Raw genomic sequence first — 55,954 nt, 5'->3', positions numbered from 1 at the left:
TCTGCACTGCCGCAGAGGTAAGAATTTGTGCCGCCTGTCGCACCTCGTCAGCGGCAGGCGCAAAAGCGCGCAATATGGGACGGATCTGGTCCGGGTGGATGCTCCACATGCGCGTGTATCCCAGTTCGCGCGCGGCTTTCTGCGCACAGGCCTCCAGGGCCTGGGGATTCCTGAATTCGGTGACCACGCAATGCGAAGGCACCTTGCCGTGGGCATGGCAGGCCGCGGCGATCTCCAGCTTGGCGCGCACCACCAGCGGGTGCTCGAACTGGCCCTGGGCCGTCATGGCCGACGCGGGAATCGCGCCGCCGTGGGCCGAGACGAAGTCCATCAGCCCGAACGAGATGCTCTGCACCAGCGGATGCGCGGCAATGTCGAAGGCACGGTGCACGGCCGCCGGCGATTCAATCAGAACATGGAGCGGTATGCGCTTTCCGGATGCGCGCTGCAGGGCTTTTTCGGCAGCCAGCACATCGTCCACGCTTTCCACCTTGGGGACCATGATGTGGCACAGGCTCTCACCGGCCTCGCCGGCGATGATGTCCATGTCCTGCTGGAAGGCCGCATGGTCGGCCGCATGCACGCGGGCTGCCACGCGCACGCCGGGTGTGGCGGCCACGGCGCCATTGGCCAGCGAGGCCACCAGGCGGGCATGTGCCAGTTCCTGTCCCACGGGAGCGCCGTCCTCGCAGTCCAGCGTGACGTCGAACACGCAGGCGCCGAACTCCTGCAGCATCTCGGCCTGCAGCTGCAGGCTTTTGCGCATGCGCGCTTCCACGCCGCTGTAGTGGTCGCAGACGGGCAGGCGCCGGGCGCCGCCCTGCGCATCGAGCAGGACCTGGGCGGGATGTACGAGTTGGGCAGTCATGGCTTGCGCTGCGCCACCAGAAAGAGACGGGGAAATGCCAGCAGGCGCTTGCCGTCCGCACGCGCGGGATAGGCGGCGTCCACGCGGCGCTCGTATTCGGCCAGGAACTCGGCCTGCAGCCCGGCGGGCAGGCCTTCCACAAAAGGCTTGAGTCCGGTACCGCGCAGCCATTGCACGATGGCGGCGGCCGAGTCCATGGGGTGCTGGTAGACGGTGTGCCACACATCCACGCTCTGCACCCCGCGCCCGGGAGCGGCCAGCAGATCGTAATAAGCCCGTATGGGCAGGATCTCGGTACGCACCTTGTCCGCTTCGCCGATATGGGGCGCGAACTGCGGCAGGCTGGCGACCTCGCGCATCAGCCGGTGCGTCGGTTCCTCGCGGTTGTCGGGCATCTGCACGGCCAGCACGCCGCCAGGGGCCAGCGTCGACAGCAGACGGGGAATCAGCTGCTCATGCCCGCCCACCCACTGCAGGGAAGCGTTGGCATAGATCAGGTCGGGGGCGGGCTGGCCTGCTTCAGGCGCCCAGGTGGCGATATCGCCGTAGGCGAAGCGGGCCTGGGGCAGCAGCTGGCGCGCCGCCTCCAGCATGGCTTCGGAATTGTCGATGCCCAGGACCTGGGCACCGGCGAAACGTTCGACCAGCAACTCGGTGGAGTTGCCGGGCCCGCAGCCCAGGTCCACGACGTGGAGGCTGCGGTCCGGTTGCGCGACCAGAGGCACCCGCGCCAGCAGCTCCGCGGCCGGGCGCGTACGCTCATTGGCAAAGCGCAGATACAGCGCGGGGTTCCAGTCTTGCATGATGCTTGCTTACAGCAGGTGCTTGACGCCGTCCTGCTCGCCTTGCAGCTCGGCCAGGGTCTTGTCGATGCATTCCTGCGAGAAGGCATCGATTTCCAGGCCCTCGACGATCTTGTATTCGCCGTTTTCGGTGGTCACGGGGAAGCCGAACACGATGCCGGCGGGAATGCCGTATTCACCGTTGGAAGGCACGCCCATGGTGACCCACTCGCCGTTGGAGCCCAGGGCCCAGTCACGCATGTGGTCGATGGCGGCGTTGGCAGCCGAGGCAGCCGACGACAGGCCGCGGGCCGCGATGATGGCGGCGCCGCGCTTGCCCACGGTGGGCAGGAACACGTCCTTGTTCCACTCCTGGTCGTTGATCATGTCCTTGACCGACTTGCCGTCCACGGTGGCGAAGCGGTAGTCGGCGTACATCGTGGGCGAGTGGTTGCCCCAGACGGTCAGCTTCTTGATGTCGCCGACCTTGAAGCCGCCCTTGGCTGCCAGTTGCGAGGCAGCGCGGTTGTGGTCCAGGCGCAGCATGGCGGTGAAGTTCTTGGCCGGCAGGTCGGGAGCCGACTTCATGGCGATGTAGGCGTTGGTGTTGGCGGGGTTGCCCACGACCAGCACCTTCACGTTGCGCGAAGCCACGGCGTTCAGGGCCTTGCCCTGGGCGGTGAAGATCTGGGCGTTGGCGGCCAGCAGGTCGGCGCGCTCCATGCCGGGGCCACGGGGGCGGGCACCGACCAGCAGGGCGTAGTCGGTATCCTTGAAGGCCTGCAGGGGGTCGCTGTGGGCTTCGATGCCGGCCAGCAGAGGGAAGGCGCAGTCTTCCAGTTCCATGATCACGCCCTTCAGGGCGTTCTGTGCCTTCTCGTCGGGAATCTCGAGCAGTTGCAGAATGACGGGTTGATCCTTACCCAGCATTTCGCCGGAGGCGATGCGAAACAGCAGGGCGTAACCGATTTGGCCAGCGGCGCCGGTGACGGCGACACGAACGGGCTTCTTGCTCATGGTGAAACTCCAGTTTTGGAAAAAATTGAGATGTTACCGGCGCCAGGTTGCACCAGCGTCCATCACCAGCAGCCCGTGCTCCGCAAACATGGCGAAAGTGTACTGCCGATTTGAAAGCTCGGTCAATTTGTCTTATGTCTTATATAAGATATGATCGGCAAAGAGCTACACTAGCAAAAACACGACAGACTTTACGCGTCGCACCGCGGAGGCACCCCTTCACCACCCCTATGCCGACCCTTCACAGCACAGCCCCAGAATCCCCTGCCACCACGACTGGCGGTACTGGCGTCTCCACTCCGGCATTCAGCCCCCTGTACCAGCAGATCAAGGGGCTCATCCTGCAAAGCCTGGAAGCCGGCGAATGGCGCCCTGGAGAGCTGATCCCCAGTGAAATGGAGCTGGCTGCCCGCTTCAAGGTCAGCCAGGGCACGGTGCGCAAGGCCATCGACGAGCTCGCTTCCGAAAACCTCGTCATGCGCCGCCAGGGCAAGGGCACCTTCGTGGCCACCCATGCGGCCCAGCAGGTCCAGTACCGCTTCCTGAAACTGCACCCCGATGCCGGCGACCTGCAGGGCGAGGGCCGTGCCGAGCGCCACATCCTCGACTGCCGCCGCCTGCGCGCCCCCGCCGAAGTGGCCCGCGCCCTGGCGCTGCGCACGGGCGATGCGGTCATGCATGTGCGCCGCATCCTGTCCTTTGCCGGCGTGCCCACGATTCTCGAGGACATCTGGCTGCCCGGCCACGCCTTCAAGGGGCTCACGGTCGAGCAGATGTCCAGCTACCAGGGGCCGACCTACGCCATGTTCGAACTCGACTACGGGGTTCGCATGGTTCGTGCCGACGAAAAAATACGCGCCGTCCTGCCCGACGCCGAACAGGCCCAGCTGCTCAATGTCCCCTGCAGCACCCCCCTGCTCAGCGTGGAGCGCACGGCTTTCACCTACAACGATGTTCCCATGGAGTTACGCCGCGGCCTCTACCGCACCGATACCCATCATTACCGCAATGCATTGAGCTGAATCTCCTGGGAAAATAACCCATTGCACCGAAACCTACGTGCCCGGTACGCATTTCCCGGTAAACCACTTGTGCTGCATTGCAATAGAATTTTGTATCGCTTCGCACTAGCGATTACAACGCAGTTACATCCACGAAAGTACCCTGCCATGACAGAGCAACAAGCCAAACAGCGGCCCGAGTTCCGCAACATCCATCTCTTCAAGGACTTGACGACCTACCGCCTGCCGCCCGCAGGCATCGTGTCCATCCTGCACCGCGTCAGCGGACTGCTGATGTTCCTGCTGCTGCCGTTCATCATCTGGATGTTCGACAGGTCGGTGTCCTCGGAGATTTCGTATGACGGATTCACCGCCGTGTTCGGCGGCAGCTTTGGCTGGTTCGCCAAGCTGGTGTGCCTGGCGCTGATCTGGGCCTACCTGCACCACTTCTGCGCCGGCATCCGCCACCTGGTCATGGATGTGAACCATCACGCCGTCAACAAGCAGACCGGCAAGAGCACGGCGCTGACCGTGCTGGCGATCAGCCTGGTCCTGACCGTGGTGCTGGGCGCCAAGCTGTTTGGCCTGTACTGAGATACAGCCGCCAGTCGATAACACCTCACGATAAGGAAAAACCATGTCCGTGAACTACGGCTCCAAGCGCATCGTCGTCGGCGCGCACTACGGCACCCGCGACTTCCTCGCCCAGCGCGCCACCGCCCTGCTGATCGCCATCTACACCGTGGTCCTGCTGGTGCGCTTTCTCACCACCAGCGGCCCCATCGGCTACGAGCAATGGGCCGGCATCTTCGCGCCCCAGTGGATGAAATTCCTGACCCTGACCGTCTTCGTGGCGCTGGGCTGGCACGCCTGGATCGGCGTGCGCGACATCTGGATGGACTACGTCAAGCCCGCAGGCCTGCGCTTCCTGCTCCAGGTCTTCACCATTGTCTGGCTGGTCGGCTGCGTCGGCTGGGGCGTTCAGGTTCTGTGGCGTCTCTGATCGAGACACAGTCTCCACGATTGAAGGTTAAGAATGAGCTATACCAAAGCAAACATCACCAAGCGCAAGTTTGACGTCGTCATCGTCGGTGCCGGCGGCTCCGGCCTGCGCGCCGCGCTGGAACTGTCGCGCGCCGGCCTGTCGGTCGCCTCGCTGTCCAAGGTCTTCCCCACCCGCTCGCACACCGTGGCTGCGCAGGGCGGCGTGTCCGCCTCGCTGGGCAACATGAGCGAGGACAACTGGCACTACCACTTCTACGACACCATCAAGGGCTCCGACTGGCTGGGCGACCAGGACGCCATCGAATTCATGTGCCGCGAAGCGCCGAACGTCGTGATCGAGCTCGAGCACTTCGGCATGCCCTTCGACCGCAATCCCGACGGCACGATTTACCAGCGTCCCTTCGGCGGCCACACGGCCAACTACGGCGAAAAGCCCGTGCAGCGCGCCTGCGCCGCGGCCGACCGTACCGGCCACGCCATGCTGCACACGCTGTACCAGCAGAACGTCAAGTCCAAGACCAACTTCTTCGTGGAATGGATGGCCCTGGACCTGATCCGCAACACCCAGGGCGACGTGGTCGGCGTGACCGCCATCGAACTGGAGACCGGCGACCTGTACGAGCTGCACGCCAAGGCCGTGCTGCTGGCCACGGGCGGCGCCGGCCGCATCTTCCAGGCATCGACCAATGCCTTCATCAACACCGGCGACGGCCTGGGCATGGCAGCCCGTGCTGGCATCCCGCTGCAGGACATGGAGTTCTGGCAGTTCCACCCCACCGGCGTGGCCGGCGCGGGCGTGCTGCTGACCGAAGGCTGCCGTGGCGAAGGCGCCATCCTGCTCAACAGCGAAGGCGAACGCTTCATGGAGCGCTACGCGCCCACGCTGAAGGACCTGGCACCGCGCGACTTCGTGTCCCGCTCCATGGACCAGGAAATCAAGGAAGGTCGCGGCTGCGGTCCCAACAAGGACTACATCCTGATGAAGCTGGACCACCTGGGCGCCGACACCATCCGCAAGCGCCTGCCCTCCGTGGAAGAAATCGGCCACAACTTCGCCAACGTGGACATCACCAAGGAGCCGATCCCCGTGGTGCCCACCATCCACTACCAGATGGGCGGCATCCCCACCAACATCAACGGCCAGGTCGTGACCTGGGACGGCCAGCAGAACCGCGTGGTCAACGGCCTCTACGCCGTGGGCGAATGCTCCTGCGTGTCGGTGCACGGCGCCAACCGCCTGGGCACCAACTCGCTGCTGGACCTGCTGGTGTTCGGCAAGTCCGCCGGCAAGCACATCGTGCAGTTCGTCAGGGACTTCGGCGACCACCATGCCGTGCCGGCCGACGGCGCCGACCGCACCCTGGCACGCCTGAACCAGCTGCAGGAATCCAAGGACGGCATCTATGCCCAGGACATCGCCAACGACATCCGCTCCTCGATGCAGCAGCACGCCGGCGTGTTCCGCACGCAAAAGGGCATGGACGAGGGCGTGGAGAAGATCAACGCCATCCGCGAACGCGTGGGCTCCGTGACCCTGAAGGACAAGTCCATGGTCTGGAACACCGCGCGCATGGAAGCGCTGGAAGTGGACAACCTGATCGAAGTCGCCCAGGCCACCATGACCTCGGCGGCCGCCCGCCACGAGTGCCGCGGCGCACACACCGTGTACGACTACGAGCACCCTGCCGACCACCCCGATTTCCCGCTGGGCCGCAACGACAAGGAATGGCTCAAGCACACCCTGTGGGACAGCGCCACCAACAGCCTGTCCTACAAGCCTGTGAACTTGAAGCCCCTGACCGTTGACAGCGTGCCGCCTAAGGTCCGCACGTTCTAATCCAGCAGCCCACGAGAGAAGATCAAAATGAAGCGTACTTTCAAAATCTACCGCTACGATCCGGACAAGGATGCCAAGCCCTACATGCAGACCGTGGAAGTCGAGCTGGACGGCCATGAGCGCATGCTGCTGGATGCGCTGGTCAAGCTCAAGAAGATGGACCCGTCCATCGCCTTCCGCCGCTCCTGCCGCGAGGGCGTGTGCGGCTCCGACGCCATGAACATCAATGGCAAGAACGGCCTGGCGTGCCTGACGAACATGAACACCCTCAAGGGTGAGATCGTTCTCAAGCCCCTGCCCGGCCTGCCGGTGATCCGCGACCTGATCGTGGACATGACGCAGTTCTTCAAGCAGTACCACTCGATCAAGCCCTACCTGCAAAGCGATCTGTATGCATCGCCGAGCAAGGAGCGCCTGCAGTCGCCCGAAGAGCGCGAAGAGCTCAACGGCCTGTACGAGTGCATTCTGTGCGCCAGCTGCTCCACCAGCTGCCCCAGCTTCTGGTGGAATCCCGACAAGTTCGTGGGCCCGGCCGGCCTGCTGCAGGCCTACCGCTTCATCGCGGACAGCCGCGACACGGCCACCGGCGAGCGCCTTGACAACCTGGAAGATCCGTACCGCCTCTTCCGCTGCCACACCATCATGAACTGCGTGGACGTGTGCCCCAAGCACCTGAACCCCACCGCAGCCATCGGCAAGATCAAGGAGCTGATGGTTCGTCGAACCATCTGATGCGTATGACGAATGCCCTGCTCGAAGAGCGTGAGCGCGACCTGCTGCGGTGGCGCTGCCGCCGCGGCCTGGTCGAGAACGATCTGTTCATCGAGCAGTTCTTCGCCACCTACGGAAACCGGCTCACGCAGCAGCATGCAGCCGGCCTGTCTGCCTTGATGGATCTGGCAGACAACGACCTGATGGATCTTTTCCTGCGCCGCAAGGAACCTGAAGGCCAACTCGATACCCAAGAAGTCAGGGAAGTGCTGGAGATGGTGCGCAAGCGCCAGCCCGGCGCCCAATCCCGGTAGGTTAGGCAAACTAGAGAAGGAAGTTTGGAAATGAAACTCGCTGACAACAAAGCAACGCTGTCTTTCAGCAACGGTGCTCCCAGTGTCGAGATGCCCGTTTACCAGGGCAGCATCGGCCCGGATGTGATCGACATCCGCAAGCTCTATGCCCAGACGGGCATGTTCACCTATGACCCGGGCTTCCTCTCTACCGCTGCCTGCCAATCGGCCATCACCTACATCGATGGCGACAAGGGCGAGCTGCTGTACCGCGGCTACCCCATCGAGCAGCTGGCCAAGAACTGCAACTTCCTGGAAACCTGTTACCTGCTGCTGTACGGCGAGCTGCCCAACGAGAAGCAGAAGGCCGAATTCGAAGACACCGTGACCAAGCACACGATGGTCAACGAGCAGATGCAGTTCTTCCTGCGCGGCTTCCGCCGCGACGCTCACCCCATGGCCGTGCTGACCGGCCTGGTGGGCGGCATGTCGGCCTTCTACCACGACAGCACCGACATCAACAATCCCGAGCACCGCAACATCGCCGCGATCCGCCTGATCGCCAAGATGCCCACGCTGGTCGCCATGGCCTACAAGTACGGCATGGGCCAGCCCTACATGTATCCCAAGAACGACCTGTCGTACGCCGGCAACTTCATGCGCATGATGTTCGGCAACCCCTGCGAGGAATACAAGGTCAACCCCGTGGTCGAGCGCGCGCTGGACCGCATCTTCATCCTGCACGCCGACCACGAGCAGAACGCCTCCACTTCCACCGTGCGCCTGTGCGGCTCGTCGGGCACCAACCCGTTTGCCGCCATCTCCGCCGGCGTGGCCTGCCTGTGGGGCCCTGCCCACGGCGGCGCCAACGAAGCCTGCCTGAACATGCTGGAAAGCATCCAGGCCAACGGCGGCATCGAGAAGGTCGGCGAGTTCATGGAACAGGTCAAGGACAAGACCAGCGGCGTCAAGCTGATGGGCTTTGGCCACCGCGTCTACAAGAACTACGACCCCCGCGCCAAGCTCATGCAGGAAACCTGCAACGAGATCCTGGCCGAGCTGGGCCTGGAAAACGACCCCCTGTTCGCCCTGGCCAAGAAGCTGGAAAAGATCGCCCTGGAAGACGACTACTTCGTTCAGCGCAAGCTCTACCCGAACGTGGACTTCTACTCGGGCATCGTGCAGCGCGCCATCGGCATCCCCGTGAACCTGTTCACCGGCATCTTCGCGCTGGCCCGCACCGTGGGCTGGATCGCCCAGCTCAACGAGCAGATGGCCGACCCCGAGTACAAGATCGGCCGTCCTCGCCAGCTGTTTACCGGCTCCGTGTCGCGCGACGTCAAGCCCATCGCCCAGCGTTGATCGCCCGGCCGGGTCCGGCTCGCCGGACCTGAATGAAAAAGCCCGCAGGACGCCAATCCTGCGGGCTTTTTTTACGGGCCGTAGCCGCATGCCTGCGGCCATGCAAGCCATGGCGCTTGCAAAAAAAGGAGCATTTCACGCGTGTCTTGCCATGATTTCAAGCTGATTTCGCGTCCAAATCTTTGGCCGGCAGGCGCCAGCAGCCCCTGTTTTCATAGCATCTCAAGGCACCAGCACAATGGGTACCACGGCGCCATGGGCCTCGAGCTCGCGGTGCGCGGCCGCCGCATCGGCCAGCGCAAAGGCCCTGGGCTCGGCCATGCGGAAATGCTTTTTGCGCAGCGCCTCGAACACGCGCGCGGCCATGGCCTCGCGTTCTGCGGGGCTCCGCACGAAATGGAACACCATGGGCCGGCACACGCCGGCCGAGCGGGCCGCCAGGCGCGCGATCTCCAGCGGCGGCACCGGCCCCGAGGACTGGCCGTACATCACCAGCTGGCCGCCGAAGGCCAGGCTGGCCAGCGAACCGTCGAAGCTGTCGCGGCCCACGCCGTCGTAGGCCACGTCCACGCCATGGCCCCGGGTGAGCGCCATCACGCGCGCGGCCACGTCCTGCGCACCCTCGCCGCGGTAGCGGATCACCTCCACGCAGCCGGCCTGATCGGCCTTCCTGGCCGTGGCATCGCTGCCCGCCGTACCGATGACCATGGCGCCCAGCTGCGTGGCCCACTGGCTCAGGATCTGGCCCATGCCGCCGCCCGCGGCCTGCACCAGAATGCGCGACCCCTCGGCCACCTGCGCCACGCGGTGCAGCAGCACATCGGCCGTGAGGCCGCGCAGCAGGCTGGACGCCACGAGATCGTCGCCGAGGTCGTCGGGCACCGCGATCAGTTCCTCGGCGTCGATCACACGCTCGGTGGCATAGATGGCGTAGGCCGACGACACATAGGCCACGCGGTCGCCCGCCTTCCAGCGGGCCACGCCCTCGCCCACCTCGGCCACCACGCCCACGGCCTCGATGCCGGGCGTGCCCGGCAGCGCCAGCGTCTTGTACAGGCCCGAACGCACATAGATGTCGTGGAAATTCACCCCGATGCGCGTGTGCCGCACGCGCACCTGGCCGCGCGCGACAGGCCGGGGCTCCACCGTGGCAATCTGCAGCACTTCGGGGCCGCCGTATTCCGTGATCACAATGGCCTGTGCCATGAACGTCTCCTTGCTGTGCATCGGGCACATGCCCGCCTGCTGCGAATGTAGCGTCCACGGCTTTTCCCTTGTGCGGCACTGCGATGCCGCAATTCACGCACAATGCGCCACCTGCCCTGCCGCCGCATTCCTTGCGCGCGCCGGCGTGCCCCCTCTTCTTCTTTTTCTCTTGTCCACCATGTCCTTTGCCACCCTCGGCCTGCGCTCCGAACTTGTGAATGCGGCCCAAGACCTGGGGCTGGCCGAGCCCACGCCCATCCAGCAGCAGGCCGTGCCGGCCGTTCTGGCCGGGCGCGACCTCCGGGCCTGCGCGCCCACGGGCTCGGGCAAGACAGCGGCCTATCTGCTGCCGCTGTTGCAGCAATGGCAGGCATCAGGCGCCGCCCGGGCCCGCACCGGCTTTGTGCGCACGCTGGGCACGCTGATCCTGGTGCCCACGCGCGAGCTGGCCCTGCAGGTGCACGAGACACTGAGCGATCTGGTGCGCCACCTGCCGCACAGCCCGCGCTGCCGCGTCGTCTACGGCGGCGTGTCCATCAATCCGCAGATGATGCAGCTGCGCGGCAGTGCCGATTTCCTCGTGGCCACGCCCGGCCGCCTGCTGGATCTGGCGGCGCATAACGCCATACGCCTCAGCGCCGTACAGCACCTGGTGCTGGACGAGGCCGACCGCCTGCTGGACCTGGGCTTTGCCGAGGAGCTGAACCGCGTGCTGGCCCTGCTGCCGCGCCAGCGCCAGACCCTGCTGTTCTCCGCCACCTATCCCCAGCACGTGGAGGCCCTGGCCGACGGGCTGCTGCACGAGCCCGTGCGAGTCCAGGTGGATTCGGATGCCGGCGCAGAGCACGCCAGCAGCCCCGAGAACATCGTCCAGCGCGCGATCGCCGTCGACGGCAGCCGCCGCACGCAACTGCTGCGCCAGCTGCTGCAGGACGGCAAGGACAGCCCGGACTGGGAGCGCGCGCTGGTCTTTGTCGCCAAGCGCCACACGGCCGAGATGCTGGCCAACAAGCTGTACCGCGCCGGCATCTATGCCACCACCTTCCACGGCGACATGAGCCAGGGCGCGCGCAAGGAGGTGCTGGAGCAGTTCAAGGCCAAGCGCTGGCAGCTGCTCATCACCACCGACCTGGCCGCGCGCGGCATCGACATTGCGCAGCTGCCCGCTGTCGTCAACTACGACCTGCCCCGCTCGCCGACCGACTATATCCACCGGATCGGCCGCACGGGCCGCGCCGGCCATGCGGGGACAGCCATCACCTTCGTCACGCCGGCCGACACCGCGCACTGGAAGCTGATCTGCAAGCGCAACCAGCTCGATATCGCGCTGGAGCAGCTTCCCGGTTTCGAGCCCACCGAAGAAGCTCCGCCGCCACCTGTTGCGCAGGACGGCAACGGCGGCATCAAGGGCCGCCGCCCCAGCAAAAAGGACAAGCTGCGGGCCGCGGGGCTTTTGCCCTCCGCCAAGCCTGACCAGAGCTGAGGGCGGGCCGGATTTCCCAGTACAGTCAGTGCCAACTGATTGACCCGGAAAATCCATGTCCGCCCATGTGAATCTGAATCACGGCGCCGACGACAGCTCCGCGCCAGCGCTTTCAGGCGCGGAGCCTGCCGGCGCCGCTGCGCCCGCTTGCCCCGTCGCCCGCCAGCTCGAAAAAAGCCGCCAGACTCTGCTGGACCTGTCCACCCGCAACCGGCTGCTGAGCCTGCCCCAGTCCGGCAGCGCCAGGCTGCTGCATTTCGCCGACGAGCTCACGCCCGAAATCTATCGGCTGATGGTCGAAGAAAACAGGGCCATGCGCTTTGTGCCCGCCAAGGCGGACGAGCCGGCCCAGGCCCCCGATGCCGATGCCGATGCGGCAGGCCTGGCGTCGCCTGCCCTGCCCCAGCCTGAAGACGGTGCCGACGGCGCGGGCGACATGCCCGACGAGCGCGGCATAGCCCTGCGCCACCGCGACCTGGGGCTGCAGACACGGCTGACCACGGACAAGCTGCAGCGCCGCCTGCTGGACATGTACTACAACGCCCGCACCTTCATCGAGGAGCAAGGCGTCAACATCCTGTTCCTGGCCCTGGGCCAGCTGCAGTGGTTCGACCGCAACGCGCCCGACAAGCCGCGCCTTGCTCCGTTGATCCTGCTGCCCGTGGCCCTGGAGCGCCAAAGCGCGGCCCAGCGCTTCACCCTTTCCTGGCTGCAGGAGGACGCGGCCGAGAACCTGTCGCTGGCCGCCAAGCTCAAGGCCGACTTCGGCCTGGAACTGCCCGAATTCAAGGCAGGCGAAGACTTCGATCCGGCCGGGTACCTGGAACAGGTCGCCGCCGTGGCCGCCTCCCAGCCCGGCTGGCAGGTACTGCCCCATGCCATGACGCTGGGCTTTTTCAGCTTTGCCAAGTTCCTCATGTACCGCGACCTGGACGCGGGCACCTGGCCTGACGGCAAGCGCCTCGACCGGCACTCGCTGATTGCCGCGGCCTTGCATGACGGCTTCGAGGCCCGCGAACGCATCTTTCCCGAGGATGCCGACGTGGACCGCCTGGTTCCCGTGGACAGCCAGCGCCATGTGGTCGATGCGGACAGCTCGCAGTCCCTGGCCATCGAAGCCGTGCGCCGCGGCGAGAACCTGGTGATCCAGGGTCCGCCGGGCACCGGCAAGTCCCAGACCATCACGAATGTGATCGCCGCCGCGATTGCCGACGGCAAGAAGGTGCTGTTCATCTCCGAAAAGATGGCGGCGCTGGAAGTGGTCAATCGCCGCCTCGGGTCCGTGGGCCTGGGCCCGGCCTGCCTGGAGCTGCACAGCCACCATGCCAACAAGCGCAAGGTGCTCGAGGAGCTCAAGGCCACGCGCGACCTGGGCCGCCCCCGCGTGGAGCATCGCGACCAGATCATCGGCGAGCTCACCAGCGTGCAGCAGCAGCTCAATGCGCACAGCGAGACCATGCATGCTCCGCTGGCGCCCTGCGCACTCACGCCCTACCAGATCCTCGGCCAGCTGGCCCGGCTGGACGCGGTGCAGATCGCCCATCTGCCCGACCTGCTGCAAGGCGCCGCCAGCTGGACGCCCCAGCAATTCCAGGACCGCCGCCAGACCGTGCAGGCCCTGCACCAGGCCGCCGCCAAGGTGGCGCCCGTTGCCCGCCACCCCTGGCGCGGCGTGGCCCACCCGGCCCTGCTCAAGCTCGATGCAGAGCGCTTCCAGCAGCAGCTGCCGGCGCTGCGGCAGGCGTTGCAGCAGCTGCTGCAAGACAGCAGGCAGCTGGCGCAATCGCTGCAGGCGCCACCGCCCGAAGACATGCAGGCGATCCACGAGCAGATCGCCCTGGCGCGGCAACTGGCTTCGGCCCCGGCGCTGGACCGGCAGGCCGTCGCCCATGGGATCTGGAGCCACGGCCTGGGCCAGCTGCAAAAGCTGCTGGAATCCGGCACGCAGCTGGGCAGCCTGGCCGCCGAGCTTGACAGCCGCTTTGCGGCATCGGCCTGGCAGCAAGACTGGAATGGCGCCCGCCAGAGCATTGCCGCCCATGGCGATTCGCTGTTTCGCATCTTCAACGGCAGCTACCGCCAGGCGGTCGCCAGCGTCAAGGCCCACCTCAAGGCGGCGCTGCCTGCCGCAAGAACCGAGCGCCTGCAGCTGCTGGACAGCCTGATGCAGGCCCAGGCCCTGCGCCAGGCTCTGGCCCGGCAGGACGCGGATGGCGCCACCGCCTTCGGCCAGCTCTGGCACGGCGAGCAAAGCGACTGGGAGCAGCTGCGCACCGTGCTGCGCTGGATGGAGGGGACCGACGGCCAGGGCCGCAGCGAGGCCTTCCGCCAGCTCTATGCCCGATTGCCGTCACCCGCGCATTGCGCCGAGCTGGCCGCGACGGCCGCCACATCGCTACAGAAACTAGAGCTTATTGCGCAGACCATACTTGCAAATTACCAGTTGGACATTGAGGAATCCTTTGGAGCACCAGCGCTGAGCGCTATTCCTTTGCAAGCACTGGAGGAGCGCCTGGAACAATGGCTGGCCCGGCCGGCAGCGCTGCTGGACTGGACCTCATACCATGCCATCCGCCTCCAGGCGCGCCATGCCGGTCTGGCGCCCCTGGTAGAGCAGATGGAGCAGCAGGCCCTGGCGCCGGATGCGCTCGCCCCAGCGTTCGAGCGCGCCTACTACGAGGCCCTGCTGCGCCAGGCCACGCAGAGCGCGCCGCAGCTCGTAGGTTTCAACGGCGATCAGCACAGCCAGAAGGTGCGCCGCTTCCGCGCCCTGGACATCGAACGCATAGAGCTGGCGCGCGCCCAGTCCGCCCTCGCCCATTACGAGCAGGTGCCGCGCGGGGCCTGCGGCATGGGCCCCATGGGCGTGCTCAACGGAGAGATAGCGCGCAAGCGCGGCCACATGCCGCTGCGCAAGCTGTTCAAGCATGCAGGCGAGGCCGTGCAGGCCATCAAGCCCGTGTTCATGATGAGCCCGTTGTCCGTGGCCCAGTTCCTGGAGCCCGGCGCCGTGGAGTTCGACCTGCTGGTGATCGACGAAGCCAGCCAGATCGAGCCCGTGGATGCGCTGGGTGCGATGGCCCGCTGCAGGCAGCTCGTGGTGGTGGGCGACGACCGCCAGCTGCCGCCCACGCGCTTTTTCTCGCGCATGACCAGCGAGCAGGACGAATTCGACGACGAGGAAGGCGATTCGCCGGTCGCCGGCGCCGCCGATGTCGAGAGCATTCTGAGCCTGTGCCTGGCCAAGGGCATGCCCCAGCTCATGCTGCGCTGGCACTACCGCAGCCGCCACCAGTCGCTGATCGCCGTGTCCAACCAGCAGTTCTACAACAGCGCGCTGTTCATCGTGCCCAGCCCCTACACGGCCCGCGCCGGCATGGGGCTGCGCTTCAACCATCTGCCCGAAGGGCGATTCGACAGCGGCGGCACGCGCGTCAACCGCGTCGAGGCCCGGACCATTGCCCGCGCCATCATGCAGCATGCGCTGCTCACGCCGCAGCTGAGCCTGGGCGTGGCCGCATTCTCGCTGCAGCAGAAAATCGCCATCCAGGACGAGCTGGAGCTGCTGCGCCGCCAGCAGCCCGAGGCCGAGCCTTTCTTCGTGGCTCATCCCAATGAGCCCTTCTTCATCAAGAACCTCGAGAACGTGCAGGGCGACGAGCGCGATGTGATCTTCATCTCGGTCGCCTATGCGCGCAACGCCCAGGGCTATCTGCCCATGCGCTTCGGCCCGGTGAGCGCCGATGGCGGCGAGCGCCGCCTGAACGTGCTGATCTCGCGCGCCAAGCAGCGCTGCGAGGTGTTTTCGTCCATCACGGCCGACGATATCGACCTGGAGCGCGGCAAGGGCAAGGGCGTGGCGGCGCTCAAGGTCTTTCTGCAATACGCGGCCACCGGCCAGCTGGCGCTGGCGGGCCGCAGCGGGCGCGCGCCGGAGTCGCCGCTCGAGGAAGACGTGCTCCAGGCCTTGACTGCGCACGGACTCCAGGTCGAGCCCCAGATCGGCATTGCCGGCTTCTTCATCGACCTGGCCGTGGTCGATCCGCAGCGGCCGGGCCGCTATCTGCTGGGCATCGAGTGCGACGGCGCCAGCTACCACAGCAGCCGCTCGGCCCGTGACCGCGACCGCCTGCGCCAGGCCGTGCTCGAAGGCCATGGCTGGAAGCTGCACCGCATCTGGAGCTGCGACTGGTTCCGCCAGCCGCAAGCCGAGACCGAGAAAGTGCTGGCCGCGGTACAGGCTGCGAGGCTGGAATTTGAACAGGATCCGCCGTCAGCCCCCATTGCACCGGCGCCAGCCGCTATCGAAACAATAGAGCGCACGCCTCTGGCCGAGGCCGCGTCCCCTGCCCCCGCCGGCATGCCGTACACGGAGGCCTATTTCGAGGCCCCCGATCAGGAGCTGCACAGCGTGCCGACCTCGCGCCTGGCCCAGCTGGCACTGCAGGTGGTGGAGCAGGAAGGGCCGGTGCACTTCGACGAGCTGGTCACCCGCATGCGCACGCTCTGGGGCCTGCAACGCGCGGGCAGCCGCATCCGCGAGGCGCTGGAGCAGGCCCGCGATGCCCTGCTGGCCGACCGGGCCATCACCGCCGAGAACGGGTTCCTGGACCTGCCCGGCCGCACGGTGCGGGTGCGCAACCGGGCCGCAGCGACCTCGGCCCATCTGCGCCGCCCCGACTGCCTGCCGCCATCCGAAATCCGCCAGGCCATTGTGCAGGCGCTCAAGGCCAGCCTGGGCGGCCAGCGCGACGAGCTGCCCGCCGCCGTGGCCCGGCTGCTGGGCCTGAACGCCGTGACGGCCCCGGTGCGCGAGCTGGTGCTGGCCCAGCTCGATGCCCTGCATGCCAGCGCCGCCGTGGACTTCAACGGCACGCTGTACCGGCTGCCGGGCTGATTGGGCAGACGGCGCCGATCCGGCCGGCAACCGGCGGAAAACCTCGGAAATTGCGGCAATGCGCGGGCTGCCGCATTGCCGCGCCACTACCATTGGCGCCATGCCCCGTCAGAACACCAGTCCCGCAGAGTTTCCGCCCGCCATTCTTGCGCAGATCGAGCAACTGGCACAGCGCATCGTCCAGCAACGCAAGAGCCGGGGCGAGACCCAGGCGCAGTGGGCCGCCAGGCTGGGCATTTCCCAGCCCACCATGGCGCGCATAGAGCGCGGCGATCCGGCCGTGGCCATGGCCACCTATGTGTCCTGCCTGTGGCAGCTCAATCCCGCGCTGGATCTGACCCGGCTGCTCGCAGCTGCGCCGCCTCCCCAGCAGGCGGCGGGCAGCGATGCGGTGGCCGCCCGCGCGACGGGCGAATCAAAGAGTTCGAAGGCCCCGCTGGATCTCGGCATCAAGATGGCCGCCACCCCGGAACAGCAGGCACAGATCGAGCGCAATTTCGCCAGCGCCAAGGCCGCGCTGGATTTTTTCAAAAGTCCGCTGCTCTGAGCCGGCCTTTCGCTGCGGCTCTTCGCGGCCCGGGGTCCGATGCGCCCCATGATCCTGCCACCCGGCCGTCAGCCCTTGTCCCGGGGCTTGAAGAGATGGATGGTTTCGCCGCGCGCGAGCATCTGCACCAGCTGGGCGATACGCCTGGCACGCGTCTCGGCTTTCACGGCCGTCTGGATGCGCCACAGCACCGCATAGCGATTGGACGCATTGAGCGCTGCAAAAAAGGCCTTGGCCCGGGGCTCGGCCTCCAGCGCCGCCGTCAGGTCCCCGGGCACCGTGGAGGTGCGCGCGCCGTCGTAGGCCCGGGCCCAGCGCCCGTCGGCCTTGGCGGCGTCGACCTGCGCGAGCCCCGGCGCCTGCATGCGGCCTGCCGCAATGAGCGCCTCGGCCTTGTCGACATTGATCTTCGACCAGATGCTGCGCGCACGCCGCGGCGTGAAGCGCTGCAGAAAGTGCTGCTCGTCCAGGCCTTTCTTCTGGCCGTCGATCCAACCCCAGCAGAGCGCGATCTCCACCGCCTCGGGATAGGTGACGCTGGGCTCAGCGGCGCCCCGCTTGGCGATCTTGAGCCACAGGCCGCCGGACGTGGCGTGATGCTTCTTCAGCCAGGCCTCGAAAGCCTTGGCGCTCCTGAACAACATCGGGGCGGTGTCGGGTACGGTGGCGGATTTGGCGGCAGTCATCGCCCCAGTGTGCCGCAAGAGCGGCTGCATGCGATCCACGCACCATGGGCGGCCAGGGCGCCTGGCAGGCCGTTGTGCCCTGGATCTGCCTGGCTTTCAGCATCCCGAAATCCGTTGCGGCCATTCGGGCTTTGGCGAGGAATGCCTGCAACGCATGGAGCAGCAGCCTGCTCCGATGGCGGCGCCAGCGCACTGCACCGTATATCCCATGACGATGCCTCTGCACAAGAGAGGCGCCGGAAAGCCGGCGCCCCCGCAACAGGCGAGGCGGGCCACCAGGCTGCCCGCGCTCGCCGTACTGGCGCCGGTGTCAGAACGTATGGCGCAAGCCCACTCCAAAGCCTGTCTGGTTGACACCGGGCATCGGAGTCCCTCCTGCCTGGGCGCTGCTGGCGCCGAAAGCCGCGTTGCCGCTGTTCTTCATGTAACCCAGCGAGGCGTATGCCGCTGTGCGCTTGGACAGGTTGTAGGTCCCGCGCAGAACCACCATCTGCCCCTTGTCCGCGTTGTCCTTGTACTTGAGCTGGTTGTACTGGGCATCCAGCGTCCACGGGCCCATCGGGTAGGTGACTCCCAAAAACCACAGGTCGTTGCGTGGCGAGGCGGCGTAGCCATCATTCTTGCGGCGCATGTAGCCACCGCCGATCTTTGCGCCGCCGAGCCTGACGTAGCCGTTGAGCATGGTACGTTTGTCAACCTTGTCGCTGCTGGTCAGACCGGCGAATGCACCCGGGCCGCCACGCAGTTCGTCATGCGCCAGCGCCGCGCCCCAGGAGGCCGCATCGTACTTGAGCATGGCCGACCACTCGCGACAGGTCTTGGCATCCGTGCTGCTTTCGCCCGCGCAGTTGGTGCCGGCCGGGCTGGGTCCGGCATTGACGGCATCGCGGCCGAAGCTGTACGTTGCGCCCACCGTCAGGCCCGAGAACGTCCCCTTGTAGGAGATGGCATTGTCGGCACGTGCATTGGGGAAGTAGTTGTCCAGGCTGGCCATGCTGTGCAGGCTGGGGCCGATCACATCGGCATCGAGCACGGACCAGAACAGCATGGTGTATTGGCGGCCCAGGCCCAGCGAGCCCCAGGGGCCGTTGAGGCTGATGAAAGACTGCCGGCCAAAGCCGCGGCCGCCCTGGTTGAACGCGCCGGTATCGGGGCCGATCCCCATTTCCAGCGTGAAGGCGGCGCTCAATCCGCCGCCCAGATCCTCGCGTCCGCGAAAACCCAGGCGCGAAGGAACGCTGCCCGACAGATTGGGCATGCGCGTGAGGCTGGACTTGCTCGCGCCCACGTTGTTCATGGTTTCGACAGCCGTATCCATGATCCCGTAGATCTGGACAGATGACTGAGCCTGTGCGAGCCCTCCCAGGCCCATCAATGCAATGGTGCTTGCTATTTTTTTAAACAACTTTGTCTCCGTTATGAATTTTTTGGATTTCAGGAAGTCTTCATGCAGTGGTATTCGTGGTGACGCACTCCTCTCTTGCGGCTTCATTGGGTAGAGACATGCGGCAGTGCGCAAAACAGCCGCCAGCGGCGAATGCTGCAATCGCCGGCCCCGGAATGTCGGCCGACCGCCGATTGCCGTTCCTGCCCTACCGAAATACCTGCAGGTGGCGGTTCAGGACTCGGCCGTGAAACCGATTTGCCTGACCAGAGGCCCCCAGCGCTCGTATTCGGCCTTCTGATCGGCCGCCATCTCCTGAGGCGTGCTGCCATGGGCCACAAGGCCGGTGACGGCCAGGGAGTCGATGACCGACTTGTCCTTCAGCGCTGCGGTAATCGCGGCGTTGGCGCTGGCGACCGTGGCCGCCGTGGCCTTGGCGGGGGCGTAGAACCCAAACCATTCTTCCGCCGTGACATCGGGATAGCCCAGTTCCGTGAACGTTGGGACATCGGGCAGGAACGGAGAGCGCCGTTTCCCTGATGTGGCCAATACGCGAAGGCGGCCGTTTTTCACGTATTGCAGATAGTCCCCGCTCGGGTTCACGGTGGCAGCGACCTGCCCACCTACCAGGTCGGTGATGCTGGGAACCACGCCGCGATAGGGCACGTGCTTGAGTTCCACATTGGCCCGCAAGCCCAGCAGCGCGCCGAGCAGGTGCGGCAGCGACCCCGAACCGGGGGAGCCATAGCTGGCCTTGCCGGGATTGGCTTTGGCCCATGCCAGGAAATCCTTCAGGGTCCTGACTTCCGGCGGCACCATGGGTCCCACTGCCAAGCCGTGGATCATGATGGCGCCGATAGACACCGGGACCGCGTCCTCGGGCTTGTAGGTGAGCTTGGGATAGATGTGCGGGTAGACCGAGAACGCCGAGACGGGGGCGAGCGCCAGCACGGAGCCGTCGGGGGCAGAGTTTTTCAGCGTCTCCACCGCAATGCGCCCGCCTGCGCCGGGCTTGTTTTCGACGTAGCCAGGATTCTTGGTATAGGACGTGCCTCCCAGCTTTTCCGCGACCCGGCGCGCAACGCTATCTCCGGCGCTGCCGGCCGGAAAACCATAGAGGACTTTGACTTGCTCCAGCGTCTGACCCAGGACCATTGAAGGGGCTAGCCATCCAGCAACGGCAGCGCAGCCTGATGCGTGAATGAAATTGCGGCGATGCATGTACACGATGTCTCCTTTTGTTGTGCTTGAAACCTGTGGGCGGACCGTAAGTGGGAGGCTGCCGCGCCGCAGTGCGCGAAGAGGCAGCTCCCGTCTCATGTCGTGGAGTGATGGATGTTCTTTTTTCAGGCGCAGCACCTCCCTGCCGTGCCATCGGGCACAGTTAAAGCGTGTGTCGGAAAACCTATGGAGAAGATCTCTGCCGGAAGCTATCGCGGCATTCGACCTGACGCGCCCTGGTTCGGCCCGGGCGAAATCTTCTGCCGGTCGGGATGTGGCCGGAACCCGATGTCTGTACTTGTCATGAGCTGCTTTCTTCTGGCACGTTTTTCGTTATTTCTCATAATCAACCTAGCAGTGGATTTTGGTTATTTTTCATAACCAACTCAAGAAAGAAAGCCGTACTTTTTCTTGGTGCTTTCCCTTGAGGTGAAACGCTAGCTCGTGAGCGGGAAACCCGCCTGTTGCTCAGCATGCTCATGCCCGGCAGCTTCCGGATCGGGCAGCAAAGAACGCAGCCCAGGGGAGGCGGGCAGACCATTGCCGCCAGAGAGAGCAGCCATGGGCGGGCGCCCCAGCCGGGGCGGTACGCACACTTGCCTGCCCGTGCCGGGACTCATCAATGACGAGATGGAGGGCTGCGTGGCGGAGGAAAAGATTCTGGCTATGCGGTCAGCGCCCCGACAGACCCGGCGCAGGCCGCCCACGGCATCCAGAGCGGCGCACCGCAAGGCAGGAATGACGGGCTGCAGCAGGCCGTCGATCCCGACCGGCTGCTGCCGGTCCAGGAACATCATCCCCCAGGCCGGGCCGAGGTTCCGCTGGCGTTCGCCCGGACAGCGCCGAACGTGGCGCGATAGTCCCGAGGGGACAAGCCCAGTTTGGCGCGAAAGTGATGTCTCAGGACCTGGACACTGCCGAATCCCGCACGCGCCGCGATGTCCTCGACCGGCATTGCACTGCTCTCGAGCAGGCGCCGGGCCTCCGCCACGCGCTCGGCGATCAGCCATTGCCCCGGCGGAACGCCTGTCGCCGCGATGAAACGGCGCAGAAAGGTTCTGGGGCTCATCAGCACGCTCTGCGCCATGCGATCGACCGTCCAGTCGCCTTGAAGATCCGCCCGCATCTGCTCCAGCACGTCCGATAGCCGGTTGAGTCGATCCGGCTGCACGGGGCGCTCGATGAACTGGGCCTGGCCGCCGCTGCGATGGGGTGGCATCACCAGACGCCGGGCAACGCTGTTGGCGGCTTCCACGCCGAAATCGCTGCGTACGAGATGCAGCATCAGGTCTATGCCGGCGGCACTTCCCGCCGAAGTCAGGAGACGGTCCTCCTCGACATAGAGCACGCTGGCATCGACCTCGATCGCGGGGTGCCGCTGGCTCAGCGTCTCGGCGTAGCGCCAGTGCGTGGCAGCCCGCCGTCCGTCCAGCAAACCCGTGGCAGCCAGCACGAAGGCCCCGGAGCAGATCGACGCCAGGCGGGCGCCGCGCTCCCACGCCAGACGCAGGCGTAGCGCCAGCTCCCCGGGCACGGGTACATGCGCGCCTTTCCACCCGGCCACCACAATCAGGTCGGCCCGCTCCAGCAAATCGGCCTGGCCGTCGGCAATGACCCGCAGGCCTCCATGGGCGCGCAGCAGGCCGGGCTCGACCGCGGCGCTGGCGAAGCGGTACCAGCCCGGCCCCATCTCCGGCCGGGCCAATCCGAAGATTTCGGCCACGATGGAGAACTCGAAAGTGCACAGACCGTCGTAGACGGGGGCCACAACCAGCGGGCCGCAGGTGGCTTCGGCGATTGGCGCAATCTTGTCGATAGATGTCATATGCGCCAATTGTGACCTGGCCGCTCCCCCGGCAAGATCAGCTTCGTTGCCACAAACACACTCTTTTTGCCATGCATTCCTCCCGCACCCACGTGACCGCAATTCCCGCCGCCCGGCCTTCCGTCGCCGAATCTCATTTCGCGGCCGGCTTCAGTTTCGAGACCGATTGCTGGGATGTGCATGACGGACTCCGCAAGGGCCCGGATTTCGTGCTCATCGACGTACGCTCCCCGCAGCTGTTCGCCCAGGGCCATGTGCCCGGAGCCATCAATCTGCCTCACGGCAAGATTGTGGAAAGCAAGCTGGCGGCCTGGCCGAAGGAGACGCTTTTCGTCACCTACTGCGCCGGCCCTCACTGCAACGGTGCGGCACGCGGGGCGTTGCGCCTGGCGAGATTGGGCCGGCCCGTGAAGATCATGGCCGGCGGTGTCACCGGCTGGCTGGATGAAGGTTTCGAACTGAACAGCACAACGTCCGCTGGGCCTTGCGCCTGACGCTATGGCACTCCTTGTCGACGCTGGAATGCCGGCGTCCCGGCAAGGGTGCGAACCGACCGCCCATGGCCGTGGTGTGGCGGAAGGATACGCAGGCAACGGGCTCGCTGTTCCAGACGCCTCGGCCCGTTGGGCGCGCGCCCCAGAACTGGCCTGGACCCGAGAGGCTATCGGCGGCAGGCTCCGAACATCGGCAGCCTTTCACGACAGGTTCGGCTTCGCCCCCGCAGACAGCGGCCCTTCGCCATCGTTCGCGGGCAGGCGAGCACCTGGGTCTCGCCTAGGTAGGCAAACAAACGTCAGGAAGCAAACTCCGAACCGTGTTCCAGATCGCCTGACTGCGGGCAGCAAGCAGGCCCTTCATCTGCTGCCCTGGCTGGTAGGGAGTTCCATCAAGACGTGCAACCACGCCTCCCGCTTCGCTGATGAACAACGCACCGGGCGCATGGTCCCACGGCAGTGCCCGCCAGTAAAGCGCAAACTCATGGTCTTCGAGCACCATGCCGGGATAGTCGTCCCCTGCACAGTTGCTACCAGGCTGCAGCACAAAATTCCCCGCTGCGCTTTCGAGCGCTGCTTTGACGGCTTCGGGCAAAAAGCGCTTTCGGACAATGCCCTGCCCTTTCGGTATGGCATGGGTGTCGATGGCAACGCGCCGGGAATCGACCCAGGCGCCTGCCCCCTTGACCGCGCGGCACATCACATCCGTCAAAGGATTGAGCATCCAGCTCGCCAGCGTTTCGCCCTCCTTGAGCAGTGCCACCATGACAGAGACAGGTCCCGTGCCGTCGACCAGATTCCGCGTTCCATCCACCGGATCAAGCAGCCACACAATGCCCTCACCGAGGCCGTCCAACAGTTGTGGCTTGGTTGCGCACTGCTCTTCGCCTATCACCGTCGCTCCGGGAATCAGCCGGCACAGCCCGAAAGTAAGTTCCTCCTCGACCTCTCGATCGACCGCAGTCACCCATTCGCCTGGCGCCTTCAGTTGAATGTCTTCATCCCTCAATTGCTGCCATCTTGGCACGATCAGCTCTTTTGCCTTTTGGCGTAGCAGACAGCCGACTTCTTCCAGCGGAAAGTGGGTCATATCGGAATGGGGACAGAGGTGAATATTCATTGGGGAGGCCAGCCGAAGGCGCAGGCGTTGGGGCGCGCCGTTCAGGCTTTTTCCGACCGCACTTCGCAGCGTACAACGCCCTAGGCGCCGCGGCGGACCGCTGGCCGCCGCAGGGCGATGCGGGAGGCATTGTCCCGGAGATGCAGATGAACGGCGCAGCTCAATCCCCGAAGCGCTCGCGGTAGGCCACGGGCGTGATGCCCAGCTTTTTCACGAACAGATGGCGCAGCGCCTGCTCCGAGCCCAGGCCCACGTGCGCGGCCACGGTCTTGAGCGGCCACTGGCCGCGGTTTTCCAATAGCTGCTTGGCGGCTTCGAGCCGCGCGTGCTCCACGAAGGCCGAGGGGCTCTGCCCCGTCTCCTGCTGGAAGACGCGGCGAAAGTGCCGCTCGCTCATGGCCGCCTGCTCGGCCATCCGGGCCAGCGTCACCGGCTCGGCCAGGTGCGCCAGCACCCACTGCTGCACGGCCTGCACGCCGCTGTGCCGCGTGGACTGGGCCGCCAGCGGCACGCTGAACTGGGACTGGCCGCCGGGCCGCTTGAGGTACATGACCAGGTCGCGCGCCACCTCCAGCGCCAGCGCGTGGCCGAAGTCCTGCTCCACCACGGCCAGCGCCAGGTCGATGCCGGCCGTCACGCCGGCCGAGGTCCACAGCTGCCGTGTGCCAGCATCGTCCACGACTTCGTCACGCACATAGATGGCGTCGGCATCCACCTGCACGCGCAGGTAGCGCTGGGCCAGCGCACCGGCCACGCTCCAGTGCGTGGCGGCGCGGCGGCCGTCGAGCAGGCCGGCCTCGGCCAGGAAGAAGCTGCCCGAGCACAGCGCGATCAGCCGCGCCACCGAGGGCGCCACGGCCTGCAGCCACTGCACCAGCTCCTGCGAGGCGCCCAGCACCTGCTCGATATGGCGCGAGCCGACCACGATCACCGTGCAGCCCGTGCCCTGTTCGCGCAGCCCGGCCAGCGACTGCGTGGCCTCCAATGCCATCAGCGTGTCCGATTTCACCAGCCCCTTGCGCGCGGCCGTGATGCGCACCTCGTAGCCGTCGCTCTGCCCGCGGGCGCGCAGGTGCACGTTGGCGTAGTCGAATACCGACATGGGCCCTATGGCCTCCAGCGACTTGAAGCCGGGGTAGACGACCAGATCGATGCGGTGGGGGTGGGCGTGGCGGTGTTCCATCAGGCAGGCAGGCGGGAAAGACAGGCGATTGCGCCGACTATACGTGCCGGCACGGCATGCAGCGCTCACAATAAGCCTCCATGCACATCCATGCCCGCGGCCTGCTTTATTTCGACGCCATCCGCCGCAGCGGCTCGATACGCGGCGCGGCGCGCCAGCTGTTCATCGATGCCTCGGCCGTCAACCGCCAGCTGATACAGCTGGAGCAGGAGCTGGGCTTTGCCCTGTTCGAGCGCCTGAGCAGCGGCCTGCAGCTCACGCCGGCCGGCGAGCTGTTCGCCCGCCACGCCACCCATGTGCTGCAGGATGCCGAATGGCTGGAGAACGAGCTGGACATGCTGCGCGGCCTGCAGCGCGGCAAGGTGCATGTGGTGGGCGTGGAGAGCCTGCACTGCGCGCTGCTGCCCGAGGTGATCGGCACCATGCTGGAGCGCCACCCGGGCATCTCGCTGCAGGTCAGCTCGGCCAGCTCGGGCCACATCGCCGACTACGTGGCCAGCGGCCGTGCGGACGTGGGCCTGGCCTTCGACATGCCGCAGCACGAAGACGTGGTGCATGCGGCCAGCGGCCAGTTCCGCCTGGGCGCGCTGGTCGCCGACGGGCATCCGCTGGCCCGCAGGCGCAGCGTGACGCTGGCGCAATGCACGCCCTGGCCCTTCATCCTCGGCACCGAGGACCTGGCCTCGTATGCCCTCATCCAGGGCGAGCTGCAAAACCTGCCCGAGCCGCCCCGCGCCGTGGTGCGCGCCACCTCGGTCGAACTGATGAAGCGCCTCGCCGCTGCGGGCCACGGCATCGCCTTCCAGACCCGGCTGGGGCTGGAAGCCACGGCATCGGCCGCCACACCTGCCGCTAGGTTCGTGCCGCTGGAATCCGCGCAGGGCACGCCCATCCTGGGCCCGCTGGGCATCCACGTGCGCAGCGGGCGCAGCCTGCCGCCGGCCACGGCGGCCTTTGTCGAATGCGCAAGCCAGGTTATCCAGCGCCTGGCCGCGCAGGAAACGCGGCCGAAGCGGCGGTAGTTCCGTCGCGCCTGGCCGCTGCATTTTCGGCCACGGGGCTGTGCAAATTCAGCCATTTCCAACAACGGCACCGGGTCCTAGCATGGGCCCATGCCATCCTCTAAATCCCCCATCCCCACGACCGGCACCCTGGTGCTGGAGCTGGCCTCGGCCGAAGCGCTGACGCCTGAAGTGCGCCGCCTGCGCCTGCGCAGCCCGGACGGCCGGCAACTTCCCGCTTTTTCTGCCGGCGCCCATATCCGCGTGCACACGCCGGGCGCCGGCGGCGAGCCCACGCGCTGCTATTCGCTGGTCAACAGCGATAGCGACGGCCGGACCTACGAGATTGCCGTCAAGCTGGAAGCCACCGGCCGCGGCGGCTCGCGCTTCATGCACCAGCTGGCGGCGGGCGACCGCCTTGCGGCCGATCCGCCGAAGAACGACTTCGCGCTGCACGCCGAGCCGCACGAGGCCTTGCTGATCGCCGGCGGCATAGGCATCACGCCCATTCTGTCCATGGCCCGGCAGTTGCAGGCGGCGGGCAGGCCCTATGCCCTGCACTACGGCGCCCGCAGCGAAGAGCTCATGCCCTATCGCACCGAGATCGAAGCCGTGGCCGGAGCCCAGGCCCATCTGTATTTCGACGGCGGCGATCCCTCGCGCGGCATGCAGCTGGCCAGCATGCTCGGCGCACCGCAGGCCTCGCGCCATGTCTATGTCTGCGGCCCGCGCGCCCTGATCGACGCCACGCTGGCCGAGGCCCGGCGGCTGGGCTGGCCGCGCAGCCACGTCCACTTCGAGCTTTTCGCGGCGCCCGCCGCCACCGCGGCGGACCGCGGCGTCACCGTCCACCTGGCGCGCAGCGGCCGCCAGCTCGATGTGCCTGCCGGCACCTCCATCCTCGACGCCCTGGTCGCCGCCGGCTGCGATCCCCTGTTCGACTGCCGGCGCGGCGAATGCGGCATGTGCGCGGTACGCATGCTGGACGGCGAGGCCGAGCACCGCGACTACGCGCTGTCTGACGAGGAGCATGCCGAAGGCATGGTCTGCCTCTGCGTTTCGCGCGCCCGCAGCCCCCGTATCACGCTCGACCTGTGAGCCATCCATCCAGAACCAGAAAGGAGAACCCCATGAGCAGCTTTGTCAGGAACGCGTGGTACGTGGCCGCGTGGAGCCGCGAGATCGGCCGCCAGCTGACCACCCGCACCATCCTCGGAGAGAACCTCGTGTTCTGGCGCCGCGAGGACGGCACGCCCGCCGTGCTCGTCGACCGCTGCCCGCACAAGCTGGCGCCGCTGTCCCTGGGCACGCTGGTGGGCGACGACCTGCAGTGCGGCTACCACGGCATGACCTTCAACGGCAGCGGCCAGTGCGTGCGCATCCCCGGCCAGGCGGCCATTCCGCCGTCGGCCAGCGCGCGCACCTTTGCGCTGGCCGAGCGCTACGGCGCGGTATGGATCTGGATGGGCGACCCGGCCCTGGCCGATGCCGCGCGCATCGTGGAGGTGCGCCGCCATGGCGAGCCCGGCTGGGCACTGGTGGACGGGCAGTACCTGCACTTTGATTGCAACTACCTCAACATCACAGACAACCTGGTCGATCCGGCGCACACCACCTACGTGCACAAGGGCACCATAGGCAACGCGGCGGCCGAGGATGTGGGCGTGAAGGTGGAGCAGGATGACGACCACGTGCTGGCCTACCGCTGGGTGAACGACTCCGAGCCCGTGCCGCTGGTCCAGGCCATGGGCAGCTTCACGGGGCCGGTGGACCGCTGGCAGTACTACCACCTGCACCTGCCCTCGGTGTCCTGCGTGGATTTCGGCAGCATCGCCGCGGGCCGCGAGCACAGCGAAGAGGAGATGGACGCGGGCCTGCGTTCGTTCTCGTACAACTTCCTCACGCCCGAGACCGAGACCACGACCCACTACTTCTGGCTGCACCTGCGCAACTACCACGTGGACAGCGCCGAGGCCGGCGCCCAGGTGGCGCGGCTGATGACCGACACCTTCCTCGAGGACGCCGCCATCCTCGCGCGGGTGCAGCGCGAGCAGGAGCGCACCGGCGTACGCGAGTTCGTGCGCCTGGCCATAGACAACGCACCCGCGCGCATCCGCCGGCTGATCGCGCGCCAGCAAGCGCAAGAGGCCGAGCAGGCCGCCGCCTGATTCCCCATCCACCCGCCACACACAAGGCCATCCATGCAAGATTTTTCCCTGGGCTGCAACGGCCGCGGCATACGCCACTGCGAGGCGCTGCCGCTCGAAGACCAATTCAAGATGCTGCGCGACAGCCAGGTCTTCGACCATTTCGACCGCATGCCCCAGCCGGGCGAGGAGCGCGAATACATAAGGCTGGCCAACAAGTACGGCATGCCGCTGCGCACCGGCCTGTGGTCGTACACGGCGGGGCGCGACGAAGCCGCGCTGGAACACAACCTGCGCGTGTGCAAGGAGGCCGGCGCCGAGTTCCACAACATCATGCTGTACACGCGCCATGCCGCCGGCCACGTGGTCACCGACGACGACATCGTGGCCTTCTACCTGCATGCCTGGGAACTGGGCCAGCGCATAGGCATGGAGATCGGCATGGAGAACCACATCTACATGTGGAGCGAAGACCCGCGCCGCGTCACGCCAATCGCGCAACGCGTGCGCGCGCAAGGCCTGCCGTTCCAGTTCGTGCTCGACCACAGCCATGTGCTGCTCAAGCTGGACAACCCCGAGGAGCAGGACGTGGTCGGCATGCGCGCGCAGGTCGAATCGGGCGAGGTCGTCATCGACCCCTACGAAAGCGGCAACCTCATCGACGACTGGATCGCCCAGAACATGGTGCACTGGCTGCAGATCCGCCCGGTCTCGCCCAACGGCCCGCGCAACGTCTGGCAGCTCACCGACAACGGCCACTACGGCCGCGCCTGCCAGTACCCGTTCACGCGCCCGGCCCCGGGCCAGTGGCACGCCACATGGACGGCCTGGCGCGTCGAGCCCTGCAAGGAGATCGTGCGGCGCGCGCTGCATCACCACTACCGCACGCCGGGCAGCCCGTTGCGCTACATCACCACCGACATGATCGACATGCCCGACTACGGCGGCGGCACCCGGTATTCGCTGTTCGAGCAGAACGTCGCCATTGCCCGGTGGTTCCGCGACACCGCGGCGCAGATCCGCGCCGAAGCCCTGGCCAGGGCTTCGGACTGAAGTACATTCATGGCCGAAGCACTCGATTGCACCGATATTCGGCCAAAGCCCCTCGGGCAGCGGCCAAACCGCCCCTTTTCACCGCCCGCCTGGCCTACATTCATGGTTTCGCAAAGCGAAGGCCAGGCCTCGCCCCCTCTTCCAGAAATCCAGAAAGACCCACATGAAATCACGCGCCGCCGTGGCCTTCAAGGCCGGAGAACCCCTGCAGATCGTCGAGATCGACGTGGCACCGCCCCAGAAGGGCGAAGTGCTGGTCAAGATCACCCACACCGGCGTGTGCCATACCGACGCCTTCACCCTCTCGGGCGACGATCCGGAAGGCATCTTCCCCGCCGTGCTCGGCCATGAGGGCGCGGGCATCGTGGTCGAGGTCGGCGAAGGCGTGACCAGCGTTAAGCCCGGCGACCACGTGATCCCGCTGTACACCGCCGAATGCGGCGAATGCCTGTTCTGCAAGAGCGGCAAGACCAATCTCTGCACCTCGGTGCGCGCCACCCAGGGCAAGGGCGTGATGCCCGACGGCACCACGCGCTTCTCGTACAACGGCGAGCCCATCTACCACTACATGGGTTGCTCCACCTTCAGCGAGTACACCGTGGTGGCCGAGGTCTCGCTGGCCAGGATCAGCCCCGACGCCAACCCCGAGCAGGTCTGCCTGCTGGGCTGCGGCGTGACCACGGGCCTGGGCGCCGTCAAGAACACCGCCAAGGTGCAGGAAGGCGACACGGTGGCCGTGTTCGGCCTGGGCGGCATCGGTCTGGCCGTGATCCAGGGCGCCAAGCTGGCCAAGGCCGGCCGCATCATCGCCGTCGACACCAACCCCGGCAAGTTCGACCTGGCCAGGACCTTCGGCGCCACCGACTGCGTCAACCCCAAGGACTTCGACAAGCCCATCCAGCAGGTCATCGTGGAGATGACGGGCTGGGGCGTGGACCACAGCTTCGAGTGCATAGGCAACGTCAACGTCATGCGCGCCGCGCTGGAATGCGCGCACCGCGGCTGGGGCCAGAGCGTGATCATCGGCGTGGCCGGCGCGGGCCAGGAGATCAGCACCCGCCCCTTCCAGCTGGTGACCGGCCGCAAGTGGCTGGGCACGGCCTTCGGCGGCGTCAAGGGCAGGAGCGAACTGCCCGGCATGGTGGAAGACGCCATGGCCGGCCGCATCCAGCTCGCACCCTTCGTGACCCACACCATGGGCCTGAAGGACATCAACGAGGCCTTCGACCTGATGCACGAAGGCAAGTCCATCCGCAGCGTGGTGAACTACGCCCAAGCGTGATTCTTCGGCATCCGAAGCTATCAACAAGAGAGCTGATGGCGCCGGACAGGCGCCATTTTCATTAAGAAACAATTTGCAAGCGCTTGCTCGGAAAGCGCTTGCGGCTTCCGATTTTGGAGCATCCATGACCGACCAGCCCACCCTGGAACTCAAGAACGCCCACGCCTGCTTTGGCGGCGCGCAGCGCTACTACGAGCATTTCTCCAGCGAGATCGGCCTCGCCATGAAGTTCTCGGTCTACCTGCCGCCGAAGGCCGTGGCCGGCGAAAAGGTGCCTGCCCTGCTGTACCTGGCGGGCCTGACCTGCACCGAGGAAACCTTCATGGTCAAGGCCGGCGCCCAGCGCCTGGCGGCCGAGCTGGGCATCGCGCTGATCTGTCCCGACACCAGCCCGCGCGGCGCGGGCCTGCCCGGCGAGGCCGATGCCTGGGACTTCGGCGTGGGCGCGGGCTTCTACCTTGACGCCACCGCCAAACCCTGGGCCCTGCACTGGCGCATGGAAAGCTACCTGCTGAACGACCTGCTGCCGCTGGTCGGCGCCCGGCTGCCCGTGGACATGGAGCGCCTGGGCATCTTCGGCCACAGCATGGGGGGCCACGGCGCGCTCACGCTGGCGCTGCGCCATCCGGGCCGGTTCAGGAGCCTCTCGGCCTTCGCGCCCATCGCCAACCCCGTCAACTGCCCCTGGGGCCGGAAGGCCTTCGCCGGCTACCTGGGCGAGGACAAGGCCGCCTGGGCCGGCCACGACGCCAGTGAATTGATGGCGGCACAAAAGCAGGCACCGTATCCCGCCGGCATCCTCGTCGACCAGGGCCTGGCCGACAAGTTCCTGATCGAAAAGCAGCTATTGCCCGAAGCCTTCGAGGCCGCCTGCCAAAAGGCCGGCCAGCCCCTCACGCTGCGCCGCCACGCGGGCTACGACCACGGCTACTACTTCATCCAGAGCTTTGTCGACGACCATCTGCGCTGGCATGCGCAGCAGCTGCAGGGCTGAGGCAAAGGCCAGCCCGGCTCAGATGCCCGCCTCCCTGAAGAGGCGGCGCAGCACCTGCATGGGCAGGAACTTCACCCGGCGCCGCTTCAGCTCGCGCCTGAACAGGCGCTCCCTCTCTATAAAGTTGATTTTTGGCTTCATCTCGCTATCGGTGAAATTACAGGCCTGGACAATCTATCAGCGAAGAGCGGCACGGCTGTAACACCCTGTCAGCCGGGCTGGCGTTTTGCTGACGGCTTCCGAACCGGGATGCCGCAGTCCGGCCGGCATTGCCGCCCCGGATAAAAAGACGCCAGGTTCAGGTGCGCCGGTCTGCAGGCGCCTTGATCCACAAGAAACACCCGGCCGCCACCGCGCTGTTGCCCACCAGCAGCGCGCCCTGGCGGTACAGCTGCCAGGCGATGGCCGGATCGGCCATGTCCACGATCCACAGGCCTCCCGAACGGTCCGCCCACAGTACCCGGGCATCCACCCGGGACAGGGCGTCGAACGCCCGGCCGCTGCCGACACCCGGGGCAAACAGCACCGCCACCTGTGTCGAGCCGCCTGCAGCGGGCAAGGCGGCCAGCGGGCCGGCCAGCAATGCCGCAAGGGACAGCACGGCCGCCGCGGCCGCACCACCGCCTCCCTCTCCGCCGCGGCCGCCATGGTTTCGCGCCATGCGCCAGCCGATGGCCAAAGGCAGCAGGCCGAACACGGCAAACCAGGCCAGGTCCCAGACCAAAGGGTTGGGCGAATCGACCTTGATCCGATGGATGCCCAGGAGCCAGTGCGACAAAAGGCCGTCCGCAATATGCCAGGAGCCAAAGCCCATGCAGGCGCACCCCCAAAGGGCAGGGCCGGCACCCGGCTGCAGCGCGGCCTTGCGCGCCCTCCAGAGCTGGACCAGCGCCATCGCCGCAATCAGGTACATCAGGGCATGGAAAAGGCCGTCGGCCAGTATCTGCAGCCGCATGTCGTCCACGGCCTCCACATTGGAAAGCAGGTGGTGCCACTGGAGGATCTGGTGCAGCAAAATGCCGTCGAAGAACCCGCCCAGCGCAAACCCGAGGAAACATCCCGCGCTCCTGAGCCGCGCCGTCGAAGAATCTGCCATTGCCCACCTCATGAAGCCATGCGTTTGCCAGGCGGCGCGCAAACCGGCCATGGCGCCGTTTCCCGAAGGCATGGCACCGCCATGCTTCCGCGCTCCCTGACCTGCTGCCGCTGCCTGCAACGCGCCCCGGACGTCAGCGCGCTGCCTCGGGCGATACGCGCATCAGCTCCGTACCGCTGGCCCAGGAATAGGTCTCGGACACCGCCTGGGACGGCGAACCGTCGGCATTGACGGCCTTTCTGTAGTCGAACGAGGTCTTGCCTTCATCGATGGTGAATTCCGTGCCGTTTTTCCGCAATTCGGTTTCTTCCTCGATGACCTTGCGCACGAAGTCCCGGTGGCTTTCGAACTGGATGAATTCAGGCAGCGATCCATTGCCCAATACTTCCGCGGGGTCGCGACGCTCGATTTCCTTGAACAGGTTCAGGGCGATCTGGAAATGCCCGAGTTCGTAATCGAGAAAACGCTCCCAGATCGCGCGCACGCGGGGATTGTCTTCCTGGCTGGCGCAGCCGGCATAGTTCCAGACCTCGCAGGCTTCGCTGATGAGCAGCTTTTCCAGCGGCGATTCGCCGGGATTGATCATCGAGCCATAGTGCGTGATGTGCTGCGACTCCACCGACGCAATCTCGGCATAGAGCTGGCGCGCCAGCGGGTCCGCGAAGATCGGCCCGATGTTCATGTAGTAGTCATGGGTCTGGTATTCGCCGCCCGTGAGCGTCAGCGCATGCAGCTTGGTGGCCAGCGCCGCATCCGCTGCGTAGGGCCGCAGCAGGTCATGTTCGGGCGCACGGTGGTGGAACCAGGTCTCGCGCGCGGGCACGATGTCCGTATAGCCTTGCGTGATGTTGTTGGCGTCCTTGCCTTCCAGGCGGTCCAGCAGCGCGCTGTAGCGGTAGAGGTGGTCGAAGTCCTCCAGCAGGGCATAACGGTAGCCTTGCGCCAGATAGGGATCGGGTTCCAGCTTGGCCACCGATGCGGTCACCTCGATGGCGGTCTGCTCATAGCCGATGGTGGTCTCTATGGGCGAATGGTCCGCGCCCAGCAGCCAGTTGATGGTGGTGGCCTGATGCTGCTCGACCCGCATGAGCTGGGCCAGAGGCTCGCGCAGCCTGGCATTGCAGCGCAGCGCCACCTGCTTGGTGCGCAGCGAGTCCAGCTCCAGGCCGTTCATCAGAATGACCCTGACCCGCGTGAAGGCGTCGTCGTCCAGCTTGCTGATGGGCTTGCCCACCATGTCTTTCCAGCTCATGCGCTGGCGTTCCAGGGGCAGGCCCTTGTCATGAAAGAGATTGATGCTCATATTCTTCTCCCGTTGATGCAGGGGCCGCTCAAACGCCGTCCGCCATGGTGACCAGAGCGCAATGCCAGGCGCGGATGATCCGCAGGTGCTCTGCCTCTTCGCCCAGCGCAAGGCGAAAGCGCTCGGCAAGCTCTTTTTTGCCCGACTGCTCGGCCAGCTGGATCAGCAGCTCCCAGCCCGCGTTGTCGGTGAGTTCCGCCGTCAGCATGGCATTGAGGGCCTGCGCGAGCGTGGTGCGCGCATCGCTGACCACCTGGGCCAGCCCGAATGCCGCGACTGCCGTCGCATCTGCACAGGGTGTCTGGGCGCTGGGATCGGCCCCCATCTCCTTGGCGGCCTCGCAGAGCATCTGGAAGTGGGCCAGCTCCTCGCTGCGGATGCGCTGCATCGTGGACAGCGCTGTTTCATCGGCATCGATGCCGGCGCTCTCCTCCTTCATCGACTGCAGGCATTCGGCCGCATTGGGAAGAAGAATGCCCTTTTCCACCATGGCCAGATACTTGACCATCAGTGCGTCGTAAAGCCGCACCCCGCCGCGCTCGAAGGCAATGCGCTCGCCCATCTTGTCGACGAAGGTTTCGGGGTCGTTGCCCTTGCGCTTTTCCAGGCCCGGCTTCGGCAGCCCCCTGGCGTCCCTGGGCGCCGGAATGCTGCCCAGGGGGTCTGCTTCGATCGCGCAGGTTTCCCGCAGCTGGTCGGCCAGCGCCGTATCGATGATGGAAGGTGGACTGAGTTGCTGCACCGCCTCTTCCATGGCCTTTGTTCCCACCAGGCAGGCTTGCTCGCCCGTCCGGTTTTCCGCAGTCGTGGTTTGCATAAATGCTCCTTTTTATGCGTTCACCGAAAGAATTCGACAAGACGGGCGCAACGCGGCAACCTGCGTTCCTTGCGCGGCTGCAGGGATATTTCCGGTCGATGGTTTTCATGGAGCAGCGGCGAAAAAAGTGCTGTATTTTTTTCCGCTGAAAGCACCGCGATTTCCGGCATTGAGGGCGGCCGGCCTGGAACGATGATTGCTCATGCCATGTGTCGACACTGTTGTCGGCTTATCTTTCTCGGAGTTCACCATGACACAGCAAAATCGCAATGATGCTAGCCAGAAGAAGCAAGACAGCACTGCACAGGAAAAACAGCAGAATGCCGGCTCGCAGAAGCAGGAAAGCGGGCAGCAGCGTCAACAGGAGCAATCCTCCAACCGCGGCCAGAACAGCAACCGCAATGAAGGCAACCGCCAGGAGCGGTAATTGAATGCCCACGGCTTGGGATCTCTCAAGCCGTGGCCATCGGATGCCGCCGGCTATGCCGGCGGCCCTGTTTTCCCTTCGCGCGAAATCCAAAGACTGCAACGGATAGGCGCTCTCCGAGAAATATCTTTGCAGGCGCTGGCAAAACGGGATGCGGCATTGCGCATGGAAACCCGATCGCTGTCGCAGCACATTGACGGCCATCCACAACCGCCTGAGCAACCGCCATGAGGCGGTTTTTTGCATGCCTGCAGCCCGGTTGCTCCGGCCATGCAGCTGCGCGGCTGCGGCATCGATGTCCGCGACATGGCTTCGGAGCGCTGCTTTCTACAATGCCCTGCATCGATTGCAGTCCAAGGAGAACGCATGCACACCCCCAAAGTAGCCATCGTGACCGGGGCCGGCTCGGGCATCGGCAAGGCCGTGGCACTCGCATTGGCGCAGGACGGCTGGTGCGTGGCGCTGGCCGGCCGCCGCAGCCAGTTGCTTGACGAGGTGCGGGATATCGCAGAGCAGCGCTGGGGCGCGGGAGCGCGCCTGTTGCCCATCCCCACCGACGTGACCGCCCCTGCTGCCGTGCAGCAGCTGTTTGCCCGGACGGTGAAGCATTTCGGCCGGCTGGATTTGCTGTTCAACAATGCCGGGCGCGGCAATCCGCCCGGGTCCTTCCTGGACTGGTCGCCGTCGGACTGGCAGGACGTGGTCAACACCAATCTCAATGGCATGTTCTATTGCCTGCAGCAAGCCTTTCGCGCGATGCGCGACCAGACACCCCAGGGCGGCCGCATCATCAACAACGGCAGCATCTCGGCCCATGCGCCGCGCCCCAATTCCGCAGCCTATACCGCCACCAAGCATGCGGTGATGGGACTGACCAAGACCGCCGCCCTGGACGGACGCTCCTGGAACATCACCGTGGGCCAGATCGACATCGGCAACGCCTCCACCGAGCTGGCCGACCGCATGGCCAAAGGCGTGCCCCAGGCCAATGGAACGATTGCGGCAGAGCCCCTGATCGATACCGGCATCGTGGCGCAATCCGTGCTCCACATGGCCAATCTGCCGCTGGAGGCCAATGTGCTGTTCCATACGGTGATGGCGACCAAGATGCCTTTCGTGGGCCGGGGATAGACCCACGCTCAGCCGCCACTGGGCGGCACGCGGAAGCTGGCGGTGATGCGCTGCTCGGCCCGTTCGAGGGCATCTGCCGCTCGCTCCAGCCAGCGCAGCAGCCAGCCTTTTTTCTTCGATGCGGCGGCCACAAGGCCTTTTTGCTGCTGCACTTGCGCGGGGCTAGGGGGTTCGGTGGAATGGAGTGGATGGGACATTGCACGGCGATGCTCGTGCCTGGCCAGACATCTGTAAAGTTGAATTAACTGACCATCAAATTCATAAATCCTGATGCGTAATCTCAACCTCGACCAGCTGCAGACGCTGATCGCCATTGCGGACCTCGGCACTTTTGCCGCGGCCGCGCAGGCCCTGCACCTGGCGCCGCCCACCGTCAGCCTGCATATCAAGGAGCTGGAGTCGCGCCTGCACGCCGAGCTGGTGGTGCGCGGCCGGCGCCAGGCCGAGCTGACGCCGGCCGGCGAAGCCCTGGTGCAGGAAGGCCGCAAGCTGCTGGCGGCCAGCGACGATCTGATCGAGCGGGTGCGCCGCTGCGCCAGCGGACTCGAGGGCCGGGTCCGCGTGGGCGTCTCGGCCGGTGTCAGCACCCGGCTGCTGCCCCTGATGCTGGAGACGCTGAGCCGGCAAAGCCCAGGGGTCGAGGTCAAGCTCGAAGCCGTGGGCTCGGCCGATGCCATGCTGCGCCTGAAGGCCGGCACGCTGGATGTGGCCATCGTCGCCAGTCCCCAACCCGCCGTCGCCGGAATCCGCCTCACGCCCTGGCGCAACGACCCCATGGTGGCACTGCTGCCTTCGTCGTGGCAAGCGCCGCAGCAGGTGACGCCCGAATGGCTGGCCAGCCGCCGCTGGGCTTCGTTCGCGCCGGCCACGCAGATGCATGGGCTGATCTCGGCCTGGTTCGGCCAGGCGGGCTTTCACCCGCGCCCGTTTCTGACGCTGACCTATCCCGGCGCGCTCAAGAGCCTGGCGGCGGCCAGCCAGAGCGCGGCCCTGCTGCCGCTGGAGGAGGTGGAAGAACTGCGGGATTCACCCCACGTCCAGATACGCCATCTGCAGCCCGCGCTGATGCGCCCCATGGCCGTGGCGCACCGGAATTCGCCCGCTCCCGGCAAGGCCTTGGAGAGCGTGCTGCAGGTACTGGCCGAATTTGCACAGGACGGCGGCCCGGGCGCCTAGGCGCTCAGGTCTTGCGCGGCGCGCCCACTTCGTACACGCGCAGATCACGCTCGCCAATGCCCAGGCCGGGCCAGGCGGCACGCCAGGCTGCGATATGGGCGGAAGCAAAATGCGCATCGAGCGCGGCCTGGTCCTGCCACAGCTCCTTCACATGGATCAGGCCCGGCACCAGCACATCCTCGGCATAGCGTATTCCAGGCAGCCCGGCTCGGCACGCGAGGCCTGCACCATGGCCCGCATGGCGGGCTTCGCGCGTTCCAGGTTCTCGGCAGGCAGGCGCACGGTTCCGACGATCAGCAGCATGGGATGGGTCCTTCTGGAATGAAGCGCCTGCCGGCCACCGGCAGGCAGGCTCCCATGCTAGCGGCCGGGCAGCCCGCCCACGGTGTGGCAAATGCAAATATCCTGCACCCCATGGCGCCGAAACCACCAGGCGCACGAGGTACCAGCAGCATCAACGGACACCATGGCGCCAGGAACGGAATCCGGTCCCGCGCGGGCCGCTGCCCCGCCTATCCGGGCATGCGGCCCGCGCGCATGCCGGCCGCCATCTGCGCCAGCACGCGGGGCAATTCGGCCACGCTGCGCACCACATGGTGCGCACCGGCGTTCTTCAACCGGGCTTGGGCAGCGGCTACGCGGTCCTCGACCTCCTGCTGCGGCGCCTTGGCGAATTCCTCGGGCGAATAGCCGACCTCGTTGCCCGACAGGCTCAGGCCCACGGTCCACATGCCGGCATTGCGGCCCTCCGCGATACCGGGCACGGTGTCGTCCACCTTCACGCAGGCGCGCACGTCGCCAATGCCCAGCGCCAGCACATTGGCCAGCGCCATGAAGGGACCGGGACGTCCGCCGGCGGGCAGCTCGTCGCCGGCCACCACATGGTCGGGCGCAATGCCTGCCGCCGCAGCCCGGGGCAGCAGCTGGTCCAGCACTTCGCGCGGGTAGCCGGAGCACGATCCCACTTTCAGGCCGTTGGCGCGCAGCCACTGCAGCGTTTCCACGGCACCGGCAATGGGTGCGGAAAACTCGCCCACCTTGGCGATCTGCATGGGCATGAAGCGCGCGTAGATGGCGTCCACGTCGGCATCGGCCGGCGCGCGGCCAAAGACCTGCTGCCATTGCGCGGCAATGCTCTCTTCCTTCAGCAGCTGATGGATATGGTCCCACTTGGACAGGCCCATGGGTCCGCGCGCCTGTGCCAGCGTGATGGTGATGCCGAAGGTGGCAAAGGCCTCCACGAAGATCTGCGTGGGCGCCAGCGAGCCGAAGTCCACCAGCGTGCCAGCCCAGTCGAAGATGACGGCTTGCAGGGGTGACAGGCGGGCGGAAGTGGTATCGAACGAGGTCATGGCAATGCGGATGGGTTGCATGGAAAGCCGCGCCCTGGGTACGCGTCCCTCCACAGGTTTCAACAGTCGAATCATGCTCTGGCGCCCACGCATCCAGCGCAGGAAGCTCCTTTATCCATAGCTGCCGCGACGCTGTGCAATGCGCCATGCACTGTTCTCCATGCTAGGGACGACATATTTCTGTCATGTGAAAGATCCACAATGGATTGCGTCAGCTTCCATAGTCAATGGCTTGAGATTCCGCCAGCGGCCTCCCGTCTTTTTTCCGCATGAGCACTTCCCGCTACCGGGCCTTCGTCGCCGTGGCCCACCACGGCAGCCTGAGCGCAGGGGCGCGGGCACTGGGCCTGAGCCAGCCCACGGTTTCCACGCAGATCGCGGCGCTGGAGCAGCAAAGCCGCGTGGAGCTGTTCCACCGCCGCGGCTACCGCATGTCGCTGACCCAGGCGGGCACCCGGCTGCTGCCGCTTGCGCAGAAGCTGCTATCCCTCGAATCGGAAGCCGCCTTCTTCCTGCGTGACGCGGGCGAGCTCAACCAGGGCGAGCTGCAGATCGGCGCCGTGGGGCCGTTCCATGTGATCGAGATGGTTGCCGCCTACCGTGCCCGCCATCCGGGCATGAAGCTGTCGATCCGCATGGGCAATTCCCAGCAGGTGCTGCAGGACCTGGAGAACTACAGCACCGATGTCGCCGTGCTGGCCGGCCTGCACGACAAGCCCGGGCTGCTGGCGCGCGAGTATGCCTGCCATCCCATCATCCTGTTCGCTCATGTGGACCACCCGTTCGCGCGCCGTGCCAGCGTGGCGCTGCAGGAGCTGCATGGCCAGCCGCTGATCCTGCGCGAACAGGGATCCACCACGCGTTCGGCTCTGGAGGCCGTGCTCGCGGCCGCCCACGTTCAGCCCGTGACCACGCTGGAAATCGGCAGCCGCGAGGCGATACGCGAGGCCGTGGCACGCGGCCTGGGCCTGGGCGTGGTCTGCGAGGCCGAGTTCGTGCCCGACCCGCGCTTTCGCCCCGTGCGCATCGCGGGCGATCCGGCCAGCACCACCACCTATGTGTATTGCATGCGCGAGCGCGGCGACAGCCTGCTGGTTCGCTCGTTCATGGACGCCTTGCAGGAGCGTGTCGGCGATCCGAGGATCTAGAACAGGCTGCGCTGGGCCTGCAGCAGCGACGGATGGTACTGGCTGCAGTCCAGCTGCACGCGCTCCCGGTTCAGGCCCAGCCGGCGGCAGGCCAGGGCAAAGCGCTGGGCCAGCATGTCGGACCAGAGGCCCGTGCCTTTCATGCGCTGGCCGAAGCGGCTCTGGTAGCTTCTGCCCTGCGCCCTGTCCTGCGCGTCCATGCCGTGCAGATCGCGTACGCGCTCCATCACGCGTGCGGCGCGGTCGGGATAGTGCAGCTGCAGCCACTGCTCGAACAGCGGCGCCACTTCCCAGGGCAGGCGCAGCACGGTGTAGAACGCCTGGCGCGCGCCGGCCTCGGCAGCGGCAGCCAGCACCTGTTCCATATCGTCGTTGAGGAACGGGATCTGCGGCGCCAGACTCACGCCTACGGGAATACCGGCCTGGGCCAGCGTTCGCACGGTGCGCAATCGCCGATGGGGCGCGGCCGCGCGCGGCTCCAGCCGGCGCGCCAGCTCGGGCTGCAAGGTGGTGATGGTGACATACACGGCCACCAGCCCTTGCCTGGCCAGCGGCGCCAGCAGGTCCAGGTCGCGCTCGACGCCGCTGCCCTTGGTGACGATGGAAAACGGATGCCGCGCCTCGGCCAGCACCTCGATCAGCCGGCGCGTGAGCCCGACCTCGCGCTCTATGGGCTGGTAGCAGTCGGTGACCGAGCCCAGCATGACGGGTGCCGCCACATGGCTGGGGCGCGAGAGTTCCGTGCGCAGCAGCTGGGGCAGGTTTTCCTTGGCGATCAGCCGGGTCTCGAAATCCAGGCCCGGCGAATAGCCCAGGTAGCTGTGCGTGGGCCGGGCGTAGCAGTAGATGCAGCCGTGCTCGCACCCCCTGTAGGGATTGAGCCCGAAATGGAAGGGGAGATCGGGCGAATCATGGCGGCTCAGCGCCGAGCGGGCCTGCTCCCATTCCAGCGTGGTCTGCAGCGCTGCCAGCGCCTCTTCGCTGCCTGCCTCCTCCCAGCCGTCGTCGAAGGCCTCCCGGGCATCCCGGGCAAAACGGTGCGCGATGAAACTGGCCGAGCCCCTGCCCTTGAGCGCCTGCAAGGGCTGGAGCAGACGCACGGGCTCGCCCTGCCCTTCGTCCGGCAAGCACTCGGCATGGCGCCCTGGGCGAGCGGATGAATATGGGCTTTGCATGATTCAACTGTATATAAATACAGTTGAATCTGCAAACACTGCCGCGCCAACCATGGCAAACATTTTTGCGGCCACGTACCGAATTCCACGCCAGCGCCCACCGGTCAAGCGAAGCCAGCTCACTTAACTAGAGCAAAACCGCCAAAATGGCAAGCAATCCGCACTGGCGCCGTGCGAGAAGCCTTGGCTTTCATGGCCGCTGCCCACACAATGGCTGCAATGCACCAACTTGGTGCTTTTCAAATGCCTTGGCCCGGACAACCCCGTTGCCCGGGCTTTTTTCCGTTGGCGCAAGCTGTTTTCTCCGCGCCCGCAGGATCACACCACCTTGCAAGGGAGTCACATCATGGAGCGCAAGCCCCACATCACTTTGTCGTCCTTGGATCTGGAGCGCATCGAAGCCCTGCTGGAAAAGCAGGCCGGCAGTTTTCCGGGCCGCGCCGCGCTGGAGGCCGAGCTGGACCGCGCCGACGTGCTGGAACCGGCGGAAATTCCGGCCAATCTGGTGACCATGAACTCCACCGTGCGCTTCACGCTGCTGGAGTCCGGCAAGACCAACACGCTGACCCTGGTCTACCCCAAGGACATGGACGGCAGTCCCGACAAGGTGTCCGTGTTCGCACCGGTGGGCATTGCGCTGCTGGGCCTGTCGGTGGGCGACCAGTTCCAGATGCCCAGCCCCACGGGCCAGGTCACGGTGCGCGTGGACGGCATCGACTTCCAGCCCGAGAGCGCCGGCGAGCTGCACCGCTGAAGGCCTGCACCCCGCCTCTCAACAAAAAAAGCAGCTTTGAAAGCTGCTTTTTTTGTGCATCAGGCAACAAGCCTGCGCCTTCAGCGCAAGCCTGCCACCACGGCCGTCAGCAGGCCCGCGCCGATCAGGCCGGCCTGCCAGCGCAGCGCCTCGTGCCAGGACGGCACATGGCGCTCGATCTTCTGGTAGAGCAGGTAGCCGGCCGCAATCGACAGCACGAATGCCGACACCATGCCGACCAGCGCAGCGGGAATCGAGGTCGGCCAGAAATGGCTTTCCACGGCATTGACCAGCAGGCAGACCGAAAAATGGATCAGGAACACCGAATAGGAAATCTGGCCCAGGCGGCGCAGCAGCGCCAGCCCCGGCCACCGGGCGAGCGCCGGGGTGCGCATGGCGACGATGAGCAGCAGCGCCGTGGCGCCGGCCAGCGCAATGCGATCGCGCCACTCCAGCACCAGCGCCGAGATCACCAGGGCCGCGATCAGCATGGCCCAGCTCCAGGCCGTGGAACGCCTGTCGGCCTGCACGGCCCAGAAGGCCATCATGCCCAGGCCGTAGGCACCGAAGAAGTACACGGCCCAGACGTCCCAGTCGGCATCGCGATTGAAGCCGTACAGCGATGCGGCCACGCCCAGCACCACCAGGGCCTGCGCGCCCGTCAGCGCCCAGGGCCACCAGGCGGCAACGGCCTGCCGGCCCCAGCGCCGGGATGCGGCCCTGCCGGCCCAGCGCACGCCGGCCAGCAGCAAGGTGCTCAGCGCAAACAGCTGGAAATCGATGGACACATACCAGACGCCGGCCGACAGCGATTCCTCGCCTACGATGTTCTGCAGCAGCAGTGCATGGGCCAGCAGCTGCCACAGGCCGGGATCGGCCGAGACCGATTCGTGGTCGAACCAGGGACGGATGGCGGCGGAAACGATGATGGTCACCACCAGGGCCACCGCATAGGGCACGACCAAGCGCACAAAGCGCTTGCCGATCTTGGGAAAAGGCGCATCGAACTTGGCCGACCCCATGGGTGCCAAGCTGGCGGCGGCCAGATAGCCGCCCAGCACCAGGAAGACCTGCACGGCCATGCGCGCATATTCATAGAGCCAGTCCAGCACTTCGGGCATGGCGGGGTGGGCCACATCGGACATAGGGCCGTAGAAAGCCAGGTGGTGCCAGACGATGGCCGCGCAGGCCAGGCCCTTGGTGCAGTCGATCAGCGCACTGCGGGACGCGGAGGAGGTTGAACTGTTTGCCATGTAATCGTGGCCGCGGCGCCTGCAACAGCTCCAGCGGCAAGGCCGGACCCAGGATGCATGTCATGCCCGGCGGTAAAAATGCAGCAAGGACGCGATTTTGCGCCTATTGCCAACAATTTGCTGACGAGCATTAAACTTTTTGTAAATCAAACCGGCAGCCGGTGATTTCATTGCAACAGCGATCCACCCCTGGCCGGCAAGCCTGCGCTTGACGTGGCGCATCCGGCCGCGCCGCCGGGCAAAGGCACAATGGAGGCCATGACGCAAGCCAAACCACTTTCGGAGCTGAGCCGGCAGTTTGTTTCACATTTCGGGGAAATGGGCAGCCGCTGGGGCATCAACCGCACCGTAGGGCAGATCTACGCGCTGCTGTTCCTGTCGCCAGAGCCGCTCAATGCCGATCAGATTGCCGAGACGCTGGAGTTCTCGCGCTCCAATGTGAGCATGGGCCTCAAGGAATTGCAGGCATGGCGGCTGGTGCAGCTGCGCCATCAGCCCGGCGACCGGCGTGAATACTTCCAGGCACCGCAGGAAGTCTGGGAGATCTTCAAGCGGCTGGCCGAGGAGCGCCGCCGCCGCGAAATCGAGCCCACGCAATCCATGCTGCGCGCGGCCATGCTCGAAGAAGCGACCACCGACGAGGACCGCTATGCCCAGCAGCGCATGCGCGAGATGCACGAACTCATCGACCGGCTGATGAGCTGGTTCGACGACGTGCAGCGCCTCTCGCCCGAGACCGCCATGCAGCTCATGGGCATGGGCACGGCCGTCACGCGGCTGCTCGATCTCAAGGACAAGATCACGGGCGCCTCGCGCAGCAGGGAACCGCGAGAGCCCGCGGCCTCCTGAGCCATCCCGCCCCTTTTCCGCCGCGCCCCGCCAGAAGGCTTGCAGATGCAAGCCTTTTTTGTGCGCCGCGCACTTTTCCCCTCAGCTCGAAGGCTGCCCTGGCGCGGCGATCTGCGCGCGTACGGCCTGCAGCACGGCCTTGACGCGATGCGCATGCTCGCGCCCCATGCGCAGCAGAATCTTCTGCCCCGCCGACAGCGACTGCAGCTGGGGGTCGGCGAATTCGTAGCGCAGCCAGGGCTGCTGTGGCGCCACCTGGCCCTGCACCTGCACCAGTTTCAGGGCCAGCGGCCGGTCCGGTTCCGGCGTCTGCAGCAGATGGTCGATCACGGCGACCAGCCGGTCGTTGAACTGCCTGCCCGGATAGCCGAGTTCTTCGTAGCTGTGCTGCAGCACCGGGTAGATGCGCTTGTATAGTGCTGCAGCCTGCACCGGATCGATGCCGCTGACAAAGCCGACCACGGCGTCGTAGCGCGCGGCATTGTCCGGCGAGATCTGCAGGCCGGCGCCGGTCTCCTGCACGGCCAGGCGCCCGCCCACCGGGAACAGCGGCCACAGGCGCGAAGCGGCCTGGCTGCGCGGCAGGTTGTCGATGGTGGCAACGATGCGGCGCGAAAGCCCGTCCGTCGCCACGAAGCGCAGGCTGCGCTCCTTGCCCAGCCACTGCGTCACCGCATCCTCCAGCGCCGCATCGGCACCGGGAGCCAGCGGAGGATTGCCCTTGCTGTCGGCCTCGGGCTGCAGAGGATGGTGCTCTTCGCCGGGCTGCGCCGGCGCCGCCTTGTCGGTCGGTTGGGGCGGCGTCACTGCGGGAGATGCCGGCTCGGCCGAAGGCACAGCCGCAGGTGCCGGCGCCTGGGCACGATACACGTAGCGCCATGCGCCATAACCCGCCACGGCCACGAGCAGCACCAGCACGGCCGCCCTGCCCTTGCCCCCGCGTCTGCGCTCGCGCTGATATTGACGGGAAATGGGTTCCATGGACCCGTTTTCCTCTTCCATCGGTTTTCCTCCAGAAACAGCAGACGCCGCCTACCTTAAAGGCATTTGCCATGCGGGAGCGGCCATCTCCGGCGCGCACGGTTTCTTTGTTGCAACGCAATGCAACTGCAGCCGGCAAAAAGCCCGGCCTGCACAGGCAGGCCGGGCTTTCACATGGGAGCCGGAATCCGGTCAGGCGTCGGGCCCCGAACCGGTGCGCTGCAGGATGCGGCGGCGCGTTGCCTCGTCATCCATCAGTTCGAACCACATCGCGTTGAGCACCGCAAATGCCGCGGCCAGCGGCAGGCCCAGCAGCCAGGCGAAGTACCACATAGTTTTCTCCTTTCCCCGAATCAATACGAATGTCCCTGGCCCGTGGCAATGGCCACCGGATCCACCTTGCCGCGCAGCACCGAGTACACCCAGCTGGTGTAGGCCAGGATCAGCGGCAGGAAGATCAGCACGCACACCAGCATGATGAACAGCGTCACATGGCTGGAGGACGAATCCCAGACCGTCAGGCTGAAGCGCGGATCGATGGTCGAGGGCAGGATCATGGGGAACATGGCCGCGCCCACGGTGAGGATGATGCCGGCCACGGCCAGGCCGCTACCCAGCAGCGCCAGCCACTCGCGGCGCCCGCGCAGGCCCAGGGCCACGATCAGCGGCATGACCAGGCCCAGGCCCGGCACCAGCCACAGCAGCGGCTGGGCCTTGAAGTTGGCCATCCAGGCGCCGGCGGCCACCACGGCGGTCTTGTTCAGCGGGTTGGATGGGCCGGCCGGTTGGATCTCGCTGGTGATGGCATAGCCGTTGATGCCGGTGGCCAGCCAGATGCCGGCCACGGCGAACAGCAGCGTGGTTGCCACGGCGGCAATGCAGCCATAGCGCGCGGCGCGGGCCGAGACTTCGCCTTCCGTCTTGAATACCAGCCAGGCCGCGCCGTGCATGAGCAGCATGGACAGCGACACCAGCCCGCACAGCAGCGCGAACGGCGTCAGCAGGCCGAAGAACGAGCCCTCGTAGTAGATGCGCATGTCCTCGCCCAGGCGGAAGGGCACGCCCAGGATCACATTGCCCACGGCCACGCCGAACAGCAGCGCGGGTGCCAGGCCCGTGATGCACAGCACCCAGTCCCAGCGGTTGCGCCATGCCGCATCCTCGCGCTTGCTGCGGAACTTGAAGGCCACGGGACGCAGGATCAGCGGCACCAGCACGGCGAACATGGCCAGGTAAAAGCCCGAGAACGACACCGCGTACAGCTGGGGCCAGGCCGCGAAGATGGCGCCGCCGCCCAGGATCAGCCAGACCTGGTTGCCTTCCCAGACCGGGCCCACGGAGTTGATGACCACGCGGCGCTCCACATCGGTGCGGGCCGTGGCGCGCAGCAGGCCCATGGAGCCCAGGTCGAAACCGTCGGTCACGGCAAAGCCCACGAGCAGCACGCCCAGCAGCAGCCACCAGATGACGCGCAGCACGTCATATGCAATCAATTCATGCAGGATCATTTTTCGTACTCCTTGTCCGTCAGCCGCGGGCGCCGGCCAGCTTTTCGATCATGGGTTCGTAAAAGCTCAGGTGAGGCTCGCTCTCGTGCTCGGGCCCCTTGCGGATGGCGCGCAGCATGAGCTTCATCTCGATCAGCAGCAGCACGGTGTAGATCAGCACAAAGCCGATGATGGTCAGCAGCAGCGTGGTCGCGCCCAGGTTCGATACGGCCATGGCCGTGGGCAGCACGCCTTCGATGATCCATGGTTGGCGGCCCAGTTCGGCCACGATCCAGCCGCATTCGGCGGCAATCCAGGGCAAGGGGATGGACAGCACGGCCAGCTTGAGAAGCCACGGATAGGCGTCCAGCCGGTGGCGCACGGACAGCCAGAAGAAGGTGGCCGTCAGCACGATGAAGAACATGCCCAGCCCCACCATGATGCGGAAGGTCCAGAACAGCGGCCCCACAGGAGGCACGGTGTCCATGGCGGCCTGGCGGATCTGCGCATCGGTGGCCTTGCGCGGATCGTCCACGTAGCGCATCAGCAGCAGTGCATAGCCCAGGTTCGCGCCCTTGTCCTCGAAGCGCTGGCGCGCCTCGGCGGGAATCTGGGCTTCCGATTTGGCGGCACGTATGCTCTGCAGCGCGTCATAGGCATCGATGCCGCTGCGGATGTAGCCCTCGGCGTTCTGCACCAGCTGGTTGATGCCGGGAATCTCGGTCGTCAGCGAGCGCGTGCCGATCAGGCCCATGACCCAGGGAATATGCACGGCAAAGTGCGTCTCGCGCGCCTGGCGGTCGGGAAAGCCGAAGGCCGTGAACGAGGCCGGAGCCTTTTCGGTGTTCCACATAGCTTCGATCGACGCGAGCTTCATCTTCTGGTGCTCCGAAGACAGATAGCCGCTCTCGTCGCCCAGCACCACCACCGACAGCGAGGCGGCCAGGCCAAAGGAGGCGGCCACGGTCATCGAGCGCTTGGCCAGGTGCAGATGGCGCCCCTTGAGCACATACCAGGCCGAGACGCCGAGCACGAACAGCGAAGCCATCACATAGCCGGCCGACACCGTGTGCACGAACTTGGCCTGGGCCACGGGATTGGTGATGACGGCAAAGAAATCGGTCACCTCCATGCGCATGGTCTGCGGATTGAACGCAGCGCCCACGGGGTTCTGCATCCAGCCATTGGCCACCAGAATCCACAGCGCCGAGAAATTGGTGCCGATGGCCATAAGGCAGGTCACGACCAGGTGCTTGACCTTGCTCAGCCGGTCCCAGCCGAAGAAGAACAGGCCCACGAAGGTCGCTTCCAGGAAGAAGGCCATCAGTCCTTCGATGGCCAGCGGCGCACCGAAGATGTCGCCCACATAGTGGCTGTAGTAGCTCCAGTTCATGCCGAACTGGAACTCCATCACCACGCCCGTGGCCACGCCCATGGCGAAGTTGATGCCGAACAGCACGCCCCAGAACTTGGTCATGTCGCGCCAGATCGCCCGGCCCGTCATCACGTACACCGTCTCCATGATGGCGACGAGTATGGACAGGCCCAGCGTCAGCGGCACGAACAGGAAGTGGTAGAGCGCCGTTATCGCGAACTGCAGCCGCGACAAATCGACGATATCGAGGTCCATGACGAATTCCTTTCTCTTGGACTTTCAAACATTGATCTTCAATTCCCGGCATCGGGCCTCAGCCGCCCGATGGCTTCATCGAACTGCGGCGTACCGCGCAGCGCCTGGCCGCAGATGCGCCCGTTTTCGAGCCACAGCAACCGGTCCGCCAGCCGCGCCTCGCGCTGCCAGTGGGAAGCCAGCACCAGGGTGCGCCCCCGGGCCGCCACGGCCAGCCGCTGCAGCACATCGCCGGCCGTGGCCGCATCCAGCCCTTCTGTGGGCTCGTCCAGCAGCCAGCAACGGGCCGGATGCAGCAGCAGCCGCGCCAGCGCCAGCCGCCTTGCCTGCCCGCCCGACAGTCCCAGCCCCCCTTCGCCCAGCACCGTATCGAGCTCGTGCGGCATGGCACGGACATCCTGCGCCAGTCCGGCTGCCTCCAGCGCCTGCCACAGTACGTCGTCGCCCGCCTCGGGCGCGGCTAGGCGCAGGTTGCCGCGCAGGCTGTCCTGGAACAGCTCGGTGCGCTGCGTCATCCAGCAGCAGAAGCCGGCTGCGGCGCGTCCCGACACCAGAGGCAACTCGCCCGCGATCAGCGACAGCAGGCTGCTCTTGCCTGCACCGCTGCGGCCTATCAGTGCCACACGCTCGCCTTCGCGGATATGCAGATCCAGCGGCCCCAGAGCCGCCATCTGTCCCGGATGGGCCGCGGATGCGCTGTCGAGCTGCACTGCCAGCCCGGCCCCGGGCGTCGGCTGGCGCCCGGCCTGCGGCGGCCCCTCCTCCACTGCCGCCTTGCCGATGCGGCGCACCGCCAGCCAGGTGCGGCCGGCCTCCGCTGCACCGCGGCGCAGCGCGGCAAACGGCTCCATGGCCGAAAGCGCCAGCAAAATGCCCAGCGCGGCCACGGCCACGCCGATCTGTCCGCGCTCCACCAGACTGCCCATGGCCAGCAGCGCGGCGCTCAGGGTCAGCGCGCCGGCCACGCCATAGGCCTGCGCGGCGCGGGCTTCGGCACGATAGAGGCGGTCGTCGGCCGCCGCAGCGCGCGCATCGCAGGCCAGTACGGCAGCCACCTGGGCCGGCAGCTGCCCCGCCATCAGGAGTTCCGCCTGCCCGGCAGCAAGGTCGACGCTCTGCAGCCGCAGCGCCTCCAACGCCATGGCGCGGCGCACGGCCGCCTGGCGGGTGCGCAGCCCGTGCCACAGCGCAATGCCCCAGCCCGCCAGCAGCAGCCATGCCAATGCCAGCAGTCCCAGCCACCAGCGCATCAGGCCGAACGACAGCCCGGCCAATAGCGCGGCGCCAAGCGCCGCCATGCCGGGCACCAGCAGGCGCAGATACAGGCTGTCCAGCGCATCCACATCGCTGGTCAGCCGCTGCAGCAGGCGCGCGGGACGCAGCATCAGCAGGCGCGCCGCCTGGGGCCGGGACCAGTGGCGAAACAGCTTTTCGCGCAGCGCGGCCAGCACGGCCAGCGTGGCATCGTGCGTGACCAGGCGCTCCGCATAGCGTGCGCCGGTCCGGCCCACGGCGAGCAGGCGGATGCCTGCCGAGGGCATGAATACATCGAATACCAGGGCCGTGGCCGGCACCAGCCCGGCCAGCGCCGTGGCCGTGATGAACCAGCCGGACAGGCCCAGCAAGGCCATGCCCATGAGCACGGTCAGCGCCGCCAGCAACGCTCCTCCCAGCCAGAGCCTGCGCCCCGCCATGGCATCGAGCGCGCGCAGCAGGGTCCATGCCCCCTTGCCGGAGCGCGGATGGCGATCCAGGCCTTCACGCATCACGCAGTCCTTTCCTGCTGCACTGGCAAGGCCCCGGTAGGCCCGGCATCGCCCTGCAGCGGCAAATCGATGATGCGGCCCATGCGCCGCGCCAGTTGCGCATCATGGGTGGCCACGATCAGCGTACGATCCCCGGCGATGCGCAGCAGGGCTTCGGCGACCTGTGCTGCGGTGTCCGGATCCAGGTGCGCCGTCGGCTCGTCGACCAGCAGCAGCCCGGCCTGCCGGTTCACTGCCAGGCGCGCCAGCGCCAGGCGCACTACTTCCCCGCCCGACAATCCGCTGCCGCCCTCGCCCAGGCTCATGCCCACACGGGCCTGCAGCACGGCGCCCAGCGCCGCCTGCTCGCCAGCGGCCTGCACGTCTGCTGCGCTCACCTGTGCGCGGCCCAGCGCCACATTGCGTTGCACCGATCCGGCGAACACATGGGGCTGCTGGCCCATCCAGGCCATGCGAGCGCGCAGCGCGGGCGCATTCTCGGCATTCAGCGGCCGGCCATCGATCTCCACCCGGCCCTGCTGCACAGGCAGCAGGCCTGCCAGTTGCGCAAGCAGCAGCGATTTGCCGCTGCCGCTGGGACTCCACAGCGCCACATGCTCGCCCGCCTCGATGCGCAGGTTCAAAGGCGCCAGCCGCGACACGCTGCCCGGGGCCTGGACGCAAAGGTCGAAAGCCTCTACCGACACCGGGCCGGCATGCGCCCCATGCCCGTCTTCAGGGAGTGCCTTGAAGCTGCCGACCAGCGGCGTGGCCTGCCGGCACAGCATGTTCAGGGTCTTGAGTGCGGCCTCGCCTGCGGCGCGGTCATGCCAGACCGCCGAGAGGTCGCGCAGCGGCTCGAAGAAGGCGGGCGCCAGCAGCAGCACGAACAGCGCCTGCCCCAGCGTCAGCGTATGGCCCCAGGCACCGAACGGCAGCATGCCCAGCAGATGGAAACCCACATAGACCGCCACCATGGCCACGCCCAGCGCGGAAAACAGCTCCAGCACGGCCGAGGACAGAAAGGCGATGCGCAGCACGCGCATGGTGCGCCGGCGCAGCGACTCGGCATGGCTGCGCAGCCGCAGGGCCGAGGCATCCACTGCCCCCAGCGCCCGCAAGGTGCTCAGGCCCCGCAGGCGGTCCAGCAAGAAGGCGTTCATGCCGCCCATCTCCACCAGCTGTTCCTCGCTGGCGGCGCGGGCACGCCAGCCCACGATGGCCATGAACAGGGGAATCAACGGTGCCGCCAGCATCAGAATCAGTGCGGCAATCCAGCTCTGGCTGGCAACGGCCGCCACAAGGGCCAGCGGCACGATGCGCACGCGCCACATGGCGCTCTGGTAGCGCGCCAGCCAGGGCACCACGGCCTCGGCCTGTTCGGCCACCGCGCTGGCGGCCTGTCCCGAGGGGGGACGCGCCTTGTCCAGCGGCGAGGCCTGGGCCAGCGCCTGCAACACCTGGGCGCGCAACCGGCTCAGCGTGGCACGCGCGGCGCGCTGGGCCCGCAGCACGCCCTGCCCTTCACACCAGGCGCGCAGCACGCCCAGAACCAGCACGCCGGTCGCTGCCGTTGCCAGATGGCGCACGGGCCGGCCATTCGCCATCTGCTGCACGGCCCAGGCCAGCAGCGCGGCCTGGGGCAGCCAGAGCAATGCGGCGGCGAGCTGCAATGCAGCACCGGCTCGCAGGCCTCGTGCGTGAAGTCCAGCGGTTGCGAATTGAGATAGCTCTTTCATTTTTTAATTTTCAGTATTTACTGAAAACAAAGAAATACTACTCCATTTTGATCCTCATCATGGCAGGCCGTCCCCAAACCGCCTGTAGGATTCAGGCACGCTTGATCTCCATCAAACAACGCACATTTGCTGACAAATGATGCGAAAAATGAAAACGGCGCCCGAGGGCGCCGTCTGTCGGAAGGAAAAGCGGGCTCAGCCCAGCTGCAGCCGCTCGCGGGCCTGCCGGTACTCGCGCTTGAGGCGATCCACCAGGTCGGCCGTCGCAGTGACCTCGTTGATCGCGCCAATGCCCTGGCCGCAGCCCCAGATGTCCTTCCAGGCCTTCTTGGCATCGCCTCCGAAGTTCATCTTGCTGGGATCGGACACCGGCAGGTTCTCCGGGTCCAGGCCCGCAGCGCGGATCGAAGGCGCAAGGTAGTTGCCGTGCACCCCGGTGAACAGATTGCTGTAGACGATGTCGTCGGACGTGCTATCCACGATGGCTTGCTTGTAGCCGTCGACGGCGCGCGCCTCATGGGTGGCGATGAAGGCCGAGCCGATATAGGCGAAATCGGCACCCATGGCCTGGGCCGCCAGGATGGCGCCCCCCGAGGCGATGGAGCCCGACAGGGCCAGCGGACCGTCGAACCACTGGCGGATTTCCTGGATCAGCGCGAACGGGCTCTTCACGCCTGCATGGCCGCCCGCACCGGCCGCCACGGCGATCAGGCCATCGGCACCTTTCTCGACGGCCTTGTGCGCGAACTTGTTGTTGATGATGTCGTGCAGCACCACGCCGCCCCAGCTGTGCACAGCCTGGTTCACGTCCTCGCGCGCCCCCAGCGAAGTGATGACGATGGGCACCTTGTATTGGGCGCAGACCTGCATGTCGTGTTCCAGCCGGTCGTTGCTCTTGTGCACGATCTGGTTGATGGCGAACGGCGCCGAGGGCTGCTCGGGATGGGCCTTGTCCCAGGCGGCCAGGGTCTCGGTGATCTCGGCCAGCCAGTCCTCGAGTTGCGCGGCCGGACGTGCGTTGAGCGCCGGCATGGAGCCGACAATGCCGGCCTTGCACTGTTCGATCACCAGCTTGGGGTTGCTGATGATGAACAGCGGCGAACCGATGACCGGCAAAGCCAGCTTTTGCAGGGCAGTGGGAAGTTTGGACATGCAGAGTCTCCGTAACAGATTCTTATCAAAAAAGGGCTGCGACGCTTGCCTGCCAAGCGTCATTAGCTCTCATTTAGGAAGCAATTCCGAGTTCAGCTCTCGCGGGCTGCGGGCATAGCCATGGAACCGTCCCGCACCCAGTCTGGAGACGGCCCGCAAGGGCCGCCCCCTCCAAGGGGAAGGCGCGAAGCGGTTCAGAGGGTGCTCAGAACGCGTCCATGGGCAAGGCCATGACGCTGGCGCCCCCATCGACGATGGCGTCGCGCAGGCCCTGGGCCTGGGTCAGAATGTGCTCGGCATAGAACTGGGCCGTCACCATCTTGGCGCGCATGAAGGCTTCGTCCTGTCCCTTGCGCAACAGCTGTTGCGCCGCCAGCAGGGCGCGGCCCATCTGCCATCCCGCCACCAGATTGCCGGCCAGCATCAGGTAGGGAACGCTGCCCGCATACACGGCATTCGGATCGTTCCTGGACTGGGCCACCACGAAATCCACCACATCGAGGAATGCCTTGCGGGCCTGCTCCAGGCGGACGGCCACTACCTTGGCGGCCGCACTGCCGTCGGCGTGCAGCTCGCCTTCGGTCTTCTCGATCTGGGCGGCAATCGCCCTGGCTGTCTGGCCGCCGTCGCGGCCGGTCTTTCGGCCCACCAGGTCGTTGGCCTGGATGGCCGTCGTGCCTTCGTAGATGGTCAGGATCTTGGCGTCGCGGTAGTACTGTGCCGCGCCGGTTTCCTCGATGAATCCCATGCCGCCGTGCACCTGCACGCCCAGACTGGTGACTTCGAGGCTCATCTCGGTGCTGTAGCCCTTGACCAGCGGCACCATGAATTCATAGAAGGCCGCATTGGCCTCGCGCACCTGCGCATCGGCATGGTGGTGGGCGGCGTCGTAGGCCGCTGCGGCCACGCTGGCCATGGCGCGGCAGCCTTCGGTATAGGCGCGCATGGTCATGAGCATGCGGCGCACATCGGGGTGGTGGATGATGGTGGCGCTGGCCTTGACCGATCCGTCGACGGGACGGCTTTGCACGCGCTCCCTGGCGTACTGCACGGCATGCTGGTAGGAGCGCTCGGCCACCGCAATGCCCTGCATGCCCACCGCATAGCGGGCGGCGTTCATCATGATGAACATGTATTCGAGGCCGCGGTTTTCCTCGCCGACCAGATAGCCAGTGGCGCCGCCGTTGTCGCCGTACTGCAGCACGGCCGTGGGCGAGGCCTTGATGCCCATCTTGTGCTCGATGGAGACGCAGTGCACGTCGTTGCGCTCGCCCAGCGAGCCGTCCGCATTCACCAGGAACTTGGGCACCACGAACAGGCTGATGCCCTTGACGCCTTCCGGCGCCCCGGCCACACGCGCCAGCACCAGGTGCACGATGTTCTCGGCCATGTCGTGCTCGCCGTAGGTGATGAAGATCTTGGTGCCGAAGACCTTGTAGGTGCCGTCCGCCTGCGGCTCGGCCTTGGTGCGCACCAGCGCCAGGTCGGAGCCGGCCTGGGGCTCGGTCAGATTCATGGTGCCGGTCCACTGGCCCGAGATCAGCTTTTCCAGATACGTGGCCTTGAGCGCATCGCTGCCGGCCGTGAGCAGCGCCTCGATCGCGCCGTCGGTCAGCAGCGGGCACAGTGCAAAGCTCAGGTTGGCGCTGTTGAGCATTTCCACGCAGGCCGCGCCTATGGTCTTGGGCAGGCCCTGGCCGCCGAAATCCACCGGGTGCTGCAGGCCCTGCCAGCCGCCTTCGGCATATTGCCTGAAGGCTTCGGCAAAGCCGGGCGTGGTGGCGACCTTGCCGTCCCTGAATGACGAAGGGTTCACGTCGCCGGGCACGTTCAGCGGCGCCACCACGCCTTCGCACAGCTTGGCGCATTCCTCGAGAACGGCCTGAGCGGTTTCCAGGCCTGCCTCCTCGAAACCGGGAATCTGCGCTACCTGTTCAATCCGGGCCAGATGCTCCATGTTGAACAGCATGTCTTTGACGGGAGCCGAATAAGTCATTTTCAACGCTTTCTATCAATCGAGATTCACTGCGTCACACGCCCTGAGGCATTGACGATGGACAGGTCCACATACTTCGAACCGATCTGGGAGCCCGGGCGATAGCCGACCCAGTAGCCGCCCAGGTCGTAGGCGTCGATGCCGTGCAGGGCCGCCGCCACCTTCTCGGGCGAGACGGGCTGGCTGCGGCGCATGGCCTCGACGATGACCTTGGCATTCACATAGCCCTCCATCATGGCGAAGCTGACCGGCACCTCCAGCGACTTGCCGGCCGCGGCCGCCGCGTCGCGGAACTCCTTGTTCAGGCGCGCCGACACCTTGTAAGGGCTGGGCACGACCTGGGCGATGGACAGCCCGCTCATGTACTCCACCGGCAGGCGCTTGGCCAGCTGCTCGATGTCGGCCTCGGCGGTCGCATAGATCTGGGCCGTGCCGCCATCCATGCGATAGGCCTCCACGAAGGCCGCCGTCCCGGAGCTGGAGGCTACCACCAGCACCGCCTGGGGCGGCGTCTTGGACGACTGCAGCTGCTCCACCGTCTTGTCGATCGTGGTCTTGCCGCGCAGCATGGCCGAGGTCACCAGCTTGGCGCCGCTGGGCGTGATGGCCTTTTCCACCAGCGCCGTCAGCGCCTGGGCATCGGGCCGGTCCTCATAGACCAGCGCCAGGCGCGTGATGCCGACGGTTGCCAGGTGGGTGGAGATCTTGGCCATCTGCTCGGACAGGCCCGCACGCGTGCTGAAGATCTGGGGCGACGACAGCACGCGCGTGTCCGTGCTCTGGTAGCCGACGATGGCCAGCGGCGAATTCGCCAGCAGCTTGCTGTCGAGCAGCGCCGTCAGGTTGCGGTTGCCGAAATAGCCTGCGAGCACCACGGGCTTGGCCTCGGCCAGCAGGCGACGGGTCTTGGCCACGGTTTCATCGGGATGGCTGCCATCGTCTTCCACGACCAGTTCCACGGGCTGGCCCTGCACGCCACCGGCCTTGTTGACCTGGTCGAAATACAGTCGCATGCCCTGCGCATAGGCGCGCCCCTGAATGGCTTCGGCACCGGTCATGGGGCCGACCTGCCCCACGGTCCATCCTGCGGCATGCGCGAGAACGGCGGCACCGCTCCATGCCAGTGCCATGCCGATGCGCGCCACGCGCCAACCCTTGGTCTGCAAGCTTTTCGTCTTCATCTTGAATTCCCTCCCGAATGTCAGCCGGCACTATCAGGCCATTGCTGCTCCGGATTCATTGTTCATGTTCTGTCCAACCCGCCTCTGCGCCCGTATGGAAAAAGAGGGGCTGACAGCCCCTCTTTTGATATGCGCCAAATTACAAGGCCTTGACCAGCTCCGG

General features: G+C 66.3%; 52 protein-coding genes (1 of these 52 cut by a window edge). 22 read left to right on the top strand and 30 right to left on the bottom strand.

Annotated elements, in window-relative coordinates; genetic code table 11:
• The 3 genes in view from Cte04_RS17405 to Cte04_RS17395 are tightly spaced (at most 9 nt apart) and all read right to left on the bottom strand, a layout consistent with a single transcriptional unit that may run on beyond the window.
• Positions 1-868 carry the 5' portion of an HpcH/HpaI aldolase/citrate lyase family protein gene (locus tag Cte04_RS17405; protein ID WP_066481199.1) on the bottom strand. Its footprint begins 146 nt before the window's first position, so 868 of the gene's 1,014 nt are visible here — the first part of the coding sequence; the start codon lies at positions 866-868; its stop codon lies beyond the left edge, outside the window.
• Positions 865-1,671 carry a trans-aconitate 2-methyltransferase gene (tam, locus tag Cte04_RS17400; RefSeq protein WP_066481192.1) on the bottom strand — a complete coding sequence of 269 codons (807 nt, stop codon included), beginning with the start codon at positions 1,669-1,671 and terminating at the stop codon, positions 865-867. The genes Cte04_RS17405 and tam overlap by 4 nt, the downstream gene beginning before the upstream one ends.
• A gap of 9 nt (positions 1,672-1,680) precedes the next feature.
• Complete coding sequence (locus Cte04_RS17395; RefSeq protein WP_066481187.1) at positions 1,681-2,667, bottom strand: malate dehydrogenase; 987 nt, start codon at positions 2,665-2,667, stop codon at positions 1,681-1,683.
• A 230-nt stretch (positions 2,668-2,897) separates the two neighbouring features.
• Here Cte04_RS17395 and Cte04_RS17390 point away from each other — a divergent pair, with 230 nt between their 5' ends.
• The 7 genes from Cte04_RS17390 to Cte04_RS17360 all read left to right on the top strand — a co-directional run bounded on the left by Cte04_RS17390 (position 2,898) and on the right by Cte04_RS17360 (position 8,876).
• The gene (locus tag Cte04_RS17390) at positions 2,898-3,689 is read left to right on the top strand and encodes a GntR family transcriptional regulator (RefSeq protein WP_066481179.1); all 792 of its coding nucleotides are present in this window, start codon (positions 2,898-2,900) and stop codon (positions 3,687-3,689) included.
• Between the two features lie 147 nt (positions 3,690-3,836).
• Positions 3,837-4,262 (top strand): succinate dehydrogenase, cytochrome b556 subunit, encoded by a 426-nt coding sequence (gene sdhC / locus Cte04_RS17385; RefSeq protein ID WP_066481173.1) that lies wholly within the window; start codon positions 3,837-3,839, stop codon positions 4,260-4,262.
• A 43-nt stretch (positions 4,263-4,305) separates the two neighbouring features.
• Positions 4,306-4,671, top strand: a complete 366-nt coding sequence (sdhD, locus tag Cte04_RS17380; protein WP_066481169.1) for a succinate dehydrogenase, hydrophobic membrane anchor protein — start codon at positions 4,306-4,308, stop codon at positions 4,669-4,671.
• Between the two features lie 33 nt (positions 4,672-4,704).
• Positions 4,705-6,510 carry a succinate dehydrogenase flavoprotein subunit gene (gene sdhA / locus Cte04_RS17375; RefSeq protein ID WP_066481161.1) on the top strand — a complete coding sequence of 602 codons (1,806 nt, stop codon included), beginning with the start codon at positions 4,705-4,707 and terminating at the stop codon, positions 6,508-6,510.
• A 27-nt stretch (positions 6,511-6,537) separates the two neighbouring features.
• Positions 6,538-7,242, top strand: a complete 705-nt coding sequence (locus Cte04_RS17370; protein WP_066481159.1) for a succinate dehydrogenase iron-sulfur subunit — start codon at positions 6,538-6,540, stop codon at positions 7,240-7,242.
• Positions 7,242-7,535 (top strand): FAD assembly factor SdhE, encoded by a 294-nt coding sequence (locus tag Cte04_RS17365; RefSeq protein WP_066481158.1) that lies wholly within the window; start codon positions 7,242-7,244, stop codon positions 7,533-7,535. Before Cte04_RS17370 ends, Cte04_RS17365 begins: the two co-directional genes overlap by 1 nt.
• A 30-nt stretch (positions 7,536-7,565) precedes the next feature.
• Positions 7,566-8,876: a citrate synthase gene (locus Cte04_RS17360; protein ID WP_066481157.1), complete on the top strand. Its 1,311-nt coding sequence runs from the start codon at positions 7,566-7,568 to the stop codon at positions 8,874-8,876.
• A gap of 222 nt (positions 8,877-9,098) precedes the next feature.
• On the opposite strand, the gene Cte04_RS17355 is transcribed toward Cte04_RS17360, so the two are convergent.
• Entirely contained in the window at positions 9,099-10,082 is a 984-nt protein-coding gene (locus tag Cte04_RS17355; protein WP_066481374.1) for a quinone oxidoreductase family protein, read from the bottom strand.
• A 178-nt stretch (positions 10,083-10,260) separates the two neighbouring features.
• Between Cte04_RS17355 and Cte04_RS17350 the strand changes: the two genes are divergently transcribed.
• The 3 genes from Cte04_RS17350 to Cte04_RS17340 all read left to right on the top strand — a co-directional run bounded on the left by Cte04_RS17350 (position 10,261) and on the right by Cte04_RS17340 (position 17,009).
• On the top strand, positions 10,261-11,565 hold the full coding sequence (locus Cte04_RS17350; RefSeq protein ID WP_066481149.1) for a DEAD/DEAH box helicase: 1,305 nt from the start codon (positions 10,261-10,263) through the stop codon (positions 11,563-11,565).
• A 55-nt stretch (positions 11,566-11,620) separates the two neighbouring features.
• Positions 11,621-16,462 (top strand): anti-phage protein ProA, encoded by a 4,842-nt coding sequence (proA, locus tag Cte04_RS17345; RefSeq protein ID WP_083526719.1) that lies wholly within the window; start codon positions 11,621-11,623, stop codon positions 16,460-16,462.
• 100 nt (positions 16,463-16,562) lie between these two features.
• Positions 16,563-17,009 (top strand): helix-turn-helix domain-containing protein, encoded by a 447-nt coding sequence (locus tag Cte04_RS17340; RefSeq protein WP_066481368.1) that lies wholly within the window; start codon positions 16,563-16,565, stop codon positions 17,007-17,009.
• A gap of 68 nt (positions 17,010-17,077) precedes the next feature.
• Here Cte04_RS17340 and Cte04_RS17335 read toward each other — a convergent pair whose 3' ends face one another.
• The 4 genes from Cte04_RS17335 to ftrA all read right to left on the bottom strand — a co-directional run bounded on the left by Cte04_RS17335 (position 17,078) and on the right by ftrA (position 22,125).
• A complete protein-coding gene (locus Cte04_RS17335; RefSeq protein WP_066481146.1) occupies positions 17,078-17,695 on the bottom strand; it encodes a YdeI/OmpD-associated family protein in 618 nt (205 codons plus the stop codon).
• Positions 17,696-18,005: 310 nt separating this feature from the next.
• Positions 18,006-19,100: a porin gene (locus tag Cte04_RS17330; protein WP_066481138.1), complete on the bottom strand. Its 1,095-nt coding sequence runs from the start codon at positions 19,098-19,100 to the stop codon at positions 18,006-18,008.
• A 213-nt stretch (positions 19,101-19,313) separates the two neighbouring features.
• Positions 19,314-20,300 (bottom strand): tripartite tricarboxylate transporter substrate-binding protein, encoded by a 987-nt coding sequence (locus tag Cte04_RS17325; RefSeq protein WP_157082091.1) that lies wholly within the window; start codon positions 20,298-20,300, stop codon positions 19,314-19,316.
• A gap of 793 nt (positions 20,301-21,093) precedes the next feature.
• Positions 21,094-22,125, bottom strand: coding sequence for a transcriptional regulator FtrA (ftrA, locus tag Cte04_RS17320; RefSeq protein WP_066481125.1), 1,032 nt, complete (start codon positions 22,123-22,125; stop codon positions 21,094-21,096).
• A gap of 71 nt (positions 22,126-22,196) precedes the next feature.
• Here ftrA and Cte04_RS17315 point away from each other — a divergent pair, with 71 nt between their 5' ends.
• On the top strand, positions 22,197-22,619 hold the full coding sequence (locus Cte04_RS17315; protein ID WP_066481119.1) for a rhodanese-like domain-containing protein: 423 nt from the start codon (positions 22,197-22,199) through the stop codon (positions 22,617-22,619).
• Positions 22,620-22,899: 280 nt separating this feature from the next.
• Here the strand turns inward: Cte04_RS17315 and Cte04_RS17310 are convergent, their stop codons facing one another.
• Positions 22,900-23,739, bottom strand: a complete 840-nt coding sequence (locus Cte04_RS17310; protein ID WP_083526718.1) for an inositol monophosphatase family protein — start codon at positions 23,737-23,739, stop codon at positions 22,900-22,902.
• Positions 23,740-23,899: 160 nt separating this feature from the next.
• Positions 23,900-24,922: a GlxA family transcriptional regulator gene (locus Cte04_RS17305; RefSeq protein WP_066481114.1), complete on the bottom strand. Its 1,023-nt coding sequence runs from the start codon at positions 24,920-24,922 to the stop codon at positions 23,900-23,902.
• Positions 24,923-25,002: 80 nt separating this feature from the next.
• Between Cte04_RS17305 and Cte04_RS17300 the strand changes: the two genes are divergently transcribed.
• The 6 genes from Cte04_RS17300 to fghA all read left to right on the top strand — a co-directional run bounded on the left by Cte04_RS17300 (position 25,003) and on the right by fghA (position 31,399).
• Entirely contained in the window at positions 25,003-25,944 is a 942-nt protein-coding gene (locus Cte04_RS17300) for a LysR family transcriptional regulator (protein WP_066481105.1), read from the top strand.
• A gap of 90 nt (positions 25,945-26,034) precedes the next feature.
• Positions 26,035-27,021: a PDR/VanB family oxidoreductase gene (locus tag Cte04_RS17295; protein ID WP_083526717.1), complete on the top strand. Its 987-nt coding sequence runs from the start codon at positions 26,035-26,037 to the stop codon at positions 27,019-27,021.
• 32 nt (positions 27,022-27,053) lie between these two features.
• A complete protein-coding gene (locus Cte04_RS17290; RefSeq protein WP_066481104.1) occupies positions 27,054-28,091 on the top strand; it encodes an aromatic ring-hydroxylating dioxygenase subunit alpha in 1,038 nt (345 codons plus the stop codon).
• A 33-nt stretch (positions 28,092-28,124) separates the two neighbouring features.
• A complete protein-coding gene (locus Cte04_RS17285) occupies positions 28,125-29,123 on the top strand; it encodes a xylose isomerase (protein WP_066481099.1) in 999 nt (332 codons plus the stop codon).
• Positions 29,124-29,286: 163 nt separating this feature from the next.
• Positions 29,287-30,405, top strand: a complete 1,119-nt coding sequence (locus Cte04_RS17280; RefSeq protein ID WP_066481098.1) for an S-(hydroxymethyl)glutathione dehydrogenase/class III alcohol dehydrogenase — start codon at positions 29,287-29,289, stop codon at positions 30,403-30,405.
• Between the two features lie 124 nt (positions 30,406-30,529).
• A complete protein-coding gene (fghA, locus tag Cte04_RS17275) occupies positions 30,530-31,399 on the top strand; it encodes an S-formylglutathione hydrolase (protein ID WP_066481097.1) in 870 nt (289 codons plus the stop codon).
• A gap of 18 nt (positions 31,400-31,417) precedes the next feature.
• On the opposite strand, the gene Cte04_RS22165 is transcribed toward fghA, so the two are convergent.
• The 5 genes from Cte04_RS22165 to Cte04_RS17255 all read right to left on the bottom strand — a co-directional run bounded on the left by Cte04_RS22165 (position 31,418) and on the right by Cte04_RS17255 (position 35,288).
• Positions 31,418-31,540: a hypothetical protein gene (locus Cte04_RS22165; RefSeq protein WP_281178783.1), complete on the bottom strand. Its 123-nt coding sequence runs from the start codon at positions 31,538-31,540 to the stop codon at positions 31,418-31,420.
• A 157-nt stretch (positions 31,541-31,697) separates the two neighbouring features.
• Positions 31,698-32,495: a DUF2243 domain-containing protein gene (locus tag Cte04_RS17270; RefSeq protein WP_083526725.1), complete on the bottom strand. Its 798-nt coding sequence runs from the start codon at positions 32,493-32,495 to the stop codon at positions 31,698-31,700.
• A 133-nt stretch (positions 32,496-32,628) separates the two neighbouring features.
• Entirely contained in the window at positions 32,629-33,798 is a 1,170-nt protein-coding gene (locus Cte04_RS17265; RefSeq protein ID WP_066481096.1) for a hypothetical protein, read from the bottom strand.
• Positions 33,799-33,826: 28 nt separating this feature from the next.
• Positions 33,827-34,615 carry a ferritin-like domain-containing protein gene (locus Cte04_RS17260; RefSeq protein WP_066481091.1) on the bottom strand — a complete coding sequence of 263 codons (789 nt, stop codon included), beginning with the start codon at positions 34,613-34,615 and terminating at the stop codon, positions 33,827-33,829.
• Between the two features lie 229 nt (positions 34,616-34,844).
• The gene (locus Cte04_RS17255) at positions 34,845-35,288 is read right to left on the bottom strand and encodes a hypothetical protein (RefSeq protein ID WP_157082087.1); all 444 of its coding nucleotides are present in this window, start codon (positions 35,286-35,288) and stop codon (positions 34,845-34,847) included.
• A gap of 120 nt (positions 35,289-35,408) precedes the next feature.
• Here Cte04_RS17255 and Cte04_RS17250 point away from each other — a divergent pair, with 120 nt between their 5' ends.
• Positions 35,409-36,173, top strand: a complete 765-nt coding sequence (locus Cte04_RS17250; protein ID WP_066481345.1) for an SDR family oxidoreductase — start codon at positions 35,409-35,411, stop codon at positions 36,171-36,173.
• A gap of 8 nt (positions 36,174-36,181) precedes the next feature.
• On the opposite strand, the gene Cte04_RS17245 is transcribed toward Cte04_RS17250, so the two are convergent.
• Positions 36,182-36,370: a hypothetical protein gene (locus Cte04_RS17245; RefSeq protein ID WP_157082085.1), complete on the bottom strand. Its 189-nt coding sequence runs from the start codon at positions 36,368-36,370 to the stop codon at positions 36,182-36,184.
• A gap of 73 nt (positions 36,371-36,443) precedes the next feature.
• Between Cte04_RS17245 and Cte04_RS17240 the strand changes: the two genes are divergently transcribed.
• Positions 36,444-37,349 (top strand): LysR family transcriptional regulator, encoded by a 906-nt coding sequence (locus Cte04_RS17240; RefSeq protein ID WP_066481085.1) that lies wholly within the window; start codon positions 36,444-36,446, stop codon positions 37,347-37,349.
• 4 nt (positions 37,350-37,353) lie between these two features.
• On the opposite strand, the gene Cte04_RS22045 is transcribed toward Cte04_RS17240, so the two are convergent.
• From Cte04_RS22045 to phnX, 3 genes are all read right to left on the bottom strand, one after another.
• Positions 37,354-37,518 (bottom strand): putative quinol monooxygenase, encoded by a 165-nt coding sequence (locus tag Cte04_RS22045; protein WP_245633420.1) that lies wholly within the window; start codon positions 37,516-37,518, stop codon positions 37,354-37,356.
• Positions 37,506-37,652: a putative quinol monooxygenase gene (locus Cte04_RS22040; protein ID WP_245633419.1), complete on the bottom strand. Its 147-nt coding sequence runs from the start codon at positions 37,650-37,652 to the stop codon at positions 37,506-37,508. Before Cte04_RS22040 ends, Cte04_RS22045 begins: the two co-directional genes overlap by 13 nt.
• A 209-nt stretch (positions 37,653-37,861) precedes the next feature.
• A complete protein-coding gene (gene phnX, locus Cte04_RS17230; RefSeq protein WP_245633418.1) occupies positions 37,862-38,722 on the bottom strand; it encodes a phosphonoacetaldehyde hydrolase in 861 nt (286 codons plus the stop codon).
• Between the two features lie 248 nt (positions 38,723-38,970).
• On the opposite strand from phnX, the gene Cte04_RS17225 reads away from it, so the two are divergent.
• Entirely contained in the window at positions 38,971-39,849 is an 879-nt protein-coding gene (locus tag Cte04_RS17225) for a LysR substrate-binding domain-containing protein (RefSeq protein WP_066481081.1), read from the top strand.
• Here the strand turns inward: Cte04_RS17225 and Cte04_RS17220 are convergent.
• Positions 39,846-40,949, bottom strand: a complete 1,104-nt coding sequence (locus Cte04_RS17220) for a PA0069 family radical SAM protein (RefSeq protein WP_066481329.1) — start codon at positions 40,947-40,949, stop codon at positions 39,846-39,848. The two genes, Cte04_RS17225 and Cte04_RS17220, sit on opposite strands and share 4 nt — an antisense overlap.
• Before the next feature lie 421 nt (positions 40,950-41,370).
• Here Cte04_RS17220 and rnk point away from each other — a divergent pair, with 421 nt between their 5' ends.
• On the top strand, positions 41,371-41,778 hold the full coding sequence (gene rnk, locus Cte04_RS17215) for a nucleoside diphosphate kinase regulator (RefSeq protein WP_066481075.1): 408 nt from the start codon (positions 41,371-41,373) through the stop codon (positions 41,776-41,778).
• Positions 41,779-41,858: 80 nt separating this feature from the next.
• Here rnk and Cte04_RS17210 read toward each other — a convergent pair whose 3' ends face one another.
• Positions 41,859-43,031: an acyltransferase family protein gene (locus Cte04_RS17210; RefSeq protein WP_066481071.1), complete on the bottom strand. Its 1,173-nt coding sequence runs from the start codon at positions 43,029-43,031 to the stop codon at positions 41,859-41,861.
• 249 nt (positions 43,032-43,280) lie between these two features.
• On the opposite strand from Cte04_RS17210, the gene Cte04_RS17205 reads away from it, so the two are divergent.
• Positions 43,281-43,880: a GbsR/MarR family transcriptional regulator gene (locus Cte04_RS17205; protein WP_066481327.1), complete on the top strand. Its 600-nt coding sequence runs from the start codon at positions 43,281-43,283 to the stop codon at positions 43,878-43,880.
• Positions 43,881-43,961: 81 nt separating this feature from the next.
• On the opposite strand, the gene Cte04_RS17200 is transcribed toward Cte04_RS17205, so the two are convergent.
• The 9 genes from Cte04_RS17200 to Cte04_RS17160 form a co-directional block, all read right to left on the bottom strand.
• Positions 43,962-44,861 carry a DUF3014 domain-containing protein gene (locus Cte04_RS17200; protein WP_169798061.1) on the bottom strand — a complete coding sequence of 300 codons (900 nt, stop codon included), beginning with the start codon at positions 44,859-44,861 and terminating at the stop codon, positions 43,962-43,964.
• 192 nt (positions 44,862-45,053) lie between these two features.
• Entirely contained in the window at positions 45,054-45,194 is a 141-nt protein-coding gene (cydX, locus tag Cte04_RS17195) for a cytochrome bd-I oxidase subunit CydX (protein ID WP_066481067.1), read from the bottom strand.
• Positions 45,195-45,214: 20 nt separating this feature from the next.
• Positions 45,215-46,369 carry a cytochrome d ubiquinol oxidase subunit II gene (cydB, locus tag Cte04_RS17190; RefSeq protein ID WP_066481064.1) on the bottom strand — a complete coding sequence of 385 codons (1,155 nt, stop codon included), beginning with the start codon at positions 46,367-46,369 and terminating at the stop codon, positions 45,215-45,217.
• Between the two features lie 19 nt (positions 46,370-46,388).
• The gene (locus tag Cte04_RS17185) at positions 46,389-47,978 is read right to left on the bottom strand and encodes a cytochrome ubiquinol oxidase subunit I (RefSeq protein ID WP_066481062.1); all 1,590 of its coding nucleotides are present in this window, start codon (positions 47,976-47,978) and stop codon (positions 46,389-46,391) included.
• Between the two features lie 38 nt (positions 47,979-48,016).
• Positions 48,017-49,744 (bottom strand): thiol reductant ABC exporter subunit CydC, encoded by a 1,728-nt coding sequence (gene cydC / locus Cte04_RS17180; protein WP_066481060.1) that lies wholly within the window; start codon positions 49,742-49,744, stop codon positions 48,017-48,019.
• The gene (gene cydD / locus Cte04_RS17175) at positions 49,744-51,462 is read right to left on the bottom strand and encodes a thiol reductant ABC exporter subunit CydD (protein ID WP_083526715.1); all 1,719 of its coding nucleotides are present in this window, start codon (positions 51,460-51,462) and stop codon (positions 49,744-49,746) included. Before cydD ends, cydC begins: the two co-directional genes overlap by 1 nt.
• 195 nt (positions 51,463-51,657) lie before the next feature.
• Complete coding sequence (locus tag Cte04_RS17170; RefSeq protein ID WP_066481047.1) at positions 51,658-52,614, bottom strand: NAD(P)H-dependent flavin oxidoreductase; 957 nt, start codon at positions 52,612-52,614, stop codon at positions 51,658-51,660.
• Positions 52,615-52,819: 205 nt separating this feature from the next.
• Complete coding sequence (locus tag Cte04_RS17165) at positions 52,820-54,610, bottom strand: acyl-CoA dehydrogenase (RefSeq protein ID WP_066481045.1); 1,791 nt, start codon at positions 54,608-54,610, stop codon at positions 52,820-52,822.
• Positions 54,611-54,636: 26 nt separating this feature from the next.
• Complete coding sequence (locus Cte04_RS17160) at positions 54,637-55,740, bottom strand: ABC transporter substrate-binding protein (protein ID WP_370671036.1); 1,104 nt, start codon at positions 55,738-55,740, stop codon at positions 54,637-54,639.
• Between the last annotated feature and the right edge of the window lie 214 nt (positions 55,741-55,954).

It is taken from the genome of Comamonas terrae (genome assembly GCF_001544075.1).
Taxonomy (GTDB): Bacteria; Pseudomonadota; Gammaproteobacteria; order Burkholderiales; family Burkholderiaceae_C; genus Comamonas; species Comamonas terrae.
This window is presented reverse-complemented; position numbering and strand designations above follow the sequence as displayed.

What these genes read in the sequence shown, in the direction of transcription:
- tam (WP_066481192.1), bottom strand. Translation starts at nt 1,671, where the DNA reads ATGCAAGACTGGAACCCCGCGCTGTATCTGCGCTTTGCCAATGAGCGT.
- Cte04_RS17395 (WP_066481187.1), bottom strand. Translation starts at nt 2,667, where the DNA reads ATGAGCAAGAAGCCCGTTCGTGTCGCCGTCACCGGCGCCGCTGGCCAA.
- Cte04_RS17390 (WP_066481179.1), top strand. Translation starts at nt 2,898, where the DNA reads ATGCCGACCCTTCACAGCACAGCCCCAGAATCCCCTGCCACCACGACT.
- sdhC (WP_066481173.1), top strand. Translation starts at nt 3,837, where the DNA reads ATGACAGAGCAACAAGCCAAACAGCGGCCCGAGTTCCGCAACATCCAT.
- sdhD (WP_066481169.1), top strand. Translation starts at nt 4,306, where the DNA reads ATGTCCGTGAACTACGGCTCCAAGCGCATCGTCGTCGGCGCGCACTAC.
- sdhA (WP_066481161.1), top strand. Translation starts at nt 4,705, where the DNA reads ATGAGCTATACCAAAGCAAACATCACCAAGCGCAAGTTTGACGTCGTC.
- Cte04_RS17370 (WP_066481159.1), top strand. Translation starts at nt 6,538, where the DNA reads ATGAAGCGTACTTTCAAAATCTACCGCTACGATCCGGACAAGGATGCC.
- Cte04_RS17365 (WP_066481158.1), top strand. Translation starts at nt 7,242, where the DNA reads ATGCGTATGACGAATGCCCTGCTCGAAGAGCGTGAGCGCGACCTGCTG.
- Cte04_RS17360 (WP_066481157.1), top strand. Translation starts at nt 7,566, where the DNA reads ATGAAACTCGCTGACAACAAAGCAACGCTGTCTTTCAGCAACGGTGCT.
- Cte04_RS17355 (WP_066481374.1), bottom strand. Translation starts at nt 10,082, where the DNA reads ATGGCACAGGCCATTGTGATCACGGAATACGGCGGCCCCGAAGTGCTG.
- Cte04_RS17350 (WP_066481149.1), top strand. Translation starts at nt 10,261, where the DNA reads ATGTCCTTTGCCACCCTCGGCCTGCGCTCCGAACTTGTGAATGCGGCC.
- proA (WP_083526719.1), top strand. Translation starts at nt 11,621, where the DNA reads ATGTCCGCCCATGTGAATCTGAATCACGGCGCCGACGACAGCTCCGCG.
- Cte04_RS17340 (WP_066481368.1), top strand. Translation starts at nt 16,563, where the DNA reads ATGCCCCGTCAGAACACCAGTCCCGCAGAGTTTCCGCCCGCCATTCTT.
- Cte04_RS17335 (WP_066481146.1), bottom strand. Translation starts at nt 17,695, where the DNA reads ATGACTGCCGCCAAATCCGCCACCGTACCCGACACCGCCCCGATGTTG.
- Cte04_RS17325 (WP_157082091.1), bottom strand. Translation starts at nt 20,300, where the DNA reads ATGCATCGCCGCAATTTCATTCACGCATCAGGCTGCGCTGCCGTTGCT.
- ftrA (WP_066481125.1), bottom strand. Translation starts at nt 22,125, where the DNA reads ATGACATCTATCGACAAGATTGCGCCAATCGCCGAAGCCACCTGCGGC.
- Cte04_RS17315 (WP_066481119.1), top strand. Translation starts at nt 22,197, where the DNA reads ATGCATTCCTCCCGCACCCACGTGACCGCAATTCCCGCCGCCCGGCCT.
- Cte04_RS17310 (WP_083526718.1), bottom strand. Translation starts at nt 23,739, where the DNA reads ATGAATATTCACCTCTGTCCCCATTCCGATATGACCCACTTTCCGCTG.
- Cte04_RS17305 (WP_066481114.1), bottom strand. Translation starts at nt 24,922, where the DNA reads ATGGAACACCGCCACGCCCACCCCCACCGCATCGATCTGGTCGTCTAC.
- Cte04_RS17300 (WP_066481105.1), top strand. Translation starts at nt 25,003, where the DNA reads ATGCACATCCATGCCCGCGGCCTGCTTTATTTCGACGCCATCCGCCGC.
- Cte04_RS17295 (WP_083526717.1), top strand. Translation starts at nt 26,035, where the DNA reads ATGCCATCCTCTAAATCCCCCATCCCCACGACCGGCACCCTGGTGCTG.
- Cte04_RS17290 (WP_066481104.1), top strand. Translation starts at nt 27,054, where the DNA reads ATGAGCAGCTTTGTCAGGAACGCGTGGTACGTGGCCGCGTGGAGCCGC.
- Cte04_RS17285 (WP_066481099.1), top strand. Translation starts at nt 28,125, where the DNA reads ATGCAAGATTTTTCCCTGGGCTGCAACGGCCGCGGCATACGCCACTGC.
- Cte04_RS17280 (WP_066481098.1), top strand. Translation starts at nt 29,287, where the DNA reads ATGAAATCACGCGCCGCCGTGGCCTTCAAGGCCGGAGAACCCCTGCAG.
- fghA (WP_066481097.1), top strand. Translation starts at nt 30,530, where the DNA reads ATGACCGACCAGCCCACCCTGGAACTCAAGAACGCCCACGCCTGCTTT.
- Cte04_RS22165 (WP_281178783.1), bottom strand. Translation starts at nt 31,540, where the DNA reads ATGAAGCCAAAAATCAACTTTATAGAGAGGGAGCGCCTGTTCAGGCGC.
- Cte04_RS17270 (WP_083526725.1), bottom strand. Translation starts at nt 32,495, where the DNA reads ATGGCAGATTCTTCGACGGCGCGGCTCAGGAGCGCGGGATGTTTCCTC.
- Cte04_RS17265 (WP_066481096.1), bottom strand. Translation starts at nt 33,798, where the DNA reads ATGAGCATCAATCTCTTTCATGACAAGGGCCTGCCCCTGGAACGCCAG.
- Cte04_RS17260 (WP_066481091.1), bottom strand. Translation starts at nt 34,615, where the DNA reads ATGCAAACCACGACTGCGGAAAACCGGACGGGCGAGCAAGCCTGCCTG.
- Cte04_RS17255 (WP_157082087.1), bottom strand. Translation starts at nt 35,288, where the DNA reads ATGCAAAAAACCGCCTCATGGCGGTTGCTCAGGCGGTTGTGGATGGCC.
- Cte04_RS17250 (WP_066481345.1), top strand. Translation starts at nt 35,409, where the DNA reads ATGCACACCCCCAAAGTAGCCATCGTGACCGGGGCCGGCTCGGGCATC.
- Cte04_RS17245 (WP_157082085.1), bottom strand. Translation starts at nt 36,370, where the DNA reads ATGTCCCATCCACTCCATTCCACCGAACCCCCTAGCCCCGCGCAAGTG.
- Cte04_RS17240 (WP_066481085.1), top strand. Translation starts at nt 36,444, where the DNA reads ATGCGTAATCTCAACCTCGACCAGCTGCAGACGCTGATCGCCATTGCG.
- Cte04_RS22040 (WP_245633419.1), bottom strand. Translation starts at nt 37,652, where the DNA reads ATGCTGCTGATCGTCGGAACCGTGCGCCTGCCTGCCGAGAACCTGGAA.
- phnX (WP_245633418.1), bottom strand. Translation starts at nt 38,722, where the DNA reads ATGCAACCCATCCGCATTGCCATGACCTCGTTCGATACCACTTCCGCC.
- Cte04_RS17225 (WP_066481081.1), top strand. Translation starts at nt 38,971, where the DNA reads ATGAGCACTTCCCGCTACCGGGCCTTCGTCGCCGTGGCCCACCACGGC.
- rnk (WP_066481075.1), top strand. Translation starts at nt 41,371, where the DNA reads ATGGAGCGCAAGCCCCACATCACTTTGTCGTCCTTGGATCTGGAGCGC.
- Cte04_RS17210 (WP_066481071.1), bottom strand. Translation starts at nt 43,031, where the DNA reads ATGGCAAACAGTTCAACCTCCTCCGCGTCCCGCAGTGCGCTGATCGAC.
- Cte04_RS17205 (WP_066481327.1), top strand. Translation starts at nt 43,281, where the DNA reads ATGGAGGCCATGACGCAAGCCAAACCACTTTCGGAGCTGAGCCGGCAG.
- Cte04_RS17200 (WP_169798061.1), bottom strand. Translation starts at nt 44,861, where the DNA reads ATGGAACCCATTTCCCGTCAATATCAGCGCGAGCGCAGACGCGGGGGC.
- cydX (WP_066481067.1), bottom strand. Translation starts at nt 45,194, where the DNA reads ATGTGGTACTTCGCCTGGCTGCTGGGCCTGCCGCTGGCCGCGGCATTT.
- cydB (WP_066481064.1), bottom strand. Translation starts at nt 46,369, where the DNA reads ATGATCCTGCATGAATTGATTGCATATGACGTGCTGCGCGTCATCTGG.
- Cte04_RS17185 (WP_066481062.1), bottom strand. Translation starts at nt 47,978, where the DNA reads ATGGACCTCGATATCGTCGATTTGTCGCGGCTGCAGTTCGCGATAACG.
- cydC (WP_066481060.1), bottom strand. Translation starts at nt 49,744, where the DNA reads ATGCGTGAAGGCCTGGATCGCCATCCGCGCTCCGGCAAGGGGGCATGG.
- cydD (WP_083526715.1), bottom strand. Translation starts at nt 51,462, where the DNA reads ATGAAAGAGCTATCTCAATTCGCAACCGCTGGACTTCACGCACGAGGC.
- Cte04_RS17170 (WP_066481047.1), bottom strand. Translation starts at nt 52,614, where the DNA reads ATGTCCAAACTTCCCACTGCCCTGCAAAAGCTGGCTTTGCCGGTCATC.
- Cte04_RS17165 (WP_066481045.1), bottom strand. Translation starts at nt 54,610, where the DNA reads ATGACTTATTCGGCTCCCGTCAAAGACATGCTGTTCAACATGGAGCAT.
- Cte04_RS17160 (WP_370671036.1), bottom strand. Translation starts at nt 55,740, where the DNA reads ATGGCACTGGCATGGAGCGGTGCCGCCGTTCTCGCGCATGCCGCAGGA.